The sequence below is a fragment of the Cytobacillus solani genome, from assembly GCF_001420595.1.
GTDB classification, from domain to species: Bacteria; Bacillota; Bacilli; order Bacillales; family Cytobacillaceae; genus Cytobacillus; species Cytobacillus solani.
Map to the genome: position 1 here is coordinate 1 of NZ_LJIX01000003.1, position 56,716 is coordinate 56,716.

A 56,716-nucleotide genomic window follows, 5' to 3' on the forward strand; every position below is an offset into this window, starting at 1 on the left:
TAAATAGGTCTAGTGACGATGGCGAGAAGGCCACACCCGTTCCCATCCCGAACACGGAAGTTAAGCTTCTCAGCGCCAATGGTAGTTAGGGGCTGTCCCCTTGTGAGAGTAGGACGTCGCTAGGCAAATGAAAAGAGCACCTGTAAAGGTGCTCTTTTTGTGTTCTATAAAAAATGATGGGAAAATAAAAAGCCCCATAATGGAGCTCATCAAGAGAAAATTTCTGGATTTGTTATTTTTCTTAATTGCTTTAAGAAGTATTTATATTTAGGATTACTTGTATCTGTAGAAATTAGGTCATGTTCGCAGTCTGTACAAATAAAAGAAGTGTATAGATATATTCCTTTCCATTTTGTTTGCTCGCATATGACACACTCTTCCCCAATATGCTTCTTTGCCATTAGCATACCCAACTACTCCACCTCCATACACCTAGTCTGTCCGTCTCTGTATCGTTGTATACAATCTTTAGAAAATTCAACTATAAATCCACTTATAAACCATTGTATGATTTAAACATAATTTGGTTGTATGTCTATTATGGAATTCTTTTACTGCTTTTTAATATTAATGAATAAAGGTAATAGTATCACTTCAAACAGCTATTTGGTAAAATAAATGGGACTCTAACAAAGATAATTGGTGATTATAAATGAATCAAAAAAAAATGCCTTTATTCGAAAAGTTAAAGAAGCATGCCGAGCAAAATCCAGTGTCATTTCATGTGCCTGGTCACAAATATGGGAAGCTCATAACAGGAGAGATCGGAAGTTATTATAAAGAATTGCTTAGGCTTGATGCAACGGAAATTACTGGCTTAGATGATTTACATTCTCCTGAAGGAGCGATTAAAGAAGCAGAAGAGCTTCTTGCTCAATTATATGGGGTAAAAAAAAGTTTTTTCTTAGTGAATGGCTCGACTGTTGGAAACCTCGCAATGATCATGACAGCAGTTAAGGAAGATGATACGGTTCTTGTACAAAGGAATTGTCATAAATCCATTTTGAATGGGATCAGCCTTGTAAAAGCGAATCCTGTTTTTTTAGCTCCAGTTTTTGATGAAGATTGGGGTGTGGCAGGAGGGGTATCTGCAAGGATAGTTAAACAAGCTATAGAAATGTACCCTTATGCAAAGGCGCTCATTCTTACATATCCTAATTATTATGGAATGGTTAATGAATTAGAGGAGATTATAGAAGTCGCTCATTGCCAACGTATTCCTGTTTTGATTGATGAAGCACATGGGGCTCATTTTATTGGGGGAAAGTATTTTCCGCCATCTGCCATACAACTAAATGCAGATATCGTTGTTCAATCGGCACATAAAACACTTCCTGCAATGACAATGGGAGCATATTTACATTTTAATAGTGACCTTCTTTCAGCAGTACACGTAAGCGGATTTCTTCAGATTCTACAATCTAGCAGCCCTTCCTATCCAATTATGGCTTCTTTAGATATAGCCAGAAACTATTTAGCTACATTTACAGATAAGGATGCCGAATCACTTCAGCAGAAGATAACTGAATTTCGGAATGAGCTACAGCAGCTAAAAGAAATCAGGGTGTTAACATATAAGGGGGGGATGGGTGACCCTTTAAAGATAACAATCCAATCAACAACCTCGTTAAGTGGGTATGACCTCCAAAAATTATTTGAAAGTAAAGGGATATATACAGAAATGGCTGACCCTTATAATGTTGTTCTTGTATTCCCATTATTAAAAGATAGAATGGAATATCCTATAAGGGAAATTACTACTCACTTTCAAGCTGCATTGAAATCAATTACTTATAATGAAATGGGTAAAGGAAAAGGTTCGTACAATAATCCTGATATTTCCAGATTAGCATTAAATGCAGAAGAACAAGCACGATTAGAAAAAGTCAATATCCCGATTGAGGAAGCTACTGGGAAAATATGTGCACAATTAATTGTTCCATACCCGCCTGGCATCCCATTATTATTTCCTGGGGAAATAATAAGCGAAGAAACAATCGAACATATTAAATTACTAAGAGTGTCCGGAGCTAGATTTCAAGGTGATGGGGATCTAAAAGAAGGGAAACTAACTATATATTTAACCTAACTATATTTACTATACTAAATCATCATGGGGGTTAACAAATGAATAAAGGGATTTTTATTACAGCAGAAGGACCGGAGGGAGCAGGTAAGACAACAGTGATCGGAATGCTTTCCCAAAAACTTGAGCAAGAAGGGTATCGGATCCTCCTAACAAGAGAACCGGGAGGAATAGAAATAGCTGAACAAATACGAAGGGTCATTCTGGATAAAAAAAATACACAAATGGATGCTCGAACTGAAGCTTTATTGTATGCAGCCGCGAGAAGACAACATCTAGTTGAGAAGGTTATCCCTGCTCTTGAAAAAGGATATATCGTTTTATGTGATCGGTTTATTGATAGTTCTTTGGCCTATCAGGGCTATGCTCGCGGGTTAGGTATTAAAGAAGTTTTTTCCATTAACCGTTTTGCAATAGAGGATATGATGCCGAAGCTGACATTGTATTTTGATATTGAACCAGAGATTGGACTTGAAAGAATTAACAAGCATAAGAATCGAGAAGTTAATCGTCTTGATTTAGAGGATCTTGATTTTCACCATAAGGTTCGAGAAGGATATGCTAATTTAATGAATGACTATCCAGAGCGAATGGTTAAAATTAATGCTGCTCAGCCGATTGAATCCGTATTAAGAGAAGCAGAATGGAAAATTAAGGAGATTATTCAGCGAGAAAGTGAAAAAGACCTTAAAGAATAGTCTTTAAAGTCTTTTTTTAAAAGATAAGAAAGTATAACTTTGGAGTTAGAGAATTGTCTAGCTCCGCACTATCGCCTATCAAACTTCAGGCCCACTCTGTACGATAAGTCAACATCGGTTCGCTCTCGCTCACCGTGTTTCCTTTATCGAAAGAACCGGTCCTTCCAGTTTGTACGGCGATGACCAAGGTGCTTGCGCTTTTCTTATAGTCCAAGAAAATTCCCATTTATCGACAATGAATTAAATATGTTTGTTCCCTTATTAATTGGTATAATGTAGATAGGAATAATTATGGAACAATGAAGGGGGCTGAAAATATGAAGCTTATATTAGCGGTTATTCAAGATCAAGACAGCAATAAATTATTAAAAGCATTGGTGGATCATAACTTTCGAGCGACTAAATTGGCAAGTACAGGTGGTTTCCTAAAGTCAGGAAATACAACTTTCATGATAGGTACAGAGGATATACGTGTTGATAAAGCATTGCAAATAATAAAAGAAAATTGTCAGTCTAGAGACCAGCTAGTCGCCCCAATCTCTCCAATGGGAGGGAATGCAGATTCGTATGTGCCATATCCAGTAGAGGTGGAGGTAGGCGGTGCAACCGTATTTGTATTGCCAATTGAAAATTTTCTCCAGTTTTAGATAGAAAGGTATCGTGGAGGATTATGATGAAAATTAATCAAGAACTTCGTTTGAATGTGGATAAAGTTAGACCAGAACAAAAGCATTTAGTTAATGGCGGAGCTAAGTTTTCTGGTCTAGTTCAAAAGCAAGATCAGAAAATGCAAAATATGCAGCTGCAACAGCTGCTAAAGGATATCAATTTAGCGGGAGACCGGCTTGGACGTTCAAGAACTTTTAAAGATTTAGCTAAATTTAAAACATTAGTAAAACGTTTTGTGAAAGAGGCTGTTGATTATGGGATGGAGCTAAAGCAGTCCCATAGCTGGAATCAATTTGGCCAAGGGAGATCTTTACGAGTTGTTGAAACTATTGATAATAAGCTAGTTGAATTAACAGAGGAAGTTATGAAAAAAGAAGAATCTTCTATAGATATATTAGGAAAAATCGGTGAAATAAAAGGGCTTTTGATCAATATATATACGTAAGTGGTGATGGAATTGGCGAAAACATGGGAACAGCTTCAGGAAATACAGCCTGTCGTTTTGAAAATGTTAAAAAATAGTATATTAAAGGGGCGGCTTGCCCATGCCTATTTATTCGAAGGAATGAAGGGGACTGGAAAACGTGAGGCAAGTACGCTGTTGGCCAAAAGTGTATTTTGCCAATCCCTTGTAGAAGGTTATATCCCATGTGAAACCTGCCTAAACTGTAAAAGAATCAACAACGGAAACCATCCAGATGTACATGTTGTTGAACCAGATGGCCAGTCTATCAAGAAAACTCAGATTCACTCGCTGCAAGAGGAGTTTTCCAAAACAGGGGTTGAATCAAATAAGAAATTATACATGATTGTACATGCGGACCGAATGACAATAAATGCAGCAAATAGTTTATTAAAATTTCTCGAAGAGCCACATCCTCACACCATTGCCATTTTGATGACAGAACAGTCCCAACAAATACTCCCTACTATTCTTTCTCGCTGTCAAACTATTTCATTTAAGGCTCTTTCTTCTTATCAAATGATTGAAACGCTTACAACAAATGGAGTGGATCGTTTTACGGCGCCAATACTTGCCCAGATTACCAATAATTTAGATGAAGCACTCGAATATAGTCGAAATGATTGGTTTGTACAAGCGCAAAAAATAGTGTTAAAATTACATGAAGTGCTTAAAAAAAACCCGCTTGAAGCAATGGTAACCCTTCAGGAGGAATGGTTTTTCCACTTTAAAGAAAAAGAACAAATGGATTATGGTTTAGATCTACTATTACTTATTTTTAAGGATTTATTATATATTCAGTTAGGCAAACAGGATCAAGCTGTTTTTCAAAACGAAAAAATCCGCTTTGAGCAGTTTGCCTTGCAATCCTCGAGCAGGCGTATATCAGAGCAGATGACAGCCATTTTAGAAGCAAAAAGGAAATTGCAAGCAAATATGAATCCGCAGCTGCTAATGGAACAGCTTGTATTGAAATTGCAGGAGGGGTCTTCATTTGTATGATGTAGTAGGAGTCCGCTTTAAAAAAGCGGGGAAAATATATTATTTTGATCCCGGTGGGTTAATGATTGTAAAGGATGACTTTGTAATTGTTGAAACCGTTCGAGGAGTGGAATATGGGAGGGTAGTGGTAGCCCCGAAAAAGGTTGATGAGCATGATGTTGTCCTTCCATTAAAAAAAGTCCTCCGAATCGCGGATCAAAAAGATCGAATGATTGTTGAAGAAAATAAACAAGCAGCAAAGGAAGCCTATGAGGTTTGCTGTGAAAAGGTAAGTACGCATCAACTTGATATGAAACTAGTTGATGTTGAATATACATTCGATCGTAATAAGGTCATATTTTTCTTTACTGCTGACGGAAGAGTAGATTTTCGTGAATTAGTTAAGGATTTGGCAGCCATTTTCCGGACAAGGATTGAACTGCGCCAAATAGGGGTAAGAGATGAAGCAAAAATGCTCGGCGGAATTGGCCCCTGCGGAAGAATGCTATGCTGCTCTACCTTTTTAGGCGACTTTGACCCCGTATCAATTAAGATGGCGAAGGATCAAAATCTATCATTAAACCCTACAAAAATCTCAGGACTATGCGGAAGATTAATGTGTTGCTTAAAATATGAGAATGATGAGTATGAGGCGGCTAAAGAACTGTTGCCGGATGTAGGTGAATGGATCGAAACGCCGGATGGACCTGGAAAAGTAGTAGGCTTAAATATTCTTGAACGAGTGCTTCAGGTCGATGTGACATCACAGGAGCGAGTGCTGGAATATACACATGATGAAATATTAAAACAGGATGCTGTATCAGTTCAATCCACAGATTAATGAGGTGGAACACGTGGATAAAAAAGAAATCTTTGACTCAGTAAGTAGTATGGAAGCCCAAATCGGACATTTATATCAGCAGCTTGGTGAGTTAAAGCAGCATTTGGCAGAAATACTTGAAGAGAATAATTCTTTAAAACTGGAAAATAATCATCTAAGACAACATTTAGAATTGCACACAGATGAGGTAGAAAAGCCAAGTAAAAAGAGTCAAACAGCGAATGCGAAGGTAGAGTCAGCGGCTGAAAAGCTGATTGATATAGGGGAAGGCTACGATAACCTTGCCCGTTTGTACCAAGAAGGCTTTCATATTTGTAACCTGCATTTTGGAAGTCCGCGGAAAGAAGGAGACTGCTTGTTTTGTTTATCCTTCCTAAATAAGAAATAATGATGATGGCCTTCCTATCAAAGGAAGGCTATTTTTAAAGACAAGAAAGTGTATTTTCGAGACGGAGAATTGTTTAACGCAGCGGTTTATCAGTTTGTAAGGCGGATGATCAAGATGCATGCGCTTTTCTTACTCGAATGGAAATTTATACGTTTTGGAGGCAAGCGAATGGACTTTTTACAAGGAGATGAACGGTTAGACTATTTGTTGGCAGAGGATTTGAGAATCATTCAAAGCCCATCAGTCTTCTCTTTCTCACTTGATGCTGTATTATTAGCAAGATTTGTGTATGTACCTATTCAAAAGGGAATGATAATCGATCTATGCAGCGGAAATGGTGTGATTCCATTATTCTTAAGTGCAAGAACAAAAGGAATAATAACGGGTGTTGAAATTCAGGAGAGACTATACGATATGGCGAAAAGGAGCATAGAGTATAATAATCTTCAAGAACGTATACAAATGATTCATGGGGATATAAAAGAAATGCCTAATAGGTTAGGATATGGAAAGTTTGATGTTGTTACTTGTAATCCTCCATATTTTCCTACTCCCTCCGCGGAGGAAAGAAATGAGAATGAGCATTTAGCTATTGCGAGGCATGAAATCTTATGTACATTAGAGGATGCCCTTCAGGTTTCCAGTCAGTTAGTAAGACAGGGTGGGAAAGTGGCATTTGTCCATCGTCCTTCAAGATTTCTCGATATCATGACTTTAATGAGAAAATATAGACTGGAACCGAAAAAAATTCAATTTGTCTACCCGAAGCAAGGAAAAGAAGCAAACACATTGCTGATTGAAGCAACAAAAGATGGCAATCCTGATTTAAAAATATTGCCGCCGCTTATTGTATATAATGAAGAAAATGAATATACCTCAGAGTTGAAGGAAATTTTATATGGAAAATAGTCATCATTATTTTTACGTATTGCATTGTAAAGATAATAGTCTGTATGCTGGTTATACTAATAATTTGGATAGACGAGTAAAGCTCCATAATGAAGGCAAGGGTGCCAAGTATACGAGAGGGAGAGGACCGGTAAAGCTGGTCTTCTCAAAAGCTTATGATAATAAGAGCGAGGCATTAAAGGCAGAATATGAATTTAAGCAGTGGACCAGGAAAAAGAAAGAAGACTTTCTAGTAAAGGAATCAGGTGGAATATATGTGGCAGCAAAAGAGCTTTAATAATGAGGAGCAAAAGGGAATTTTGTATTTGGTTCCGACCCCAATTGGTAATCTTGAAGATATGAGCTTTCGGGCGATAAGAATAATGAAGGAATCGGACTTTATTGCTGCGGAGGATACAAGAAATACGAAGAAGCTTTGCAATTACTTTGAGATTGATACACCTGTTATAAGTTATCATGAGCATAACAAAGAGGTGAGCGGGCAAAAACTGTTGGAAAAACTAACGGCAGGCGCGAAGATTGCTCTTGTGAGTGATGCAGGGATGCCAACGATCTCAGATCCAGGTTTTGAGCTAGTTGCAGCGGCGACCGCTGAACAATTAACGGTTGTCCCTCTTCCAGGTGCAAATGCAGCATTGACCGCACTGATTGCTTCTGGCCTAAACCCGCAGCCTTTTTATTTTTATGGTTTTTTAAACAGACAAAAGAAGATAAAAAGGCAGGAGCTTGAAAAACTTGCCAAATTTACAGCAACCACAATCCTATATGAGGCGCCGCATCGCTTAAAAGAAACACTTACACTGATTGATGAACAGATGGGTGATAGAAGGATTGTTCTTTGCCGTGAATTAACGAAGAAATATGAAGAGTTTATCAGAGGAACAGTAAAAGAAGTAATAAATTGGGCAACAAATGAGGAAGTCCGGGGAGAGTTTTGCCTGATAATAGAAGGTTCTTCAGCTGAAGAAAACGAGGATGAAGAGGCCTGGTGGGGAGAAATGTCTATTGAGGATCATGTTTCTCATTATATTACGGTCAATGGAATGTCAAGCAAGGATGCTGTTAAACAAACGGCTAGTGATCGCCAGATGAGTAAAAGAGAGGTTTACCATATTTACCATATTAAAGAATAAAAAGCTCCTCAAATTTTGAGAAGCTTTTTTTCTTATACTAATTCAAATCTATTTTGGATTTCTTTTAATAGTTGCTCTGCACCTTCACGGCTAACAATTAACTTGCCGTTAGCTAAAGTAAGGTTATCATCAGAAACTTCTCCAGTTACTTGGCATGTCATATTTGGCTTATACTTTTTTAGGATGATTCTTTCATCATCCACATAGATTTCAAGTGCATCCTTCTCAGCAATATCTAATGTACGTCTTAATTCTATAGGAATAACCACACGTCCAAGCTCATCAACTTTACGAACAATACCTGTAGATTTCATTTAATATTCTCCTCCCAAAATATATAATTCTATTTTTTAAATTATCATTGATTCGTCATAATTCGACAAAATTAATTGTACCTCAATAATACCAGTCATTCCAAAAAACGTCAATTAATTTATTTCTATTTTATTTGGTAAATTTATACTTACTAATAATCACTTGATATAAGTGGGTTTCCTCTAAATTTCAATTTATTAACAGGATTTAAATGACAGTTTGAATACACTTTCATATAAATATTATTCGACAAAATCTAATGCTATTTTTCGACATGTATTATAGTATTCGAAGAAAAAACTAGTTTTATAGGGATAATTTAAAATATTTAAATGTAAATAATAATTGGAAAAGTATATAAAGGCGTACTTAATGTTATTTGTATGGCATAATATGTGCATTTTGTTGCACAAATGCTAAATATTAGGTATATTTTGATGATATAAGAGGTAAAGATGACGAATATAGAGACTTGAAAATCTATACGTTTTTTTCGATATCTTGACTAATTTTCATTCACGTCTTTATTTGACTAATTTTAAAAGATGGTTAAATATTATTTTCAATTCGAGAGTTGATTTTAACCAGTATTTACGTTTTTTTTTTAGGGAGGGAATTTTCATGGAGGAACAAGTAAAAACCTTTTATTTAACTACACCTATTTACTACCCAAGTGGCAATTTACATATAGGTCATGCCTATACGACAGTTGCAGGAGATGCAATGGCACGTTATAAACGTATGCGTGGCTTTGAGGTTATGTATCTTACAGGAACGGATGAACATGGACAAAAGATTCAGGAAAAGGCAGAAGAGAAGGGGGTAACACCTCAAAGTTATGTAGATGAAATTGTCGAGGGAATCCAGGAACTTTGGAAGAAACTTGATATTTCTTATGATGACTTTATCCGTACAACACAAACGAGGCATAAGCAAGTGGTTGAAAAGATCTTTGCTCAATTATTGGAGCAGGGGGATATTTATTTAGGGGAATACGAAGGATGGTATTGTACACCATGTGAATCTTTTTTCACAGAACGTCAGCTTGAAAATGGGAATTGCCCAGATTGCGGACGATCTGTAAATAAGGTGAAAGAGGAGTCGTATTTCTTCAAGGTAAGTAAATATGCAGACAGATTACTTCAATATTATGAAGAAAACCCTTCATTCATTCAGCCTGAATCCCGCAAAAACGAAATGATCAATAACTTCATTAAACCGGGATTAGAAGACCTTGCTGTTTCAAGAACAACCTTTGACTGGGGAGTTAAGGTTCCTGGAAATCCAAAGCATGTTATTTATGTTTGGATTGATGCATTATCCAATTATATTACTGCACTTGGATATGGCACAGATGATGATTCTAAGTATAAAGAGTATTGGCCTGCAGATGTTCATTTAGTAGGAAAAGAAATTATTCGTTTCCATACGATTTATTGGCCAACTATGTTGATGGCGTTAGATCTTCCGCTTCCTAAAAAGGTATTTGGCCATGGATGGCTATTAATGAAGGATGGCAAAATGTCCAAATCAAAAGGGAATGTGGTTGACCCTGTTACCTTAATTGATCGATATGGATTAGATGCCTTACGCTATTATTTATTGCGCGAAGTTCCTTTCGGCTCCGATGGTGTATTTACACCAGAAGGCTTTGTTGAAAGAATCAACTTTGATCTTGCAAATGATTTAGGGAATTTATTAAATCGAACATTAGCGATGGTGGATAAGTACTTTGATGGCGTAATCCCAACTTATAAAGGTTCGACAGGCGCATTTGATCAGCAATTGCTTCAAGTTAATAAAGAAACGGTAGCAAAATATGAAGAAGCAATGGAAAATATGGAATTTTCGGTTGCGTTAACAGCAGTATGGCAATTAGTGAGCAAAACAAACAAGTATATTGACGAAACACAGCCTTGGGCTTTAGCAAAAGATGAAGTCAACGTGGAAGAACTAGGCAATGTAATGGTTCATTTGGCAGAATCATTAAGAAGAATTGCCATTCTATTGCAGCCTTTTTTAACAAGAACGCCGAGGGAAATTTTTACCCAGTTAAATATTAATGAAGAAGCTTTAACTTCCTGGGAGAGCCTTGAGTCGTTTGGATTAATTCCAGAGGGAACAAAGATTGCAAAGGGGGATCCAATATTCCCGCGTCTAGATTTAAAAGATGAAGTAGAATATATCAAAACAAAGATGCAAGGTTCTGCTCCTAAAGTCGAAGAGGGAAAAGAAGAAGTGAAACCGGATAGCGAAGAAATCACTATCGATGACTTTATGAAGGTAGATTTACGGGTAGCTGAAGTCATACACGCGGAACCGGTGAAAAAGGCAGATAAGCTGCTGAAGCTCCAATTAGACCTAGGATATGAAAAACGCCAAGTTGTTTCAGGGATTGCGAAGTTCTATAAACCAGAAGATTTAGTTGGCAGAAAAGTGGTTTGTGTTACAAACTTAAAGCCTGTTAAACTTCGCGGAGAGCTTTCCGAAGGAATGATTTTAGCAGGAAGTAAGGATGGCGAATTATCACTAGCAACCATTGCAGAATCTCTTCCTTTAGGTTCTAGGGTAAAATAATAAAAAGTGAATAACATAGAAATGTTTCACGTGTAACATTTTACGTCGAACATTTCTATGTTTTTCTTTTATAAAATAGCTTATTGTTGATTGAATGTTGGGATAATAAAGAAGAAAAGCATGTAATTTACTATTTTTAGATAGCTTCAACTAAATTTAAGAGTTATAGCAGAGAAAGTTTATTACTATTTGTTACCTTTTAGTTTAAGCGCTACCCACGGCGTACAGGATAAACTAGTGTCGACAATTAGACAGGATAAGAAAAGCTTTGGTGGCAGCGGCAATTTGCAAAAGGAAAGATTTTATGGAACCGTCGCATTTTGGTCGACTTCAAGGTATCAAACCAAGCCTCCTGAAAAGGTAAAAAAACACCCTCCCGTGAGATATGTCTTTTGCTATTCGATGGGGGAGAGAGGCACTTTTGCATTTGTTAAATAAATGATAAAAATGTAATGTAAAAATAATTTTTGATAAAAAGGAGTATTTTGATGTTATTTGACACACATGTGCATTTGAATGCGGATCAATATAAAGAAGATTTAGAAGAAGTGATTAATAGGGCATTAAAAGAGGGAATTTCTCGAATGGTCGTTGTTGGTTTTGATCGTCCGACAATTGAAAAGGCAATGGAATTAGTGGAGAAATATGATTTTATTTATGCAAGTATTGGCTGGCACCCTGTTGATGCAATTGATATGAAGGATGAAGACCTTCTGTGGATCGAAGAGCTTGCGAGCCATCCAAAGGTAGTAGCAATTGGAGAAATGGGGCTTGATTACCATTGGGACAAATCTCCAAAGGATGTTCAAAAAGAGGTATTTAGAAGGCAAATTCAACTAGCGAAAAAAGTAAAATTGCCAATCGTTATTCATAATCGGGATGCAACGGCTGACATTGTTGAGATTCTAAAAGAAGAAGAGGCAAGAGAGGTTGGGGGAATCATGCATTGCTTCAGTGGAAGTCCAGAGACGGCAAAAGAATGTGTAGAGATGAATTTTTATATTTCCCTAGGAGGGCCAGTTACGTTTAAAAATGCAAAAAAACCAAAGGAAGTCGCTGAAGCTATCCCTTTAGAAAAGTTGCTTATTGAGACAGATTGCCCTTATTTAGCTCCGCATCCATATCGGGGAAAGCGAAATGAGCCAAGTTATGTAAAGTTAGTTGCTGAGCAGATTGCAGAAATAAAAGGGATCTCTTTCGAAGAAGTAGCTGAAGCAACAACAGCCAATGCCAAAAAAATATTCGGCATAAACTGATAAGGAAAATTGTCGTTTTTTTAGAAAGCTTGTCCTATTTTTTTCTATTTCTAAGAAGTTCTACATTTCCTTCTCCTCTCATAGGATAACCATGTCGATAAGTCTCTCTTTCCTTTCTATTGAAGTTTTTGCATAATAGGGAATAAGTTTGAGAGGGGGCTGGTTATTCTACTTGGAAAGAAAGATTACGACTAAATGTTAGACACCTGTCTGTCTCCTTTGTGTAACATTCATACGTGACGGCAAATACCAAGGAGTTGACAGCAAGCTCGATAGTCTATATAATCACTCCGAGAGAAAAGGAGGCGTTTTTCATCGTATTCAAAAACATGAAAAACCTGTTATCCAAGTCTTTGAGTAAAAAGAAATTAGCAATTATTACTGCGAGTTTCCTCGTTTTTGCGGCGTCTTTTGGCTTCTTAATCTTTGAAACTACTAAGAAAACAGTAGCAATCACATTAGATGGGCAAGAAAAAAATATTAAAACTCATGCGGCAACAATAAGTGAGTTATTCGCAGAGCTAGAAATTTCTTTACACTCAGAGGATTATGTGTTTCCAGCAAGGGACACAAAGGTGGAAAATAATTTAGAAATTGTTTGGAAGCCGGCAAAACAGGTTCACATTGTAAAAGACAACGAGAAGAAAACGATTTGGACAGTATCCGAAACAGTTGAAGAGCTTTTGAATGAACAGAAGATTGCCTTATCTGAATATGACAAAGTTCAACCAAATCTCGAAAACAAAATAAAAGATCATTTAGAGATAGAAATAGATACAGCATTTCCGATCACTTTGTCTGATGGCGGGAATAAGAAACAGGTATGGTCAACTTCGACTACGGTCGCTGACTTTTTATCACAACAGGGGATTACACTAGGAGAGTTCGATCGTGTTGAACCGAAAACAGAAGAAAAAGTCAAAGAAAATGACGTGATCCATGTCATTCGAGTAGAAAAGGTCACCGATGTAGTGGAAGAACCAATAAAGTTTGCTGTTGTAACGAAAAAGGACAGCAGCATGAATAAAGGGACAGAGAAAGTTGTTACACAAGGGAAGGAAGGCCTTCTAAACAAAGAGTTTGAAGTGGTTTTAGAGAATGGCAAAGAGGTTTCCAGAAAATTAATTAGTGAGAAAAAGGTCAGAGAAAAGACAGATAAAGTAGTTGCTGTTGGATCAAAGACAGTCAATTATGTTGTGTCTCGAGGAAATGAATCAGGCGGCAAAGAAATATATGTCTCTTCAACGGCATATACAGCGAACTGTAATGGCTGTTCAGGGAATACTGCAACAGGCATTAACCTAAGAGCCAATCCGAATGCAAAAGTGATTGCAGTGGATCCAAGAGTTATTCCATTAGGAACAAAGGTATATGTTGAGGGCTATGGTTATGCTGTAGCTGCTGATACTGGATCCGCAATCAAAGGAAACAAAATTGACGTATTCTTCTCATCTAAAGCTGAAGCTTACCGTTGGGGCCGTAAGACGGTTAAAATTAGAATTCTAAATTAATAGTATTATTCACGATGCAGGGGCTTTTAAAACCTCTGCATTTTTTGTTTTTTCCATTCTTGGATTTTTCATATATAATAAAAGTCATTATTTAATGTTCATCTATATAGACGATTTACATTACAAAAATGTTTCAGGTTTTTATCAAATATTTTATTTAAAGATAAGAAGAATAACTTTGGAATTAGAGAATTGTCTAGCTGCAGCGCCTATCGCCTATCAAACTTCTGGTCCCCTCCCTACGATAAGTCAAGCACATGAATGCGCTATCGCTCTTCGTGTTTCCATTATCGAAAGAACCGGCCCTTCTGCGTTTGTTCGGCGATGGTCAAGGCGCTTACGCTTTTCGTCGTCTTAAGGAGGAAATATGAAAGTTAAAGAAATTATAGTTGTCGAAGGAAAAGATGATACAACGGCTATAAAGAGAGCGTTGGATGCTGACACAATTGAAACAAATGGGTCAGCAATTAATCTAGAAACGATTGATAAAATAAAACTTGCACAAGAAACAAGAGGGGTTATTGTCCTTACTGACCCGGATTTTCCAGGACAAAAAATCCGCAACACGATTAAAGAGCAGGTTCCAGGCTGTAAGCATGCTTTTATCGAAAAGGAAGATGCTATTCATAAGCATGGAAAAGGTGTTGGTGTTGAACATGCGTCTCCTGAAACAATCCGAAGGGCTCTTCAAGCTGCTCACGTGATGCATGAAGAGACAGTAGAGGAGATAACGCAAGAGGATTTAATAACGGCAGGTCTTATCGGTGGAGAGGGAGCGAGAGAGCGCAGAGAAAAGCTTGGTAAGTTGCTGAAAATTGGCTTTGCAAATGGGAAACAGCTGCATAAGAGGTTAATGATGTTCCAGATTAGCAAGGCTTCATTTGCTGCTGCTATCCAAGTTATACGTCAGGAGGAAGACAATGCATAAAGATATTGCTACACCAATTAGGACAAGGGATATTCTTGAAAAATACGGATTTTCCTTTAAGAAAAGTCTCGGACAAAATTTTTTAATCGATACGAATGTTTTAAAGCGAATCGTTGATCATGCAGAACTAACGGATGATTCAGCAGCCATTGAGATAGGACCGGGAATCGGTGCCTTAACAGAGCAGCTTGCTAGAAGAAGCAAAAAGGTAGTCGCATTTGAAATTGATCAGCGTCTATTGCCCATTTTAGAGGAAACACTAGCTCCCTATCCAAATACGAAGGTTATACATGAAGATGTATTAAAAGCGGATGTAAAAGGGGTCATTGAAAAGGAGTTAGGTGAGATAGCAGATTTAATGGTTGTGGCCAATCTCCCTTATTATGTAACAACCCCAATCATAATGAAGCTGCTTGAAGAAAAGCTCCCGATTAGGGGGATTGTTTGCATGCTCCAAAAGGAAGTGGCTGATCGAATAGCTGCCAAGCCAGGAACAAAGGATTATGGCTCCCTTTCGATTGCCATTCAATATTATACGGAAGCTGAGACAGTAATGATTGTTCCTAAAACTGTTTTTGTTCCTCAGCCAAATGTGGACTCAGCAGTCATTCGATTAACGAAAAGGAAGGAACCAGCGGTATCAGTAATCAATGAAGGCTTCTTTTTTCAATTAATACGGATAAGCTTTGCACAAAGAAGAAAAACGTTACTAAACAATCTTACGAATGGGCTGCAAGAAGGAAAACAGAAGAAGGAAGAGATTCTTTCTGCATTGAAACAAGCGGAAATTGATCCCGGAAGAAGGGGAGAAACTTTATCAATCGAAGAATTTGCCCGGTTAAGTGATCATCTATTTCCAATCTTTGCTTAAGGTCTGCATGTTGCAGGCCTTTTTTTAGTATCAGAATTTATAACTTTGGAGTTAGAGAATTGTCTAGCGCAAGCGTCCTATCGCCTATCAAACTTCAGGTCCCCTCCGCAACGATTGCGTCAACATCGGTTCGTTCTCGCTCACCGTGTTTCCTTTATCGAAAGAACCGGCCCTTCCAGTTTGTACGGCGATCACCAAGGCGCTTGCGCTTTTCTTGGTATAGCTGAGCTTCTATTTCATCCGCTGTCTGCGATAACGCACATGTTTATGGACGTATGCATATTTTATGAGAGGAATATATTCGAATAGATCGCTCTTTATATGTATAGGGCTAAATGGAGTGACAACAGTGAGCATAAACATCATGGATATTGTCGGCAGAGTCTCTTATCAATGTGATATTATGTTTCGGGTAATTGATATACGTGAACAAAATGGCAAGAAGATCGCTATTTTATATGGGGAAGATATTCGGCTGATAGCTGATGCACCACTTGAGGATCTACTTGCGGTTAGCCAGTCGATGAGGGAAAAGAAAGCGAAGGAATCCTACACACGAGAGGAGCAATCTCTTCAGTTATTTCAGCAGGATGTAGATCTGCTTAAGCAAAGACGAGAGTATGAGGCTACAGATGGGTACAGCAAGGCATATAATTATTTTCAGATACCAGGAAGAGTGCTGCATTTAGACGGTGACCCAGCTTATTTGGAAAAGTGCTTATCTTTATACGAAAAAATCGGTGTTCCTGTAACAGGGATTCATTGCAATGAAAAGGAAATGCCAATCAAAATTGGACAATTAATTGATTATTACAGACCAGATATTTTGGTTATTACAGGGCATGATTCCTACTCAAAATCCAAGGGGAAAAAAGCAGATATTAATGCCTATCGACATTCTAAACATTTTGTTCAAACAGTTAAGGAGGCAAGGAAGAAGATCCCTCATTTAGACCAGCTTGTTATTTTTGCAGGCGCTTGTCAGTCCCATTTCGAATCAATCATCCATGCAGGGGCAAATTTTGCAAGTTCACCTTATCGAGTGAACATCCATGCACTTGATCCAGTTTATATTGTAGCAAAAATCAGTTTTACCCCCTTTATGGAGCGGATCAATGTTTGGGATGTTCTAAGAAATACATTAACCGGAGAAAAAGGATTAGGAGGAATAGAGACAAGAGGGGTATTGAGAACAGGTATGCCTTATAATAGAGAACAAAACACTGAATCATGATTTGTAAGCCGTTCTTCATGAAACGGTTTATTTTTTTTACATGAAGAGAATGTGAAGTAAGCTTACATATTTCTATATGTATAAGGGCAACCTATAAATGTTGAAAAATAGAAGAAATTGCGGATTAAAATATATTGACAATCTTTTTTATTTCCTGTTATAATTTATATTTTTAATTTGACTCCATTGTGTCAACGTGATATACTTAACATAGTGAGGTGGACCGAATGGGAAAAACATTAAATGATATCAAAAAGGCTCTTGATTCAAACCTTGGGAAAAGACTTTTACTCAAGGCCAATGGCGGACGGAGAAAGACGATTGAGCGTTCAGGTGTTTTAGCTGAAACGTACCCATCCGTATTTGTTATTGAGTTAGATCAGGAAGAAAATGCGTTTGAACGCGTATCTTACAGCTATGCAGATGTCTTAACAGAAACGGTTCAAATTACATTCTATGAAGATACAACAGGACAAGTTGCTTTAAATTAATAGATGATTTTGCTTCACATGGAGTCGCTGAGAAATCAGCGGCTCTTTTCGTTTACAAAATGTGAGCCTTGTATTTTAATGAAAACAAAACTTTGTCCCATACTATACATACACAGTGTAGAAGGGGATGTTAATCATAGGCAGAAGAAGAGGGATTATGTCAGAAGGATTTAAAGAGGAGCTTGCGAAGGAATTAGGCTTTTATGATACCGTCCAAAAAGAGGGATGGGGCGGCATAACAGCTAGAGATGCAGGGAATATGGTCAAAAGAGCAGTTGAAATTGCCCAGCAAAGTCTTCTGAAAAACCAATAATCTTTTATGGCTTTTACGCATGCTTACTAATTAACTAAATTGAAAACACTGTGTGAAACCGGGGTTATCTGCCCTGGTTTTTTATTTTGAAAATTCTGTGAAACAAATAATTTGTGACGAAAGTTAGATCAGAGGTCTTACTTTTGCTGTTTTGTGGTAAAATAGGACAAAAAATGGAGTCGTTGAAATATATAAAGTAGGTGGAAATGTGAAGCTTTTGGTGAAGGCACCGGCGAAGATCAATTTATCATTAGATGTTTTACATAAACGGCAAGATGGCTATCATGAAGTTGAAATGATAATGACAACAATTGACTTAGCGGACCGCCTAGAATTAACTTTATTAGAACAAGATGAAATAAAAATTATTTCACATAATCGATTTGTTCCGGATGATCAGCGGAACCTGGCGTACCAGGCTGCACTCCTATTAAAAGAACGATTTCATGTGAAGAGTGGCGTAGAGATTGCCATTGAAAAGACTATACCGGTTGCAGCGGGTCTTGCGGGCGGCAGCAGTGATGCAGCTGCTGTATTAAGAGGGCTCAATAAACTTTGGAAGCTTGGACTTTCGGTTGATCAGCTTGCAGAAATAGGAGCAGAGATCGGCTCAGACGTCTCTTTCTGTGTATATGGAGGGACAGCCCTTGCAACCGGTCGCGGGGAAGTAATTACGAAGCTTCCGGCTGCGCCGACTTGCTGGGTCGTATTGGCTAAGCCATTTATTGGCGTTTCAACAGCGGATGTGTATCGCAGACTTAATATAAATGGGATTCACCATCCGAAAACAAAAGAAATGATTCGAGCAATTGAACAAGGGGATTATGAGGGTGTATGTGGGCATGTTGGCAATGTTCTTGAAGAGGTAACATTTTCCTTACATCCGGAAGTCGCTCAAATTAAAGAGCAAATGAAGCGTTTTGGAGCGGATGCAGTATTGATGAGCGGCAGTGGGCCGACTGTATTTGGACTTGTTCATCATGATTCTAGAATGCAACGGATTTATAATGGACTAAGAGGTTTTTGTGATCAAGTTTTCGCAGTCAGAATGCTTGGTGAAAGACATATGCTTGATTAAATCCGGATAATAGTGGTATATTATCGATAAAATATTCGGATTTCACTGGGGGTCCTATGATGAAATTTCGTCGAAGTGAACGTTTAATTGACATGACGAATTATTTACTAGAACATCCACATCAATTAGTTTCTTTAACATTTTTTTCGGAAAGATATGGGTCAGCTAAATCCTCCATTAGTGAAGATTTAGCTATTATTAAGGAAACCTTTGAACAAAGAAATATTGGTACTCTGCAAACAGTGCCAGGTGCTGCAGGCGGGGTACGGTTCCATGTAAAGGTGTCGGATGAAGAGGCAAGATCATTTATTAAAGAGCTTTGTGAATTAATTGCAAGCCCTGAAAGGTTATTGCCTGGTGGATATTTATATATGACAGATATATTAGGAGACCCAACCATTGTGCAGCGTGCTGGCCGTTTATTTGCTTCTGCTTATGCTGATACAAAAATTGATGTGGTTATGACTGTTGCTACAAAAGGCATTCCTTTAGCCTATGCAGTGGCAAATTATTTAAATGTTCCTGTTGTTATTGTTAGAAGGGACAGTAAGGTGACTGAAGGCTCAACTGTAAGCATCAACTATGTATCAGGTTCTGCCAAACGAATTCAAACGATGCTGCTCTCAAAGAGAAGCCTTGAAGAGGGCTCAAGAGTTTTGATTGTTGATGATTTTATGAAGGCAGGCGGGACGGTCAATGGGATGGTTAGTATGCTTGAAGAGTTTAAGGCATATGTCGCAGGTATTGCCGTATTAGTTGAAGCGGAGAAAGCGGAAGAGCGGCTTGTAGATGAATATTTATCCCTTGTTAGGCTTTCAGATGTAGATGTAAAAGAGAAAAAGATTAATGTTGGTGAAGGAAATTATTTCAAAAGATCTATAGAAGGGGGAAAATCAGTATGAAGACGATTCAAACGAACATGGCTCCTGCAGCAATCGGTCCTTATTCTCAAGGAATCATTGTAAATAATTTATTTTATAGCTCTGGACAAATTCCACTGACAACTGAAGGGGTAATGGTTGAGGGAGATGTAAAGGCTCAAACTCATCAAGTATTTAAAAACCTCCAAGCAGTACTTGAAGAAGCTGGAGCTTCCTTGGATACTGTTGTAAAAGCGACTGTGTTTATTCAGAGTATGAACGACTTTGCTGCTATTAATGAAGTGTATGGGGAATACTTCCATACCCATAAACCGGCTCGATCTTGTGTAGAGGTAGCTAAACTTCCGAAAGATGCATTAGTTGAAATTGAAGTAATTGCCCTAGTTAAATAAAATAAAAAACAGGCTTATCGTGATTGATAAGCTTGTTTTTTATTTTATTTGCTAAGTGAGCATGGTTTTTAATAGGTCAAATTATTTATAAATTAAAATTATTTTGTATATTATTACAATAAACTAGTCATAATGAATGAGGGAATATAGGGGAAAATGTGACATCTTGCTCTTTCAACTGAATAATTCGAAAATTTTTTTCAACTTAAAGAAGGAGAAACAAGAATCATGTTGAATTTATACACTAGGTTTGTATCTTCTCGCAAAGGTGGTGAACAGGATGGAAGTAACTGACGTAAGATTACGCCGTGTTAATACAGATGGTCGGATGAGGGCTATTGCATCCATTACTTTAGATCATGAATTTGTTGTTCACGATATTCGAGTGATTGATGGGAATAACGGTCTATTTGTTGCGATGCCAAGCAAGCGTACTCCAGATGGTGAATTTAGAGATATTGCTCATCCGATTAACTCCGGAACTAGAGGCAAAATTCAGGAAGCTGTATTATCAGAATACCACCGTTTAGGTGAATTAGAAGTTGAATTCGAAGAAGCTGGAGCTTCCTAAACAAATAAACATCAAGGGCCTACTTCAAAAGTATGGCTCTTTTTATTTATCTCTTTTTTAAAATGAATGAACGGTTAGTAAAAACTTCTGCCCACTCTTCTATCATTCCCCCTTTTTGTTTCCATCTAAACCTTCCCTGCAAAAAAATGTTCATTAAATTGACAAATATAAGTAGTTTCTTTCATTCCTTGAAATAGTGTCCTAATTAAGATATATTTTTAATGGATAAAAAGGATATCGTTGTGATGGCTTTTGACGTGTTGAAGATATATTTTGGAATGGAGGCAGCGTTTATGTCTAATCGTTATGCGGTTATATTAGCCGCGGGCCAAGGGACAAGAATGAAATCAAAACTTTATAAAGTCCTTCATCCCGTTTGCGGTAAACCAATGGTTCAACATGTGGTTGACCAAGTTGGAAAGCTTAATATAGAGAAAATGGTTACCATTATTGGTCATGGAGCAGAACTGGTTCAATCTCAGCTTGGTGACAGTATTGTATATGCCTTGCAAAAAGAGCAGCTAGGGACAGCTCATGCCGTAATGCAGGCGAAAGATATCCTAGGAGGAAAAGAAGGAGTAACGATTGTTGTGTGCGGTGATACGCCGTTGATCAAGCATGAAACAATGGAGGCACTTCTTAACCACCATGAGAAGATGAAAGCGAAAGCTACGGTTCTAACGGTATTAGCGGATGATCCTTCTGGATATGGCCGCATTATTCGTGATGAAAATGGGTATGTAGAAAAAATTGTTGAACATAAGGATGCAACAGAGGCAGAGCGAGAAATTCAGGAAATTAATTCTGGAACCTATTGTTTTGACAATAACGCCTTATTTAGTGCCCTTACTCGTGTAAGCAATGATAATGTACAGGGTGAATACTATCTTCCTGACGTGATTGGAATTTTAAAAGATGATCAAGAAATCGTTACTGCTTATCAAACGGATGAATTCGAAGAAACGCTTGGTGTGAATGACCGTGTAGCACTTTCTGAAGCAGAGCGATTTATGAAAAAGCGGATCAATGAATTTCACATGAAAAATGGTGTAACAATTATTGACCCATTAAATACATATATCGGTCCAGATGTTATAATTGGAATGGATACAATCTTGCACCCAGGAACAACACTTTCTGGAAAAACGGTAATCGGCTCTGATTGTGTGATTGGTCCACATAGTGAAATTGCTGATTGTACAGTAGGAGATCGTACCGTCATACGTCAATCCGCCGCATTTGATAGTCAAATAGGAATTGATGTGCAAATTGGTCCTTATGCCCATATTCGTCCAAAATCAGAAATCCACAGCAGTGTAAAAATTGGAAACTTTGTGGAAGTGAAAAAGGCTGTTTTGGGTGAAGGAAGCAAAGCTTCACATCTAAGCTATATTGGTGATGCAGAGGTTGGGCGTGATGTGAATATTGGCTGTGGCACAATCACTGTTAATTACGATGGAAAAAATAAATTTTTGACAAAGATTGAGGATGGCGTTTTTGTTGGCTGTAATTCCAATCTTGTAGCGCCTGTAACGATTGGCAAGAATGCTTATGTAGCTGCTGGTTCTACAATCACAGAGGATGTACCTGGGGAAGCGTTGTCAATTGCGAGAGCGCGTCAAGTGAATAAAGAGAATTATGTGGAAAAACTGAACATAAAGAAATAATGCGATGGAGGCTCAACATGTCTAACCAATATTTAGATCCTAATTTAAAAGTTTTTAGTCTTAACTCAAACCGTGACTTAGCACAAGAAATTGCAAGTGTAATTGGAGTAGAATTAGGGAAGTGCTCAGTACAGCGTTTTAGCGATGGAGAAATTCAAATCAACATTGAAGAGAGTATTCGCGGATGTGATGTATATGTGATTCAATCAACAAGCTCTCCTGTAAATGAGCACTTAATGGAACTTTTAATTATGATCGATGCTTTAAAGCGCGCTTCAGCTAAGACAATCAACATCGTTATGCCATATTATGGATATGCGCGTCAGGATCGAAAGGCGAGAGCACGTGAACCAATTACTGCTAAATTAGCAGCTAATCTTCTTGAAACAGCTGGAGCAACACGTGTGATTACACTTGATTTACATGCACCGCAAATTCAAGGATTCTTCGATATTCCAATTGATCACTTAATGGGTGTGCCTATTTTATCTGAGTACTTTAAGAAGAAGGCAATGGATGGAGATGTTGTCATTGTATCTCCGGACCATGGTGGAGTTACACGTGCACGTAAAATGGCTGAGCGTCTAAAGGCTCCGATTGCCATCATTGACAAACGCCGTCCAAAGCCAAATGTTGCTGAAGTAATGAATATCGTAGGTAATATTGATGGGAAAGTAGCCATTTTAATTGATGATATCATCGATACAGCTGGAACGATTACCCTTGCTGCCAATGCGCTTATGGAAAATGGAGCATCTGAAGTATATGCATGTTGTACACATCCAGTATTATCAGGTCCAGCAATTGAAAGAATTCAGAATTCAAATATTAAAGAATTAGTGGTTACAAATTCAATTGCTTTACCAGAAGAAAAGAAAATTGACAAAATTGTTGAGCTATCTGTTGCGCCTTTAATTGGAGAAGCGATCATTCGCGTTCACGAAGAGCAGTCTGTAAGCACGCTTTTCGATTAATAGTAAGCAAGGCGCAAACGTCATATGGACTGGACGCTCCCGATGAGATATAGGAAACACGAAGAGCGATAGCGCATTCGTGCTTGACTTAACGCAGGTAAGGAAGGGAAGGTCAATAGGCCCTAGGCTGCTTGCGCTATGCAGTTCTCCAATTCGTGAAATATTATACTTTCTTATCCTAAAAAAGAAGCAGGCCTGCATAAGTGCAAGCCTGCTATTATTGCATCTGCTGATGGCGCTGATTTTGAAACAGAAGGTTTAGTTTTCCTCCTTTTAGGGCATTTTTTATATAGAGTGTCTTAGATTACAAAATGAGGAAGGGGATCAATTGATGACAGCTGTATTGCAAGCACAGGAGAGAAAAGAATTTCGAGGATCTGCTTTAACCCGTATACGCCAGGATGGAAATATTCCAGCTGTAGTCTATGGAGCAAAATTGGACAGTAAGTCTATTTATGTAAGTGAAGCGGATTTTACTAAGATCATCCGAAAAGTAGGAAGAAATGGAGTTATTTCATTAGAATTGGGCGGGAATAAACATAATGTAGTATTAAGTGATTATCAGGCAGACCCGATTAAACATGAAGTAATCCATGTTGACTTTCTTGCAGTAGATATGTCTAAGGAAATAACAGCTAATGTGCGAATAAATCTTGTTGGGGATGCACCAGGCGTTAAAGATGGCGGTGTGCTGCAGCAATCTATGCATGAGCTTACTGTCACTGCTACGCCAGATAACATTCCTCAATCGGTGGACATCGATGTTTCAAATCTTCAAGTGAATGAAACACTTACTATTGCTGATATTCAAACGAACAGCGGGTATACAATAAACGAGGGCGACGAGGAAGTTGTTGCCTCCATCCTACCTCCTAGACAGGAAGCAGAAATTAATAGCGGTGAAGAGCAGGAGCCTGGAACTCCTGATAATGAGGAAGGCAGAGAAACGAAAAGCAGTGAAGAATAAAGGCTAAAAGGGATAAAGCCTTGCCCGAACGGAAGGGACTGGCCTGCTATAATTGGTCGGCCCCTTCTTTTTAGGCAATATTTAAAAAGATGGTGGGAAGATGAAACTAATTGTTGGACTGGGAAATCCAGGAAAGCAGTATGAAAAGACACGGCATAATATTGGGTTCGAAGTTATTGATGCACTTTCTGATCGATTGAATATTCCTTTAAACCAGGGGAAATTTCAAGGAATCTATGGGGTTGGCCATGTGCAAGGGGAGAAAGTATATCTATTAAAGCCTCTAACCTATATGAATTTATCAGGAGAATCTATTGCTGCTTTAATGGATTATTTTCAAATAGAAGATGAAGAGCTTGTCGTTATTTATGATGATTTAGATTTACCGGTTGGGAAAATTAGATTGCGGCAAAAAGGCAGTGCGGGCGGTCATAATGGTATAAAGTCAACCATTGCTCATTTGGGAACACAAGAGTTTAACAGAATAAGAGTAGGGATTGACAGACCACCAAGCGGAATGAAGGTTCCAGACTATGTTCTAGGAAGATTTTCGAAAGAAGAGCAGGAAATATTGGGTGAGGTTATTCTAAAATGCACAAATGCCTGTGAGGATTGGATATCAAAGCCATTTCTACATATTATGAATGAATATAACCAGTAATCCATCATATTTTTTTATTAGTATCATAAAATAATATATCTTTATATATGAATGTTACTGTATGCTATGCATCTGTATCCCTAATGAATAAGTTCATAACAATGCGTTCATACTAATAGTATTGAACGTTTTGCGGGGAGGGACAGGGAGTGGCTATACATTATCATTGCCGTCATTGTGGAGTAAAAATAGGAACAATTGAAAATACAGCGATAAATACGGACTCTCTAGGTTTTCATCTATTAAATCATTCAGAACGACAGGAAATGATTTCGTATGATCAGTCAGGAGATCTTCAAGTAAAAGCAATATGTGAAGATTGTCATGAACTGTTAGAGCGCAATCCTGATTATCACGAACATGACTTCTTGATTCAATAATAGGCTTTGGACCATCATCCAAAGCGTTTTTCTATTTCTAATTATTGTGAATTGTCGGTGAAAACCTACTGACAAGCCGCTTGCGCATTTCAGATTGTCTAGCTTCAGCGGCTAGACCCTCGAGTCATAAGCCAACCCGTCCAGAAGGTTAAAGAACAACCTTCTAGCCGTCTTGTCTTATGCTTGTCGGGTCTGACCAAGCCGCTTGCGCATTTCAGATTGGAGGGTAGCCATGATAGGGCTTAAACATATGATAAGTCAGCAAGATGATGTAAGGTCCGTCTTGTCTGGTATAAAAGAAGGACTGAGGGAGCAGCTAATATCTGGCTTATCCGGTTCTGCTCGTACACTTTTTCTAGCATCTGTTTATGAACAGACAGGAAGGCCGATGCTTGTTGTTACACATAACCTACTTCAAGCACAGAAATTATATGAGGATATTGTTAATTTAGCTGGAGAATCAGAGGTATTTTTATATCCAGCTAATGAATTAATCGCTGCAGAAATTAGTATTGCTAGTCCAGAATTAAAGGCACAGCGAATAGAAGTATTAAACTATTGGAGCAAAAGTAAAGAAGGAATTTTAATTGCCCCAATGGCAGGACTGAGAAAAATCCTCCCACCCGCATCTCTTTGGAATGCTTGCCAATTAACATTAAAAGTAGGCGATGAACTTCTAGAAGATCAATTTCTTCAATTTGTTCAAATGGGATATACACGGGTTGGAATGGTTTCATCCCCAGGTGAATTCAGTATAAGAGGTGGAATTATTGATATTTATCCTTTAACGGAAACAGACCCTATCCGGATTGAATTATTTGATACAGAAGTAGATTCGATTCGTTCCTTTTCATTGGAGGATCAGCGTTCAAAAGAGAAACTATCAGATGTGACAATCGGACCTGCAACAGAATATCCTTTACAAGCTGATCATTTTAGTAAAATCATTGAAAAGCTTGAAAAAGGATTAGGATCAAGTCTTAAAAAGATAAAAGATGAGAAGGCAAAGACACTGCTAGCACAAAATATTGGTTTTGAGTTAGAACAATTGAAAATGGGCAGTAAACCAGATCAACTATTCAAGTACCTCTCCTTTGCCTATGAGGAAAGAAATAGTTTAGTAGATTATCTTCCTGAGAATGGTCTTATTATTATTGATGAAATCAGTCGTGTCCAAGAGATGAATGACTCTTTGGAGAAGGAAGAAGCAGAATGGTATACAAGTCTATTAAGTGAAGGCCAAATTATCCATGAAGTGAAAATATCCCATAATTTAAAAGGATTTCTAAATAAGAAGAAGCAGCCTGTTATATATATGTCCTTATTTTTAAGACACGTCCCGAATACAAGTCCAGAAAATATTATTAATGTAACATGCAAGCAAATGCAGAATTTCCACGGTCAAATGAATGTGTTAAAAGGTGAACTGGAACGATGGAAAAAAGCAAAATATACCGTTATTCTAGTAGGTCCTGGAGAAGAGCGGGTAAGGAAGCTTCAAAGAGTGTTAGAAGACTATGAAATTGACACGCTGTTCATAGATGAAAAACAGCCGTTTCTTCTTGGAAAAGTTCAAATTGTAGAAGGAAATCTTCATACGGGATTTGAATTGCCGATTCAAAAGCTTGCAGTGATCACGGAAGAGGAGCTTTTTAATAAACGGACAAAAAAACAGCCTCGTCGCCAAAAACTTTCAAATGCTGAACGAATTAAAAGCTATTCAGAATTAAAAGTTGGAGATTATGTTGTCCATGTGAATCATGGAATTGGGAAATATTTAGGGATTGAAACACTAGTAATCAATGGTGTTCATAAAGATTATCTTCATATACGATATCAAGGCAGTGATAAGCTTTATGTTCCAGTTGAGCAAATTGATCTTATTCAGAAATATGTAGGCTCAGAGGCAAAAGAGCCAAAAATATATAAATTAGGCGGTAATGACTGGAAGCGGGTTAAAAAGAAAGTTGAATCCTCTGTTCAGGATATTGCGGATGATCTTATTAAGCTTTATGCGGAAAGGGAAGCTTCGAAAGGACATGCTTTTAGTCCGGATGGAGAAATGCAAAGAGAATTTGAATCGGCATTTGCTTATCAAGAAACAGAAGACCAGCTCCGTTCAATCCATGAGATTAAACGGGATATGGAAAGAGAGCGGCCGATGGATCGATTGCTTTGCGGGGATGTTGGTTACGGAAAGACAGAGGTGGCAATCCGTGCTGCTTTTAAAGCAATTGCGGATGGAAAACAAGTGGCTATCCTTGTTCCAACTACGATTCTTGCCCAGCAGCATTATGAAACAATGAGGGAAAGGTTTCAAGACTTTCCGATTGAAATTGGCCTCTTGAGCCGTTTTCGGTCAAGAAAGCAGCAAACAGAAACGATAAAAGGGCTGAAGTCTGGTGCAGTTGACGTTGTAGTTGGTACTCATCGTATTTTATCAAAGGATATTTCCTACCGTGATTTAGGTCTATTAATCGTCGATGAAGAGCAGCGCTTCGGTGTGACACATAAAGAAAAAATTAAACAGCTGAAGACGAATGTGGATGTATTGACGCTTACAGCAACGCCAATTCCGAGGACTCTCCACATGTCCATGCTGGGTGTGCGTGATCTGTCTGTTATTGAGACACCACCTGAAAATCGTTTTCCGATTCAGACATATGTCATGGAATATAATGGCGGAATCGTTCGTGAAGCGATTGAAAGAGAACTTGCGAGAGATGGGCAAGTGTATTTTCTCTATAATAGAGTCGAAGATATTGAAAGAAAAGCGGAAGAAATTTCTATGCTTGTACCAGATGCGAAGGTGACCTATGCCCACGGGAAAATGACAGAAAATGAACTAGAATCGGTCATGCTGAGCTTTCTTGCAGGAGAATCTGATGTACTTGTGAGCACAACGATTATTGAAACAGGTGTCGATATTCCGAATGTGAATACCTTGATTGTCCATGATGCTGATAAAATGGGGCTCTCACAGCTTTATCAGCTAAGAGGAAGGGTTGGCCGTTCGAATCGGGTTGCCTATGCCTATTTCACCTATCGTAAGGATAAGGTATTAACAGAAGTGGCAGAAAAACGACTTCAAGCCATAAAGGAATTTACAGAGCTAGGATCCGGATTTAAGATTGCCATGCGTGATTTATCGATTAGGGGAGCCGGAAACCTGCTAGGGGCAGAGCAGCATGGCTTCATCGATTCGGTTGGTTTTGATTTATATTCTCAAATGTTAAAAGAAGCGATTGAGGATCGAAAAGGCAATATGAATGAAGAGATTAAGCCGCGAACAGAAGTGGACCTTGAAGTAGATGCCTATCTTCCTGATGCTTATATTAATGACGGTCATCAAAAGATTGAAATGTATAAACGATTTAGAGGCGCTTCTTCATTGGAAGATCTAGAGGAATTAAATGAAGAAATGCTTGATCGGTTTGGTGAGTATCCAGATGAAGTATCTTATCTATTCCAAATGACTGAAATGAAGGTTTATGGAGAAATGATCGGAATTGAAACGATTAAGCAGACTAAGAATGAAGTCTTAATACTATTATCTGAAAAGGCAAGTTCTCAAATTGACGGTCAGAAGATCTTTGAAGTAACAAGTAAATATGGACGAACAGTTGGTCTTGGAATGGATGGGAAAAAACTTAAGGCTGTTCTTTATATTAAAGGGATGAAAACTAGAGAATGGTTGAATATTGCCTTTGAAATTGTCCGTGGTCTTTATGGATCAAAAAAAGAGGTACAGAGTCAAACAACTTCATAGAAAATGTTTCAGTTGCTTAGGATAAGGGTATTTCATAAGAAAGCCCGATGTAATGTTTAACCAAATTTGGTTACTACTACCTACATGAGAAAAAAATAATTGAACGTGTATATAACTTTCCAGATGAAAGATACTAAGTTCAAACATGGCGATGCATTCATTTTCTCCCAATTAAAGCATTGCTAAAGGAAAAGCAGGTGCGTCTTAAGTTAGACAGCTGTTTTAGCGCAGCCGCTTTTCAAAAATCATCAGATGAAAGTGAGGCAACATTAGATGAAGGCAACTGGCATTGTTCGTCGAATCGATGATTTAGGTCGTGTAGTTATTCCTAAGGAAATACGCAGAACATTACGTATTCGTGAAGGAGACCCACTCGAAATTTTTGTGGATCGTGATGGAGAAGTGATTCTAAAGAAATACTCTCCAATCAGTGAACTTAGTGATTTTGCGAAGGAGTATGCAGAAGCATTGTATGACAGTCTTGGCAATCCGGTCTTAATTTGTGACAGAGATACGTTTATTGCTGTTGCAGGTGGTTCGAAGAAGGAATATTTAAACAAAAATGTTAGCGAACTAGTTGAGAAAACCATGGAAGACCGCAGTTCAGTTATTATGAATCAGTCTGGTAATATCTCCTTGGTTGAAGGGAATTCAGAGGATTTATCCGCTTATACAATGGGTCCGATTATTGCGAATGGGGATCCAATTGGTGCAGTCATTATTTATGCAAAAGAGGGCTCCTTAGGTGATGTAGAACAAAAAGCGGTGGAGACCGCAGCGAGCTTCTTAGCAAGACAAATGGAATCTTAAGAAGTACTTAGCTTCCTAGTTCAAGATTTACAAAAGAATATATTTGAAAAAGGGGTAGCAAAATGCTGCCCTTTTTCTTTTTTCAGACGGGATCAGCACTTAGATCTGACCTTATCTATTTAGAAAGTTAATATAGCCGGCTTGTCCTATGCTTGTCGGGGGTGAACAAGGCACCTCCGCATTTCTGTTTTGTCTAGCTGCAGTGCCTACCCCCTCGAGGTCATAAGCCAAACTGTCTAGAAGGCTAAAAAACAACCTTCCAGCCAGTTCGTCTTATGCTTGTCGGGGGTGAACAAGGCACCTCCGCATTTCTGTGTTATAATACTTCTGAATTATTGCTGATTGTGTTTTGGGAGGAGTTGGGCTTATGGGGCCCGAAAAGAATTCTAGAGATTTATTTAAAGGAGCGCTCATATTAACAATTGCTGCTTTAATTACAAAGATATTAAGTGCGATGTATCGCGTACCATTTCAAAATATTGTTGGAGATGTTGGATTTTATATTTATCAGCAGGTATATCCATTCTATGGCGTTGCATTAGTATTAGCTACGAATGGGTTTCCGGTTATTATCTCTAAGCTTTATGCAGAGCAGGCAGTGAAACAGGGGAAAAATGGAGTACATCGTTTATTTGCCATTGCTGCAGTTGTTTTAATGCTAATTGGTTTTTCTGGCTTTTCGATCCTTTATTGGGGAGCTGAGCGACTCGCTGCATCAATGGGTGACCCAGGACTTGCCCAATTGCTGCGAATGATTTCATTCGTCTTTCTAATCTTTCCAATTGTGTCTGTCCTTAGAGGTTATTTTCAAGGAACTGGAAATATGGTTCCGACCGCTATATCTCAAGTTGGAGAACAGTTTGTTCGTGTGCTTACTATTTTGCTCACAGCATGGATTCTGACAAAAAAGGAGTATAGCCTATACATAGTTGGAAGCGGGGCCGTTCTTGGTTCAGTAACCGGTGGAATTACAGCTATTCTCCTATTGGGTGCTTTTTATTGGACTAGAAGAAAACGAGCATTCCTATCAATTGAGAAAGTGAATTGGAAAGAAAGCAGGAGATTGGCAAATGCACTCTTGTTTCAAGGCTTTGCTGTTTGTATAAGCAGCATGTTACTTGTTTTTATCCAAATGGCTGATTCATTGAATTTATATTCTATTCTCCTTTCTTCTGGTTTAACTAGTGAAGGGGCAAAGGAATTAAAGGGGATATATGACCGAGGACAGCCGTTAATACAGCTTGGGACGGTTGTTGCGACTTCTATGTCATTGTCTCTCGTTCCGATGATTACGAGTGAAAAGTTGAAAGAACAAATGGAATATATGCATGATAAAATCCGCCTTGCCATTCAAATCGGTCTATTCATTGGAGTGGGTGCTACATTTGGATTATGGAGTATTATTGAACCTACTAACAGAATGCTGTTTGAAAATAGTAATGGGTCTGAAGTGCTGGCGGTATTATGTTTGCTGATTTTATTTACGTCCATCATCATTACCACAACCGCTATTCTTCAGGGGTTAGGCAATTTTCTTTTCCCTGCTTTTGCTATTCTATGCGGGTTTGGCGTGAAATATGGTTTGAATATGATCCTTGTTCCGTTGTTTGATACAATGGGTGCAGCGTTGGCATCCTGTCTAACATTAGGTATGGTCATGGTTATATTGTTATACAGGCTTCGAAAGTTACTAAGAACATCTATTTTGAGTATGCGATCTTTCCTAGTAGTAAGTGCAGCTGCACTTGTCATGGTGATCGTTTTAAAGATTTATATATATGTAACGGGTCTTTTCCCAACCTTTGATCATGATCGTCTGTTTGCAGGACTTCAGTCCGTAAGTGCTGTAATTGTAGGTGCAATCATATATGTTTGGATTGTTTTAAAAGGGAGGACCTTTAAAGAGGAGGAACTTGCCCTGCTGCCGTTTGGAAGCAAGCTATTGTTTTTCCTGCCAAAAAAGAAATAGGAGTTGAAGATACAAATGAATAAAATTCGTATACTCGGGCTTGGTGCAGGAGATTTGGACCAGCTTCCACTTGGTGTGTATCGAGCATTAAAGAATGCGGATCCACTTTTTTTGCGGACGAAGGAGCATCCGGTAGTGAATGAACTAGAAAAAGAGGGATTGGTGTTCACTTCTTTTGATTCTGTTTATGAAAAGCATGATCAATTTCAAGCAGTATATGAGGAAATTTGTCATTTTCTTCTTGATGAAGCTTTATCAAAGGGAAATATTACTTATGCAATGCCTGGTCATCCGCTTGTGGCCGAACAAACCGTACAGCTTTTACTCGAAAAAGCACCTGAAAGAGGTGTGGACATAGAAGTTGGCGGTGGACAAAGCTTTCTTGATGCCCTATTTCAAGCGTTAAAAATTGACCCGATCGATGGCTTTCAGCTTCTAGATGGCACAAGTCTGAAGAAGGATGAAATGGAAGTGAAACAGCATGTAATTATTGGTCAGGTGTATGATCAATTTGTTGCTTCAGAAGTAAAGCTTACACTTATGGATATCCTCCCGTATGACTATGATATATATATTGTGACAGCAGCAGGGAGCCAATCCGAACGGATTCAAAAGGTTCCATTATACGAACTTGATCGGGAAGTCGAGTTAAATAATTTAACTTCTGTTTATGTCCCGCCAGTCAGTGATGAAGCTATTCTATATAAACGGTTTACAAAGCTCCGTCACATTATTGCTGAATTGCGTGGGCCTAATGGGTGTCCATGGGATAAAAAGCAAACACATGAATCTTTAAAGAAGTATTTAATCGAAGAGGCATATGAACTCATTGAGGCGATAAATGAAGACGATATCGATCATTTGATAGAAGAGCTTGGTGATGTCCTTCTTCAAGTCCTCCTGCATGCCCAAATTGGTGAGGATGATGGGTTTTTCTCAATAGATGACGTCATTGAAGGGTTATCTCAAAAAATGGTTCGCCGTCATCCGCATGTATTTGGCCATACAACAGCAGAAACCGAAGAAGATGTATTGAAGAATTGGCAGGCTATAAAAAAAGAAGAAAAGGGAATAGCAGAAGAATCTCTCCTTGATCAAGTAGAAAAGTCTCTTCCTAATTTAATGGCGGCTGCGGAAATCCAAAAGAAAGCAGCAAAAGTTGGTTTCGACTGGAAGGAAGTAGGACCAGCCTGGGAGAAAGTAAAAGAGGAGATTCGTGAATTTGAATTAGAAGCAGAGAATAACAGTGATAAAATGCCAAATGAATTCGGCGACATTCTCTTTGCTTTTGTCAATATTGCCAGGTTTTATAACATTAATCCGGAAGAAGCATTATACCAGACCAATCAAAAATTCAAACGCCGATTTTCATATGTAGAAAAACGGGTAAAGGAAAGCGGAAAGCCATTTGAAGCTTTTCCATTAGAACAGCTTGATCAATTTTGGGATGAAGCGAAAGAAAAAGGTTTGTAAATAAAGGAGCGTTTGGCATGAGATTAGATAAATTTTTAAAAGTGTCACGGTTAATTAAAAGAAGAACGTTAGCGAAAGAGGTGTCTGATCAAGGGCGTATTTCAGTTAATGGACAACAAGCAAAAGCGAGTACAACCGTAAAGGTTGGAGATGAATTAGTTGTTCGCTTTGGCCAAAAATTAGTGACTGTCAAAATCGACCGTTTACAGGAAACAACAAGAAAAGAAGACGCTGCAGAAATGTATACAATTATAAAAGAAGAGAAAGTAGAATCGGAAGGCTAAACAGTCGCCTCCGCATTTCGTTGTTCTATTTCATTCCATTCGTTCATAAACATGTACAAAAAGCTTGTACTTAGTGAATGTGAGGGATGAATGAATGAGTCAATATTATGAGACAAATTCAACAACGAAAACAAATGTCCAGGAACATGATGTCATCATGCGAGGCAGAAGGCTGTTAGATATTACTGGAGTTAAGCAGGTTGAGAGCTTTGATAATGAAGAGTTTCTGTTAGATACAGTTATGGGTTTTCTAGCGATAAAGGGTCAGAATCTGCAAATGAAGAATTTAGATGTAGATAAGGGTGTTGTCTCGATTAAGGGGAAAATCTTTGATCTCGTCTATCTGGATGATCAGCATGGAGATAAGGCTAAAGGATTCTTTAGCAAGTTATTCCGATGACATTAACTACCCAATTTATCACCATGCTAGCTATGGTTGGCATGGGTTGTGTCTTTGGCGCCGCCCTTGATACATACAATCGTTTTTTAAAGCGGACAGAGCGAAACCGTCTAATCGTCTTTATAAACGATATCCTCTTTTGGATTGTACAAGGGTTGGCGATTTTTTACATTTTGTTTTTAGCCAATAAGGGTGAACTAAGAGGGTATATATTTCTTGCCCTTTTATGCGGATTTGCAGCCTACCAGAGTTTATTTAAGGGAATCTACCTTCGTTTGCTAGAAATTCTTATAACAATGGTCATCAATTTTTACCGCTTTTTGTTGAAATTATTTCATTTTGTTATTTATAAACCGATTCGTGCATTAATTGTTGCGATTATTTCTTTATTCATTTTATTAGGAAAGGGTCTTTTTTCACTGTTAAAAGCAGTATTAAAACTAGTATTATTAATATTGAAACTCATTTTACTGCCTGTAAAGTGGATTTTTTTGCTAATTTGGAAACTTTTGCCGAAACATATTAAAAAAACAGTCGATAAGATTTATAATAGAATGGCAGGAATTATTAAACAAATAAAGAATTACTTCCTTAGATGGATATCTAGGTGGAATAAAAATAAAAAGTAAGGGAGGGTGCGAAGTGGGTGCCATCAAGAAAAGAAATGTAGCAAAAATACAGACAAGCTATGCAAAACAGCAAGAAGTAGCCGAGATTAGTGGGAATATAAAAAGAAAACGTCTATTTAGAAGATTAACCGTATTTTTTATAGGAGCAGCTGTCCTTTCTGTTTTCATGATCTCCACACTCGTTTCGCAATCCTCTGTTCTTGATGAAAAAAGGGCAGAAAAAAAGAAGCTTGATCAGGAGTTAGCCTTACTAAAGAAACAAGAAGTGATGTTAGAAGAAGAAATTGTGAAGTTAAATGATGATGAATACATCTCAAAGCTTGCGAGGAAGGATTATTTCCTTTCTGAAAATGGGGAAGTCATTTTTAATATCCCTGAGAATAAGGAAAAAAATGACAAAAAGGGAAAATCAACTAATTAGACCTTGTATTGAACTCTTTTTTCATATTCTGTATAATATACAGTAAGTTTGATTTTTTTATATAACTCAAGGAGGCAATATCTTTTTATGTCAATCGAAGTGGGCAGCAAGTTACAGGGTAAGGTAACAGGAATTACAAATTTCGGAGCGTTTGTGGAGTTACCGGAAGGCTCAACAGGTCTGGTACACATTAGTGAAGTTGCAGACAATTATGTAAAGGATATTAATGAACATCTTAAGGTCGGTGACCAAGTAGAGGTTAAAGTCATTAATGTCGAAAAGGATGGAAAGATCGGTTTATCCATTAAAAAAGCTAAAGACCGGCCTGAAAGAACAGAGCGTCCTGAAAGAGGCGACAGAAAAGAGTCAAGGGGACATTCACATTCTCAACGTCCACGTCAAGGCAGATCAAATGATAATCGTCCTTCCCGAGAAAACTTTGAATCTAAAATGGCTCGTTTCTTAAAGGATAGTGAAGATCGTTTATCATCTTTAAAACGCAATACTGAATCAAAACGTGGGGGAAGAGGCGCTAGACGAGGGTAACTTGCTGCTTAATTGATATATTATTCTAAATAGCAGGGTTTATCGTTTATGATTCCCATAGATAAAAGACAAGTCTGAAATAGACTTGTCTTTTTTTTTATTTAAAGGGTGCCTTTTTCTAACGGTTTCTCAATAAGCTAATAAATTTTTTATAGGATTATGTCGTATCGAAAACGATCATTTCGTCAATCTTTTTAGCATTAAGGCAAATGAAGCATATATCTCTCCTTTTTTTTCCTTTTGAGCCTTTAAAGATCGAAAAAGTGGAATAGGATGTGTGATTCATTCGATCATTTTGTTTACTTATTAGATATTTCAGGGAAATAAGTCGAACGAAAAAAGTGGTCTTGTCCACCATTTTGACAAACTTCTTTCTGTTTCAAACTTATAATGATTTGCAACGATAAAAAGTGGGGAGTGTAGTTAAAATGGCAAATAGTGTAGAAAGGAATGTAGTCCAACCGCTTGGAGAAGTGAATTTTACTAAACCTAAATGGGAGTTTACAAAAGGATTAAATAAATTTCAGCAGATGTGTGAGACTATCTTTCTAAAAAAAGGCTATCTTCTTTTATTGATCGGTTTTTTACTTGGAAGAGCGCTGATTTTAGCCCAACTGACACCTTTTAGCCTCCCTTTCTTCGCAGCTGTGTACTTTTTAAGAAAGGAAAAGGCACCGATTGCTCTTATAGGATTGATCGCAGGAGCTGCAACCCTATCTATTTCTCATGCTGTATCTGCATTTGGAATTAGCTTTTTATTTTTGCTTGCCTATCGTATCGCAAAAAAATGGCTTACTAATGAGATTAAGGCATTGCCGTTTTTTGTGTTTTTTACAATTACTGCAGGAAAACTATTGGAAGATTTTATAGTAACGAAGCAGCTTACACTTTTTGATGGAATGATGGCTGGTGTAGAAGCAAGCTTAGGTTTTATTCTTACACTCATTTTTGTTCAGAGTCTCCCATTATTGTCTGTTAACAAGCGAAAGCAATCGTTAAAGATAGAGGAGATCGTTTGCCTAATTATTATGTTGGCTACCGTCATGACTGGTACGATTGGCTGGACTGTTTATGGGCTTTCCATTGAGCATGTTATGTCAAGATATTTAGTGTTATTATTTGCCTTTGTTGCCGGTGCAACAGTAGGCTCTACGGTAGGCGTTGTAACAGGATTAATATTTAGTCTTGCCAATATAACAAGTTTCTACCATATGAGTTTGCTAGCTTTTGCGGGTCTGCTTGGTGGTCTATTAAAAGATGGAAGAAAGATAGGTGTGTCGGCAGGTCTTTTAATAGCTACTCTCTTAATTGGGATGTATGGTGAAGGAGGTGGTGCTCTTTATAAAACTTTATTAGAGACAGCGGCTGCAATTCTCTTGTTTATTTTTACACCTCAAGCGTTATTAACGAAGCTTGCAAAACATATTCCAGGCACAACTGAACATGCTGCGGAACAACAGCAATATATGCGCAAAATGCGAGATGTTACAGCTCAAAGAGTGGCACAATTCTCAAACGTATTTCAAGCCCTTTCAAAAAGTTTTTCATCCTATGATGAGCCATCAGAATGGAAAGAGGATGAAGGAGCACGTGAGTTAGATTATTTTCTAAGCAATGTTACCGAAAAAACATGTCAAACATGCTTTAAAAAGGATCATTGCTGGACAAGAAACTTTGATACAACATATGACTACATGAAAGAAATTATGAATGAAATGGAAGATAATCATGGCGATTTATCGCCGAAGCTATCACGAGAGTGGGAAAAGCATTGTACACGTTCGAAGAAGGTAACAGATACAATCCAACAGGAGTTAACCTTTTACCATGCGAATCAAAAACTAAAGAAACAGGTACAGGAAAGCAGAAGATTGGTAGCTGAACAATTACTAGGTGTATCAGAGGTGATGGGTGATTTTGCAAAGGAAATTCAAAGGGAAAGAGAAAATCATCATAAACAGGAAGAGCTTATTTTAGAAGCCTTACAAGAGTTTGGTATTCAGATTGAACAAGTGGAGATTTACAGCTTGGAACAGAGAAATGTAGATATTGATATGACTATTCCTTACTGCAACGGGCATGGAGAATGTGAGAAACTGATTGCGCCGATGCTATCGGATATCCTTGGAGAATCCATTGTTGTCAGTTCAGAGGATTGTTCAACCTTTCCTAATGGTTTCTGCCATGTAACTTTCCGTTCTGCTAAAGCCTTTACTGTTGAAAGTGCGGTTGCTCATGCAGCTAAAGACGGGGGATTTCTTTCCGGTGACAGTTATTCTACGATGGAGCTTGGCTGTGGAAAGTATGCCATTGCTATTAGTGATGGGATGGGGAACGGAGAACGAGCACATGTGGAAAGTAAAGAGACACTTCAGCTGCTTCAAAAGATCTTGCAATCAGGGATTGAAGAAAAGGTAGCCATTAAGTCGGTAAATTCTGTTTTATCATTGCGCACGACTGATGAGATTTTCTCAACATTAGATTTAGCGATGATTGACCTCCAAAATGCAGGGGCGGAATTTCTGAAGATTGGGTCGGCACCAAGCTTTATCAGGAGAGGAGATAAGATAATAAAAATACAGGCTAGTAACCTACCAATGGGAATTATACAAGAGTTTGAAGTAGAAGTTGTCAGTGAACAGCTAAAAGCAGGGGATTTATTAATTATGATGAGTGATGGGATTTTTGAGGGACCGAAGCATGTAGAAAATTTTGATTTATGGATGAAGAGGAAAATTATTGAATTGAAAACAGAGGACCCGCAGGCGGTAGCCGATTTGATCATGGAAGAGGTTATTCGTTCAAGATCTGGCTTTATTGAGGATGATATGACGGTCATTGTTGCTAAGATCAAGCATAATACACCGAAGTGGACTAGCATTCCTGTTCATAAAATAAGAAAAATGGCTAATTAGTTAATTTAACCTAATAGCTAATAATATATGTATATTTCCCTTCTTACCGGTCGAAAATGAGAACAACGAAGGTATAGGAGGGACGTTTTATGAAAACGGGAACATTGAAGCAGATTTTATTAATTACGGACGGCTGCTCGAATCAAGGAGAGGACCCAATTGCGATGGCCGCGTTAGCAAAAGAGCAGGGGATTACAGTGAATGTCATCGGTGTGATGGAACATGATGTCATTGATGAAAAGGGAATGAATGAAATCGAGGGCATCGCGATGTCAGGCGGAGGCGTCAGTCAGGTTGTTTATGCAAAGCAACTATCACAAACCGTTCAAATGGTTACGAGAAAGGCGATGACACAAACCTTGCAGGGAGTTGTCAATCGTGAGCTGCAGCAAATTCTAGGGGGCAGCAAAAAAGTAGAGGATCTCCCGCCGGACCAGAGAGGAGAAGTGATGGAGGTTGTTGATGAGCTTGGTGAAACCGTTGAGCTGGAAGTGCTTATACTAGTGGATATGAGTGCGAGTATGAAAGAGAAGCTTCCGACTGTAAAAGAAGCCTTGCTCGATCTTTCCTTAAGTTTAAATGCCCGTTCAGGTGATAATCATTTTAGCGTATTCGTCTTTCCGGCCAGAAAGAAAGAAGTCGAAAAGGTTCTGGACTGGACTCCGAATCTTGGTTCGCTCACAAGTATATTTGGGAAATTAACAACTGGCGGAATCACCCCAACGGGCCCTGCCATTCGTGAGGCATTAACTTATTTTAAGAAAAAACGATCATTAAGGAGTTTGTTCTCTCGTGATGATGAATCATTCTTTGAAGAATCAGTTTAATGTAAAGCCAGGAACACTTATAGAAGGAAAATGGCACCATAATCAATATAGAATTATAAAGGAACTAGGATTTGGGGCAAACGGTATTGTCTACTTAGCTCAATTCCGCAATCAGTCGGTTGCGCTGAAAATGAGTGATAATGGCATGTCTATTACTAGTGAAGTGAATGTTCTAAAATCCTTTGCAAAGGTCCAAGGGTCTGCCCTCGGGCCTTCTTTACTTGATGTTGATGACTGGCAGCAAAGGGGCGGGCAAATTTCCTTTTATGTAATGGAATATATCCAAGGTCCAGATTTATTAACCTATATTCAGCAAAATGGGCGAGTATGGGTAGAAGTGCTTATATTACAGCTTTTAAACGATTTGCATACGCTTCATCAAAATGGCTGGGTGTTTGGTGACCTGAAGCCCGATAATTTGATCGTAACAGGGCCGCCAGCGCGTATACGTTGTATTGATGTCGGTGGAACGACTATTCAAGGAAGGGCAATTAAGGAGTTCACAGAATTCTTTGATCGAGGGTATTGGGGACTCGGATCGAGGAAGGCTGATCCGAGCTACGATCTTTTTGCAGTTGCTATGATCCTTATTAATATCTCTTACCCAAAGCGATTCAATAAAACCTCAGGTGACCTTAAACAGCTTGAGGTCATGATTAAGGGGAAAGATGAGCTCAAAAAATATGAAGGCACCTTAATACATGCCTTAAAAGGGAACTTTTCAAGTGCGAAGGAAATGAGGACGGCGATGCTGCAGTTTAACCAGCCCCACCCTAATCATAAAACACGCCCTCCCCAAAGAACACAAACTCAAACAAGACAATCGAATAAAAGTGTAAGCAGGCAAACGTATACTAAAAAAAAGAAAAGAAGCGGTCTTTTTGAAACCACTTTAATTTTTATTATTATTTCTCTTCTCTATATGTTCTATATTTATGGTCAATTAACATAAAAAATTAAATGATTAGTTTCATGCAAGTCATCTATGCTATGCTTCAAGAAGAACATATTTAGACATTATATTTTTATGATAAGGAAGAAGTATATGCTGGATGCCAAGATCAAAGCTTTTTTACAGCGAAAAGGTATAGAGTTAAATAATAAGAAACTTTTAATTGGGGTGTCAGGTGGACCAGACTCACTGGCCCTGCTTCATTATTTGTGGGGGAAGAAACAAACGTTCGATTTATCAGTTGTTGCCGCTCATGTGGATCATATGTTTAGAGGCGAAGAATCTTATGCAGAAGCACAATTTGTTCAGCAATTTTGTGAGGAAAGAAACATCCCTTTTGAAATGACGAGAATAGATGTTCCTAACTATATTGAAGAGACAGGCAAAAGCGCTCAGGCTGCATCTAGAGAATGCAGATATCAATTTTATGAACAAATGATGGAAAAGCATCATTCAGACTACCTTGCCCTCGGCCACCATGGGGATGATCAGGTAGAAACGATTCTTATGAGGCTAACCAGAGGAAGCTCAGGAGATGCAAGAGCGGGGATCGCTTTTAGCAGACCGTTTGGAAATGGATATATCCTTCGGCCTTTTCTATGCTTGAATCGATTGGAAATTGAAGAATATTGCATAAGCCATCAGCTTGATCCGCGCCGAGATCCAAGTAATGAAAAGGGAATGTACAGCCGCAATCGGTTTCGGAAGGAAGTTATGCCCTTTTTAAAAAAGGAAAATCCCCATGTTCATGTGCATTTTCAGCGATTTAGCGAAGAAATTCAAAGTGATGAAGCTTTTTTGCAGGAATTAACGATCCAAAAAATGAATAAAGTAATGGAAAAGAAGGCAACTAGGGAAATAATAATAAATATTAAAGAATTTCGAGAAATGCCAATGCCTTTACAAAGAAGAGGGATTCAACTAATATTAAACTATCTTTATAAGGAAAAACCTACATCTTTATCTGCCTTACATATTGAGAATGTTTTTGCATTAATGAGCAGTCCCCACCCATCCGGAACACTTCATTTCCCAAACGGTTTGAAAGTTGTGCGTTCATACGAGAAATGTCAATTCCTTTTTCGTCTTCAACCAATACAATCCTATCGTTTTGAAATGAATGAGCCTGGAAAAGTCGAATTACCCAATGGCAGCTGTATGATGTTCGAATTTACAAACTGTCCTGAAGGTTCTATTCAAGCAAATTCCCTTCTTATACAGCGGGACGATTCTTTGCTTCCTCTTGTTATTCGAACGAGGAAAGATGGAGACCGTATGACATTGAAAGGAATGCAAGGGTCGAAGAAGGTAAAAGATATTTTTATCGATTATAAAGTGCCTTTGCAAGAAAGAAATTTTTGGCCAATTGTAACAGACAGCAATGGCCAAATCTTGTGGGTGCCAGGATTAAAAAAATCTCATTCTTCAACTGGGCAGCAGTCGAATGCTAACTTTATTCTTTTAACTTACATAAGGCAATGATTCTTCTAGGAGGCACGCTGAAAATGAAAAATGATATCGAGAAAATTTTAATAACAGAAGAAGAAATTCAAGAAAAAATTAAGGGCCTTGCTGCAGAGCTAACTGAGGAGTATAAAGATAATTTCCCCCTTGCTATTGGCGTTTTAAAAGGTGCTATGCCATTTATGGGTGATTTGTTAAAACGAATCGATACGTATCTTGAAATGGACTTTATGGATGTTTCCAGCTATGGCAAGTCAACTGTTTCATCGGGTGAGGTTAAAATTGTTAAAGATCTTGACACATCTGTTGAAGGCAGAGATATCTTAATTATTGAAGATATCATCGACAGTGGTTTGACTTTAAGTTATTTAGTTGAATTATTCCGTTATCGCAAGGCAAAATCAATCAAAATTGTTACATTACTGGACAAACCAACAGGACGTAAGGCAGATATTAAAGCAGATTATGTTGGATTTATCGTTCCTGATGAGTTTGTTGTTGGGTATGGTCTTGATTATGCTGAGAAATACCGGAACCTTCCATATATTGGTGTACTAAAGCCTGAAGTATATAGTGATAATAATTAAGTCAATAATTGTAAGAAGAAACATCCAAGAATGATCCTTTCTACATGAAGAAGTGAACCAGTTTTGTCAAGTGCAAATCCTTGTATTGGCACGATTTTCTATGATACTATACATTATAGTTTGTTTACCGTGGGAGGAGGTAAAGGATGAATCGGATCTTCCGGAATACCATCTTTTATTTATTAATATTTTTGGTAATTATCGGCGTCGTTAGTTTCTTTAATGGGAACAATGAGCCAACGAAACAAGTCTCTTATGATGAATTTGTTACACATTTAGAAAATGGTGACATTAAATCCATTACGATGCAGCCTGAGAGAGGCGTTTTTGAAGTAAAGGGCCAGCTTGAAGGCTACGAAGAAGGCAAGTATTTTGTTACTTATGTTGTAAACAGTGATAAGATACTTGATCGAATTGATGCACTTGCTGCACAAAACGCTGAGGTGGATTTTCAGCCAGCTAAGGAAACAAGTGGATGGGTTACATTCTTCACTTCAATTATCCCTTTCATCATTATTTTTATTTTGTTCTTCTTCTTACTAAACCAAGCACAGGGCGGTGGAAGCCGTGTGATGAACTTTGGTAAAAGTAAGGCAAAGCTCTATGATGACAGTAAAAAGAAAGTCCGCTTTAAGGATGTAGCAGGAGCGGATGAAGAAAAGCAAGAGCTTGTTGAAGTCGTTGAATTTTTGAAAGACCCGAGAAAGTTTGCAGAACTAGGAGCTAGAATTCCGAAAGGTGTGCTTCTTGTAGGACCTCCAGGTACAGGTAAAACGTTGCTTGCGCGAGCTGCAGCTGGTGAGGCTGGTGTCCCGTTCTTCTCTATTAGTGGTTCAGACTTCGTTGAAATGTTTGTCGGTGTTGGTGCATCACGTGTACGTGATTTATTCGAAAATGCTAAGAAAAATGCACCATGTATTATATTTATTGATGAAATTGATGCGGTTGGACGCCAGCGTGGTGCTGGCTTAGGCGGCGGTCACGATGAACGTGAACAAACGCTTAACCAATTGCTTGTTGAAATGGATGGATTTGGCGCCAACGAAGGAATTATTATTGTTGCTGCAACAAACCGCCCGGATATTCTAGATCCAGCATTGCTTCGTCCAGGACGTTTTGACCGTCAGATTACAGTTGATCGCCCAGATGTTATTGGACGTGAAGCAGTTCTTAAAGTACATGCCCGCAATAAGCCATTAGATGAAGGTATTAATCTAAAAGCCATTGCACAGCGTACTCCTGGATTCTCAGGTGCTGATTTAGAAAACTTATTGAATGAAGCAGCCCTTGTTGCGGCTCGTCGGGATAAGAAAAAAATTGATATGACTGATATCGACGAAGCAACTGACCGTGTAATTGCTGGTCCTGCGAAGAAAAGCCGTGTGATTTCTAAAAAGGAAAGAAACATCGTTGCCTTCCATGAAGCGGGTCATACAGTTATAGGTGTAGTTCTTGAAGAAGCAGAAATGGTTCATAAAGTAACGATTGTCCCTCGTGGGCAAGCTGGCGGATATGCTGTTATGCTTCCGAAAGAAGATCGCTTCTTTATGACAAAACCAGAGCTTCTTGATAAAATTGTCGGTCTACTTGGTGGCCGTGTTGCAGAGGAAATTGTGTTTGGCGAAGTAAGTACTGGCGCTCATAATGACTTCCAGCGTGCAACAGGAATTGCTAGAAGAATGGTAACAGAATTTGGAATGAGCGATAAGCTCGGTCCGTTACAGTTTGGCCAATCCCAAGGCGGTCAGGTCTTCTTAGGAAGAGATTTCAATAACGATCAGAATTACTCTGATGCGATTGCCTATGAGATTGATTTAGAAATTCAGCGTATAATTAAGGATTGTTATGCAAAGGCGAAAAAGGTACTTACTGAAAATCGCAAAAAACTTGATTTAATTGCCAATACGCTACTAGAAGTAGAAACGCTCGATGCGGAACAAATTAAGCATCTAATTGATCATGGTACATTACCTGATCGTCCTGTCAAAACAGATGAAGCATCTGCTGGAGATGTTAAAGTAAATATTAACGTCAATAAAGAAGAACTTCCTGAAAAAACGACAGAGGCAAAAGAAGAAGATTCAGCTTCTTCTAGAGAAGAAAGTCCGCAAGAAACGAAGGACGATCGAAAAGAATAAATGGAAAAGCGCTCCTAGCAGAGCGCTTTTTTTTCGCGAAATTTACATCGATTTAATTCCGATTACACGTTGCTAACCGAGTTATGTTATGATGTGTTCAGTGAAAACATTGTCGAATTTAACTATAAAAAAAGTGGTGAGAAGATTGATATTCGTATTTGATATAGGGAATACAAATATGGTTCTAGGTGTATATGACGGAGATACTCTGAAATACCATTGGAGAATTGAAACGAACCGAAATAAAACAGAAGATGAATATGGCATGCTGATTAAGTCACTGTTTGACCATGTAGAGTTGAAATTTGCTGATATAGATGGAATTATTATTTCTTCGGTTGTCCCACCGATAATGAATGCACTTGAAAGAATGTGTCATAAATACTTTCATATAAAACCGCTAATTGTTGGCCCTGGTATGAAAACAGGGTTAAATATTAAATATGAAAACCCAAGAGAAGTTGGAGCAGACCGCATTGTGAATGCTATTGCTGCCATTCATGACTATGGCAGTCCGCTTATTATTGTTGATTTTGGAACAGCGACTACCTATTGCTATGTCAATGAGCATAAACAATATATGGGCGGTGCAATTGCCCCGGGAATTGGGATTTCGACGGAGGCATTATATTCAAGAGCTGCCAAGCTGCCAAGAATTGAAATCGCACGACCCGATGATATTATTGGGAAGAACACGGTGGCAGCGATGCAGGCAGGAATCTTATTTGGTTATGTTGGTCAAGTAGAAGGAATTGTTAAGAGAATGAAGGATCAGGCAAAAGGAAATCCTACCGTTATCGCAACCGGTGGATTAGCAAGCTTAATTGCAAAAGAATCAACGATTATTGATATTGTTGATCCATTTTTAACTTTAAAAGGCCTTCAGATTATTTATAAGCGTAATATGGAGACATTAAAATAAATAACAAGAGATTGACAAGTGAAAGGGGTTTACAAATGAGTGATTATTTAATTAAAGCACTTGCTTATAATGGACAAGTCCGGGCATATGCTGTTCGGACAACGGAAACGGTTGGTGAGGCACAGCGCCGTCATCAAACTTGGCCAACAGCTTCTGCAGCATTAGGGAGAGCCATGTCAGCTGGTGTGATGATGGGTGCCATGTTGAAAGGTGAGGAAAAGATAACAATTAAAATAGAGGGCGGCGGTCCGATCGGTCCTATCTTAGTGGTTAGTAATTCAAAAGGGGAAGTAAGGGGATACGTGACGAATCCGCAAACCCATTTTGATTTAAATGAACAAGGGAAACTCGATGTTCGCCGTGCAGTCGGGACAACAGGGACATTAACTGTTGTGAAAGATATCGGGATGAGGGAGCATTTTACAGGTCAGGTTCCAATTGTATCTGGTGAATTAGGAGAAGATTTCACGTACTATTTTGTTACTTCGGAACAAACACCATCTTCTGTTGGTGTAGGAGTACTTGTTAATCCTGATAATACGATTCTTGCTGCTGGTGGGTTCATTTTGCAGCTTATGCCGGGAACTGATGATGAAACAATTACAGATATTGAAAATCGCTTAAAACAGATCCCTCCTGTATCTAAACTCATACAACAAGGGCTATCACCAGAAGAACTATTAAGTGAGCTATTAGGGAAGGAAAATGTGAAGATACTTGAGAAGTTACCTGTGGCATTCACGTGTACTTGCTCCAAGGAAAGGTTTGCAGATGCAATCACTAGTCTTGGAAAAGAGGAAATTCAAGATATGATTGATACAGAAGGCAAAGCAGAGGCACAATGCCACTTCTGTAATGAAATGTACCATTATTCAAAGGAAGAATTAGAAAAGTTTAAGCAAGAAGCGAAGTAAAAGGTGGAGTTTTAGGGGGAGGTTAAGGTGAAGAAGGAGAGGTTAAAAAGAGAGAAACTTTGGATAGTGATAGCTGGACTCATTTTGCTTAATTGCTTGACCGTGGCTTTTTTAATTTCTAAAGGGAGTACAGGCAGCAGTGAAGTTGTGGCAAAGGTAGGAAAGGAAAAGATCACACGGCAAGATTGGCTGAATGAAATGGAGTCTAGATACGGAAAAGAAATACTGAGTGAACTAGTTGACCAAAAAATCATAGAAACTGCCGGGAAGAAGTACGATATAAAAATATCAGATCAAGCGGTTGAACGGGAACTCATGGTTATTAAAACAATGTATGGCTCCTCTGGTGGTTACCAGTCATCAGATGAGGAAAAAATGCGTGAGCAAATAAAAAGCAGCTTGATGCTTGAAGAAATCTTAACAAAGGATGTTAAAGTATCAGAAAAAGAAATGAAGAGTTATTACGATCAGAATAAAAAGCAGTTTCATTTGCCTGACTCCTATCATATTTCTAAAATTGTAGTCAAAACAAAAAAAGCAGCGGAACAAACGCTGAAGGAGTTGGAGCAAGGGTCTAGCTTTGCAGTGCTAGCAATGGAACGCTCGATTGATGAGTTTACGGCTAATCTCGGCGGAGATGCTGGCTACATAAATGAAGATAGCGACCGTTATTCAAAGGACTTTCTTCAAATAATAAAAAAACTAAAGCCGGGTAAATGGAGTAAACCAATAAAGCTTGAGGACAGCTATGCAATTGTTATGCTTCATGAAGCTGTTAAGGGCAAGGAGTACAAATATAAGGATGTAAAAGATCAGATTAGAAGGCAGATTGCGTTAGAGCAAATGGAAATCCCTGTTTCTGCGAAGCCGCTATGGAATGAAACGGATATTGAATGGTTTTATGGAGAGCTTGAGGCTCACTAGGAAAATAAAAGAAACACGGACCAAGTCCGTGTTTTTTTCTGGGTTTTAGGGATAGGTTAATAAAGATTAGGCGAAAGTATGAAATTTAATTGAAAATTGAATTTTCCATTGCAAAACAATTGACTTTATAGGCTTTACTTGGTAAGTTTTAATTAAACCAATAAAAATACTCGGAATAAGAGGTGGGGCAAGTGGTACGTGTAGCAAATTCGATTGCAGAATTAGTAGGCCAGACTCCAATTGTGAAACTTAATCGCATCGTTGATGAGAATAGTGCAGATGTGTTTGTCAAATTAGAATATATGAATCCCGGGAGCAGTGTGAAGGATCGTATTGCTCTTGCGATGATTGAAGCGGCAGAAGAAAGTGGAGAATTAAAAGAAGGAGTAACCATCATTGAGCCGACAAGCGGGAATACAGGAATTGGCCTGGCGATGATTGCTGCTGCAAAAGGGTATAAGGCGGTATTAGTTATGCCTGATACAATGAGTATGGAACGACGGAATCTCCTTCGTGCTTATGGGGCGGAGCTTGTTTTAACACCTGGAGCGGAGGGAATGAATGGAGCGATTCGCAAGGCGGGAGAGCTTGCAAAGGAGCATGGCTATTTCATGCCTCAACAATTCCAAAATCCTGCTAACCCAGAAATTCATCGGAAAACAACTGGAAAAGAAATTACAGAACAAATGGGTGACCAGCTAGATGCGTTTATTTCAGGAATTGGAACTGGCGGTACAATATCCGGAGCGGGTGAAGTTCTTCGTGAAAAATATGAGAATATCAAAATTTATGCGGTAGAACCAACAGACTCTCCGGTTTTATCAGGCGGAAAACCGGGTCCACACAAAATTCAAGGAATTGGTGCTGGGTTTGTCCCAGATATTCTTAATACAGAAATCTATAATGAAGTGATCCAAGTGACGAATGATGAGGCATTTGAGTATGCTCGCCGTGCAGCAAAAGAAGAAGGGATTCTTGGAGGCATTTCTTCAGGAGCAGCTATTTTCGCTGCATTAAAGATTGCGAAAGAGCTTGGAAAGGGCAAGAAAGTGCTTGCGATCCTTCCTAGTAATGGAGAACGTTATTTAAGCACTCCATTGTACCAATTTGAAACGGAATAATCAGCAAAAGGCAACGGTCATTTTTGACTGTTGCTTTTTTTGATTAGGAAAAAACCACTGTTATGGAAAACTTTGTGATGAGTTCCTCTTCGTTCAGCCCCAGCGCCTATCCATTTATTCAAAATTTCTAAATTAAAATGAAAGAGAGGCGTTCTTCATGTATGATGAAAAAAGAGAATACATGGGGGTGCCTTCCGATGAAAAAATACCATTTACACGCAAAAAAGATTCCTTATACTTATAATCGTCTTTTTCCGCAATATCGCAAAATTTCCTTAGAGAAAGAGCATCATATATTATTGGAAAGCGGGCGCGGCGGACGCTACAGCATTGCAGCCTTTGATCCAGAAACGGTTTTAATCGGGAAAAACTCAAAGTTAGAAGTAATACATAAAGAAGGAAGACAAACCCTTGAAGGAAATCCGCTGCATTTGTTTAAAGACTGGCTCAGTCAATATGAAGCAGAAAGGTATGAGGAGTTCCCTGATTTTCAGGGTGGCGCAATCGGTTTAATTAGCTATGATTATGGCCGTTATATTGAAAAACTGCCGGAATTAGCAAGAGATGATTTGCAAATGCCTGATATTCACTTTTTAGTTTTTAAGGAATGGTTTGTGTTCGATCATCAGGCTGAAGTTTTGTGGCTTATGTTTCTATATGAGCAGTCTGATGAGAGGGAAGAAGTTGAAAACAGAGCTGAAAATTGGAAGAGGCGATGGATAGCGGAATATGCTCTTCCAAATTCAAAAAACGCAACTGAAATAAGCACGCAAAAAGAAGTCTCCATGAGTGAGGAGATATTTATTCAGGCGGTTCAGCGTGTACAGCATTACATTTCACAGGGTGACGTTTTTCAGGTGAACTTATCTGTCCGTCAAAGCCAGCCGATCTCCCTTCCAGCACTGGATGTTTATGAAAAGCTTAGGGAGTTAAATCCCTCTCCATATATGGGATATATCCAAACACCTGAATATCAGCTTGTCAGTGCATCGCCAGAGTTATTGATTAAGAAAAAGGGAAAAGAGGTTAGCACTCGGCCGATCGCAGGAACAAGGTCCCGCGGAAAAGATGAATCAGAAGATCTTGAACTGGCAAATGAGTTAATTGAAAATGAAAAGGAACGGGCAGAACATGTGATGCTCGTCGATTTAGAAAGAAATGATCTTGGCCGTGTCTGCACATATGGGTCTGTTGAAGTAGATGAGTTTATGGTGATCGAAAAGTATTCTCATGTCATGCATATTGTGTCAAATGTAAGAGGTGAACTTGCTGATGGCAAAGATGGGTTTGATTTAATTGATGCTGTGTTCCCCGGAGGGACGATTACAGGGGCTCCGAAGATAAGAACAATGGAAATTATCGAGGAATTGGAACCTGTGACGAGAGGACCTTATACAGGTTCGTTCGGATGGATTAATTTTAATGGAGATCTTGAGCTGAATATTATTATTCGAACAATGCTAGTGAAGGATGGGTTTGCACATGTTCAGGCGGGTGCAGGTGTTGTCATTGATTCAAACCCAGTAAATGAATATAAAGAATCATTAAAAAAGGCTATTGCTTTATGGATGGCAAAAGAAATGGCAGAACAGGAAAAAGGTGATTAATGATGATTTTTATGATTGATAACTATGATTCATTCACATATAATCTCGTTCAGTACCTAGGTGAGCTAGGCGAAGAATTAGTTGTTAGAAGAAATGATGAAACGTCGATTGAAGAAATTTGTGAATTAAAGCCAAAGTTTTTAATGGTTTCTCCTGGGCCTTGCAGTCCGAATGAAGCGGGTATTAGCATAGAAGCAATCAAGGCATTTGCTGGTCATATACCAATCTTCGGGGTTTGCCTTGGGCACCAATCAATTGCTCAGGTTTTTGGTGGTGAGGTCGTTCAAGCAGAGCGGCTGATGCATGGAAAAACATCTAATATGCATCATGATGGGAGAACGATCTTCCAAGGGCTGCCCAATCCTTTTCCGGCAACAAGATATCATTCCCTAATTGTCAGGAAGGAAACACTGCCTTCTTGCCTCGAAGTATCCGCCTGGACGGCTGAAGGTGAAATCATGGCCATTCGCCATAAGGAACTGCCGGTAGAAGGTGTTCAATTTCATCCAGAATCGATCATGACAACGGCAGGAAAGGATTTGCTCAAGAACTTCCTAAGCTATTATTCAAAAATGGAAGTATTAAGGGGTGATTAGGCTATGTTTATCTATATGAATGGAAAAATTGTCGGGAAGGAAGAGGCTGTTATCTCCCCGTTTGACCATGGATACTTATACGGAATGGGTCTTTTTGAAACATTCAGAGTCTATGATGGACATCCCTTTTTATTGGATGATCATCTGGAAAGGCTGAATAATAGTTTAGAAGTGCTTAACATGAAAGTTTCTTATTCGAGGGAGGAGATACAGAGTGCGCTGCGCCTGCTTTTAGCAAAAAATCGTTTAACTGATGCTTACATCCGTTTGAATGTATCAGCGGGCGTAGGGGAAATCGGACTGCAGCCAGATCCTTATCTTTATCCCAATTTGATTATCTTTGCAAAGCCTCTGCCTCCATCAATGATCGGACAGGAAAAAAAGGCGGTTATATTAACTTTGAATCGGAATACCCCTGAAGGTGTGGAGCGTTTAAAGTCACATCATTATTTAAATAATATTTTAGCAAAGAGGGAAATAGGGGATATGCCTGAATGTGAAGGGATCTTTCTAACCAAAGAAGGGTTTTTAGCAGAAGGAATTGTCTCGAATTTATTTTGGCTAAAAGAGAATGTATTGTATACGCCGGCGATTGAAACGGGCATTTTAAATGGGATTACAAGAAAATTAATTATAAAGCTAGCCCAAAGGAATGGAATAGCTGTTGAAGAAGGTTTCTTTCAAACGGCTGAAGCCAAAAAGGCAGATGAGATCTTCGTTACGAATTCCATCCAGGAAATTGTTCCGATTTATTCATTTGCTGGGAGCGAGATGCCAGGCAATAACGGCGGCTTTGTACAAGATCTTCAAAAGCAATATAAGAACCTTAGCGGGTACTTGTGGAGCAGGAATGAGTGGTAAAAGGAGGTAAAAATACATGTCTACAATTATTCAATGTGGTCCTTATTCATTGGATTACAGCAAGAAGACGCTAATTATGGGGGTTTTAAATATTACGCCTGATTCTTTTTCTGATGGGGGCAAGTATAATCACTTGGACCAAGCGGTGGAACGGGCTATGCAAATGGTACAGGATGGGGCAGATATTATTGATATTGGAGGAGAATCTACCAGACCTGGATTTATTAAGGTATCTGCTGAAGAAGAAATAGAGCGGGTCACTCCTATTATTCGGGCAGTTTCAGAAGCAGTAAATATACCGATCTCAATAGATACATATAAGGCTGAAGTGGCAAAAGAAGCGATAAAGGCAGGAGCCCATATCATAAATGATATTTGGGGTGCGAAAGCGGATGAGGACATGCCGAGGGTTGCTGCTGAACTTCAAGTTCCAATTGTGTTAATGCATAATCGTGCAAACCAAGATTACTCCGCTTTTTACCGTGATGTGGTTAATGATCTGTATGAAAGCATCTCGCTTGTGAGGCAGGCTGGAGTTAAGGATGAGAATATTATTTTAGACCCGGGAATTGGCTTTGCTAAAGACTTATCTTATAATCTAGAAATGATGAGAGATTTGGACAAGCTAGTATCCCTTGGATATCCTGTTTTACTTGGAACCTCTCGAAAGTCTATGATTGGCGGGGTGTTAGACTTGCCTGTTGATGAGCGGATGGAAGGGACTGGGGCGACTGTTTGTTATGGAATTCAGAAGGGATGTCACATTATGCGCATTCATGATGTGAAAGAAATGGCTCGAATGGCAAAAATGATGGATGCACTAGTAGGTAAGGGAGTTTATCATGGATAAAATTATTTTAAATAAGATGGCTTTTTATGGATATCATGGGGTTTTTCCTGAGGAAACCCATCTAGGACAAAGATTTATGGTCGATTTAACTGTGGAAACTAATTTAAAAAAAGCAGGGGAAACGGATCAGCTCGAATACTCAATTAATTATGGAGAAATCTATCAAGTTTGCAAAGAGATTGTTGAAGGAAAACCTTATAAGCTTGTCGAGGCAGTTGCTGAAAAGATTGCCGGGGAAATGCTTGACCGTTTTGAACCTATATCTCAAGTGACTGTGAGGGTAATTAAACCAGATCCGCCTATTCCAGGACATTATGAATCCGTTGCGGTTGAAGTAACAAGGAGCAGGATGTAATGAATAATGAAGCGTATATTGCACTAGGCTCCAACATTGGGAACCGTTTCGAGCATTTAAAGCAAGCGATCGAGGAGTTGAACTCTCTTCCAGATGTGAATGTAGTGAATGCTTCATCCATTTATGAAACGGATCCAGTTGGGTATGAGGATCAAGAGCAATTTTTAAATATGGTCATACAAGTGAACACGGCTTTAAGCCCAATTCAATTGTTGGAAGCGTGCCTTGCTATCGAAAAGGACCTTGGGAGAAAGAGGGAAATACGCTGGGGTCCTCGAACGATAGACCTTGACATTTTACTGTATAATCAAGAAAATATTAAAACAGAGAAGTTATTAGTTCCTCATCCTCGGATGCAAGAGAGAGCTTTTGTTATGATCCCTCTACTTGAGATTCAGTCCAGCATCAAGCTTCCGACGATGGAAAAGCCTCTTCAAGCAAGTTTAGAGGATATACCTGATAGAGAGGGAGTACGGATATGGAAGCGGAAAAATGGGGAAGACGTATTCGCGCTTTTCGTAAACTAAAAGGCTTTACACAGGAAAGCTTTGCCAAGGAGCTTGGTGTATCAGTATCGATATTAGGAGAGATTGAAAGAGGGAACAGAATGCCGGCTGCAGACTTTTTAGGGCGGGTTGCTTTCATGCTAAATATTACCGTTGAAGATTTAACTCCCCCAGATGAAAATAGAGAATAGATATTTACTTAAATAAGGGATGTAACTTTAGGTTAGATAGATTTCTAGCTGCTGCGCCTTGGGTTGAAAGACTTGTTTTATGCTTGTCTACCTCAACAAGGCGCTTTCTTATTGCGAATTAGGAGGTTTACTATGTTTAAAATTGGCGATATAGAATTAAAAAATCGTGTTGTACTTGCGCCAATGGCAGGAGTTTGCAATTCAGCTTTTAGACTTACTGTCAAAGAATTCGGTGCTGGATTAGTGTGTGCTGAAATGGTCAGTGATAAAGGCATCGTTATTAAGAATGAAAAGACAATGAACATGCTTTACATCGATGAAAGAGAAAAGCCGCTAAGCCTGCAAATTTTTGGCGGTGAAAAAGAGACATTGGTTGAAGCGGCGAGATTTGTTGATAAAAGTACAAACGCGGACATTATCGATATTAATATGGGCTGCCCTGTACCTAAAATCACTAAATGTGATGCAGGGGCGAAATGGCTGCTTGATCCAGATAAAATTTATGAAATGGTCTCAGCTGTAACAGATGCAGTTGAGAAACCGGTTACCGTTAAAATGCGTATGGGATGGGATGAAGACCATATTTACGCTGTTCGTAATGCACAGGCAGTTGAACGTGCGGGCGGAAAGGCTGTTGCGATGCATGGACGTACACGTGTACAAATGTATGAAGGAAATGCAAATTGGGATATTATTCGTGAAGTGAAGCAAAGTATCAATATTCCACTAATTGGAAACGGAGATGTGCAAACGCCTCAAGATGCTAAACGTATGCTTGATGAAACAGGCTGTGATGGTGTCATGATTGGTAGAGCTGCATTAGGGAACCCATGGATGATTTACCGTACAGTTAAATACCTAGAATCAGGGGAATTAATGGGTGAGCCGGGTGTGCGGGAGAAAATTAATGTTTGCATCCTTCATTTAGATCGTTTAATCGCTTTGAAAAACGAGTATATAGCTGTTCGTGAGATGCGTAAGCATGCTGCTTGGTACCTAAAAGGGATTCGTGGAAATGCAAAAGCACGAAATGCGATCAATGAGTGTCATACAAGAGAAGATCTTGTTACATTGTTAAATGCACTTGTAATAGAAGTAGAGGAAAAGGAACAGAGTCAAATCCAAGCGGGATAACAGTGGTGATGTTTGACTTTGGAATTTTCTTTATCTATAATACTTTTGAACGAAAGAGAACTGCCAGTGACCTACTGGCAGTTTTTATTCTATTTATTCATATTATTGATGTCTGTCCGGTCCACATTGTGTAGAATAATAGAAGTGAGAAATCTTTTATTGTGCATAAGCTTTACATAAAAAAGATTTACAAAATAATGGAGATGATATAAGTGAGCCAGAGTCATGAAGAATTAAATGACCAATTAATCGTCAGAAGGGAAAAAATGAATAGCCTTCGCAATCAAGGACTAGATCCTTTTGGAAAGCGTTTTGATCGTTCTCATCAAACTAAGGAATTGATCGAACAATATGAAGCACTTGAAAAAGAAGAGATTGAAGAAAAAAATATAACAGTAGCACTTGCAGGCCGTATCATGACAAAGCGCGGGAAAGGAAAAGCGGGTTTTGCACATATCCAGGATTTATCTGGACAAATTCAAATCTATGTTCGTAAAGATGCAATTGGTGATGAAAAATATGAAATTTTCGACTCGGTTGATCTTGGGGATATCGTTGGCGTTTCAGGAACTCTTTTTAAAACAAAAGTAGGCGAACTTTCTGTAAAGGTTCAGGAATTTGAACTTTTAACGAAAGCGTTACGACCACTCCCGGATAAATTCCATGGTTTAAAGGACGTTGAGCAACGATACCGTCAACGTTATTTGGATTTAATCATGAGCGAGGAAAGCAAAAAAACATTCGTTGACCGTAGTCGGATTATCCAATCCATGCGCCGCTATCTAGATAGCCAAGGGTACTTAGAAGTAGAAACCCCAATGATGCACTCAATTGCTGGTGGAGCTTCAGCTCGTCCGTTTATTACCCACCATAATGCACTTGATATGGAGCTGTACATGCGTATCGCAATTGAACTACATTTGAAGCGTTTGATTGTTGGCGGCTTAGAGAAGGTGTATGAAATCGGCCGTGTCTTCCGTAATGAAGGTGTTTCAACACGCCATAATCCGGAATTTACGATGATTGAATTATATGAAGCATATGCTGACTATCGCGACATTATGAGCTTAACTGAAAACCTAATTGCACACATCGCACAGGAAGTACTTGGAACAACTACGGTGCAATATGGAGAATATGAAGTTGACTTAAAACCAGAGTGGAAAAGACTTCATATGGTAGATGCGATTAAGGAATACACAGGGGTAGACTTCTGGAAAGAGATGAGCAAGGAAGAAGCGCAGCAATTAGCGAAAGAGCATGGGGTAGAAATTACTGAACATATGCTTTATGGCCATATTGTAAATGAATTTTTTGAGCAAAAAGTAGAGGAGAAATTAATTCAGCCAACATTCATTTTTGGACACCCTGTTGAAATTTCTCCGCTTGCAAAGAAAAATGATGAAGATCCAAGGTTTACGGATCGGTTTGAGCTATTTATTGTTGCACGTGAGCATGCGAATGCATTCACAGAACTTAATGATCCTATTGATCAAAGACAACGTTTTGAAGCTCAGCTCAAAGAACGTGAGCAAGGTAATGACGAAGCTCATATGATGGATGATGATTTCATTGAAGCATTAGAATACGGAATGCCTCCAACGGGAGGGCTTGGGATTGGTATCGATCGCCTTGTCATGCTTTTAACAAATTCTCCTTCCATTAGAGATGTCTTATTATTCCCGTTAATGCGTCACCGTTAAATAACTTTATCAGAGGTAAGGCATGATATTTTATGTGCTTTACCTTTTTTGTATTTCAATAAATAATATGAATATTTTTTCTTTGAATTCTAAAGATAAATATCGAAAAAACATATTGCAACCGCGTAAATATGGTGGTATATTAATATCTGTTGTTGCGAGACGATAACTTTTGAAAAAAGAAATTAAAAAAGTTATTGACTTAAACACAATGAATGTGATAGTATTTAAAAGTCGCCTTGAGCGGCAGAGTAATAACAATCATTGCTCTTTGAAAACTGAACGAACAAAAAAACGTCAACGTTAATTCAAGTTTTAAAACTTAAGAGCTAATCTTACTNAACATTTTAAACATAGTAGTATTTAAAAGTCGCCTTGAGCGGCAGAGTAATAATAATCATTGCTCTTTGAAAACTGAACGAACAAAAAACGTCAACGTTAATTCAAGTATTAAAACTTAAGAGCTAATCTTACTCTTTATTGGAGAGTTTGATCCTGGCTCAGGACGAACGCTGGCGGCGTGCCTAATACATGCAAGTCGAGCGAATCTGAGGGAGCTTGCTCCCAAAGATTAGCGGCGGACGGGTGAGTAACACGTGGGCAACCTGCCTGT

General features: G+C 38.6%; 57 protein-coding genes and 1 rRNA gene. 56 read left to right on the plus strand and 2 right to left on the minus strand.

Annotated features, from left to right (window positions below; all coding sequences use genetic code 11):
* Positions 1-8 precede the first annotated feature (8 nt).
* Positions 9-125: ribosomal RNA gene (gene rrf, locus AN957_RS00015) — 5S ribosomal RNA — on the plus strand.
* An 84-nt stretch (positions 126-209) separates the two neighbouring features.
* On the opposite strand, the gene AN957_RS00020 is transcribed toward rrf, so the two are convergent.
* Positions 210-413: a sigma factor G inhibitor Gin gene (locus AN957_RS00020; RefSeq protein ID WP_053479330.1), complete on the minus strand. Its 204-nt coding sequence runs from the start codon at positions 411-413 to the stop codon at positions 210-212.
* A gap of 239 nt (positions 414-652) precedes the next feature.
* On the opposite strand from AN957_RS00020, the gene AN957_RS00025 reads away from it, so the two are divergent.
* The 10 genes from AN957_RS00025 to rsmI all read left to right on the plus strand — a co-directional run bounded on the left by AN957_RS00025 (position 653) and on the right by rsmI (position 8,168).
* Positions 653-2,089 (plus strand): aminotransferase class I/II-fold pyridoxal phosphate-dependent enzyme, encoded by a 1,437-nt coding sequence (locus tag AN957_RS00025; protein ID WP_056681649.1) that lies wholly within the window; start codon positions 653-655, stop codon positions 2,087-2,089.
* 38 nt (positions 2,090-2,127) lie between these two features.
* Positions 2,128-2,784: a dTMP kinase gene (tmk, locus tag AN957_RS00030; RefSeq protein ID WP_053479332.1), complete on the plus strand. Its 657-nt coding sequence runs from the start codon at positions 2,128-2,130 to the stop codon at positions 2,782-2,784.
* Between the two features lie 317 nt (positions 2,785-3,101).
* Complete coding sequence (locus AN957_RS00035) at positions 3,102-3,431, plus strand: cyclic-di-AMP receptor (RefSeq protein ID WP_053479333.1); 330 nt, start codon at positions 3,102-3,104, stop codon at positions 3,429-3,431.
* Between the two features lie 26 nt (positions 3,432-3,457).
* Complete coding sequence (locus AN957_RS00040) at positions 3,458-3,898, plus strand: YaaR family protein (protein ID WP_053479334.1); 441 nt, start codon at positions 3,458-3,460, stop codon at positions 3,896-3,898.
* A gap of 12 nt (positions 3,899-3,910) precedes the next feature.
* On the plus strand, positions 3,911-4,918 hold the full coding sequence (gene holB / locus AN957_RS00045) for a DNA polymerase III subunit delta' (RefSeq protein ID WP_053479335.1): 1,008 nt from the start codon (positions 3,911-3,913) through the stop codon (positions 4,916-4,918).
* The gene (locus AN957_RS00050) at positions 4,911-5,738 is read left to right on the plus strand and encodes a PSP1 domain-containing protein (RefSeq protein ID WP_053479336.1); all 828 of its coding nucleotides are present in this window, start codon (positions 4,911-4,913) and stop codon (positions 5,736-5,738) included. The genes holB and AN957_RS00050 overlap by 8 nt, the downstream gene beginning before the upstream one ends.
* Before the next feature lie 13 nt (positions 5,739-5,751).
* Complete coding sequence (gene yabA / locus AN957_RS00055; protein ID WP_053479337.1) at positions 5,752-6,126, plus strand: DNA replication initiation control protein YabA; 375 nt, start codon at positions 5,752-5,754, stop codon at positions 6,124-6,126.
* A 168-nt stretch (positions 6,127-6,294) separates the two neighbouring features.
* Positions 6,295-7,035, plus strand: coding sequence for a tRNA1(Val) (adenine(37)-N6)-methyltransferase (locus AN957_RS00060; protein WP_056681651.1), 741 nt, complete (start codon positions 6,295-6,297; stop codon positions 7,033-7,035).
* Complete coding sequence (locus AN957_RS00065; protein ID WP_053479339.1) at positions 7,025-7,312, plus strand: GIY-YIG nuclease family protein; 288 nt, start codon at positions 7,025-7,027, stop codon at positions 7,310-7,312. The genes AN957_RS00060 and AN957_RS00065 overlap by 11 nt, the downstream gene beginning before the upstream one ends.
* Positions 7,290-8,168, plus strand: a complete 879-nt coding sequence (gene rsmI / locus AN957_RS00070) for a 16S rRNA (cytidine(1402)-2'-O)-methyltransferase (RefSeq protein ID WP_053479340.1) — start codon at positions 7,290-7,292, stop codon at positions 8,166-8,168. Before AN957_RS00065 ends, rsmI begins: the two co-directional genes overlap by 23 nt.
* Positions 8,169-8,200: 32 nt before the next feature.
* Here rsmI and AN957_RS00075 read toward each other — a convergent pair whose 3' ends face one another.
* On the minus strand, positions 8,201-8,482 hold the full coding sequence (locus tag AN957_RS00075; RefSeq protein WP_053479341.1) for a transition state genes transcriptional regulator AbrB: 282 nt from the start codon (positions 8,480-8,482) through the stop codon (positions 8,201-8,203).
* A gap of 616 nt (positions 8,483-9,098) precedes the next feature.
* On the opposite strand from AN957_RS00075, the gene metG reads away from it, so the two are divergent.
* The 45 genes from metG (at position 9,099) to lysS (ending at position 56,103) form a co-directional block, all read left to right on the plus strand.
* Positions 9,099-11,060, plus strand: coding sequence for a methionine--tRNA ligase (metG, locus tag AN957_RS00080; RefSeq protein ID WP_281176481.1), 1,962 nt, complete (start codon positions 9,099-9,101; stop codon positions 11,058-11,060).
* A 488-nt stretch (positions 11,061-11,548) separates the two neighbouring features.
* Positions 11,549-12,316 carry a TatD family hydrolase gene (locus AN957_RS00085; protein ID WP_053479343.1) on the plus strand — a complete coding sequence of 256 codons (768 nt, stop codon included), beginning with the start codon at positions 11,549-11,551 and terminating at the stop codon, positions 12,314-12,316.
* Between the two features lie 329 nt (positions 12,317-12,645).
* Positions 12,646-13,827: a G5 and 3D domain-containing protein gene (locus AN957_RS00090; RefSeq protein WP_053479344.1), complete on the plus strand. Its 1,182-nt coding sequence runs from the start codon at positions 12,646-12,648 to the stop codon at positions 13,825-13,827.
* 367 nt (positions 13,828-14,194) lie between these two features.
* Entirely contained in the window at positions 14,195-14,755 is a 561-nt protein-coding gene (gene rnmV, locus AN957_RS00095) for a ribonuclease M5 (protein ID WP_053479345.1), read from the plus strand.
* Positions 14,748-15,626 carry a 16S rRNA (adenine(1518)-N(6)/adenine(1519)-N(6))-dimethyltransferase RsmA gene (rsmA, locus tag AN957_RS00100; protein ID WP_056681655.1) on the plus strand — a complete coding sequence of 293 codons (879 nt, stop codon included), beginning with the start codon at positions 14,748-14,750 and terminating at the stop codon, positions 15,624-15,626. Before rnmV ends, rsmA begins: the two co-directional genes overlap by 8 nt.
* A gap of 349 nt (positions 15,627-15,975) precedes the next feature.
* On the plus strand, positions 15,976-16,860 hold the full coding sequence (gene yabG, locus AN957_RS00105) for a sporulation peptidase YabG (RefSeq protein ID WP_053479347.1): 885 nt from the start codon (positions 15,976-15,978) through the stop codon (positions 16,858-16,860).
* A gap of 227 nt (positions 16,861-17,087) precedes the next feature.
* Positions 17,088-17,351: a biofilm formation stimulator Veg gene (gene veg, locus AN957_RS00110; RefSeq protein WP_053479348.1), complete on the plus strand. Its 264-nt coding sequence runs from the start codon at positions 17,088-17,090 to the stop codon at positions 17,349-17,351.
* Positions 17,352-17,487: 136 nt separating this feature from the next.
* Complete coding sequence (locus AN957_RS00115; protein ID WP_075209064.1) at positions 17,488-17,664, plus strand: small, acid-soluble spore protein, alpha/beta type; 177 nt, start codon at positions 17,488-17,490, stop codon at positions 17,662-17,664.
* A 208-nt stretch (positions 17,665-17,872) separates the two neighbouring features.
* On the plus strand, positions 17,873-18,742 hold the full coding sequence (gene ispE, locus AN957_RS00120) for a 4-(cytidine 5'-diphospho)-2-C-methyl-D-erythritol kinase (RefSeq protein WP_056681658.1): 870 nt from the start codon (positions 17,873-17,875) through the stop codon (positions 18,740-18,742).
* 59 nt (positions 18,743-18,801) lie between these two features.
* Positions 18,802-19,644: a pur operon repressor gene (purR, locus tag AN957_RS00125; RefSeq protein ID WP_056681661.1), complete on the plus strand. Its 843-nt coding sequence runs from the start codon at positions 18,802-18,804 to the stop codon at positions 19,642-19,644.
* Positions 19,641-20,015, plus strand: coding sequence for a RidA family protein (locus AN957_RS00130; protein WP_053479352.1), 375 nt, complete (start codon positions 19,641-19,643; stop codon positions 20,013-20,015). The genes purR and AN957_RS00130 overlap by 4 nt, the downstream gene beginning before the upstream one ends.
* 280 nt (positions 20,016-20,295) lie before the next feature.
* Positions 20,296-20,586 (plus strand): septation regulator SpoVG, encoded by a 291-nt coding sequence (spoVG, locus tag AN957_RS00135; RefSeq protein ID WP_053479353.1) that lies wholly within the window; start codon positions 20,296-20,298, stop codon positions 20,584-20,586.
* Between the two features lie 293 nt (positions 20,587-20,879).
* Positions 20,880-22,253, plus strand: coding sequence for a bifunctional UDP-N-acetylglucosamine diphosphorylase/glucosamine-1-phosphate N-acetyltransferase GlmU (glmU, locus tag AN957_RS00140; protein WP_056681664.1), 1,374 nt, complete (start codon positions 20,880-20,882; stop codon positions 22,251-22,253).
* Between the two features lie 17 nt (positions 22,254-22,270).
* Positions 22,271-23,227, plus strand: coding sequence for a ribose-phosphate diphosphokinase (locus AN957_RS00145; protein WP_056681669.1), 957 nt, complete (start codon positions 22,271-22,273; stop codon positions 23,225-23,227).
* 331 nt (positions 23,228-23,558) lie between these two features.
* A complete protein-coding gene (locus AN957_RS00150) occupies positions 23,559-24,194 on the plus strand; it encodes a 50S ribosomal protein L25/general stress protein Ctc (RefSeq protein ID WP_053479356.1) in 636 nt (211 codons plus the stop codon).
* A 100-nt stretch (positions 24,195-24,294) separates the two neighbouring features.
* The gene (pth, locus tag AN957_RS00155) at positions 24,295-24,855 is read left to right on the plus strand and encodes an aminoacyl-tRNA hydrolase (RefSeq protein WP_056681671.1); all 561 of its coding nucleotides are present in this window, start codon (positions 24,295-24,297) and stop codon (positions 24,853-24,855) included.
* Between the two features lie 149 nt (positions 24,856-25,004).
* The gene (gene fin / locus AN957_RS00160; protein ID WP_053479358.1) at positions 25,005-25,235 is read left to right on the plus strand and encodes an anti-sigma-F factor Fin; all 231 of its coding nucleotides are present in this window, start codon (positions 25,005-25,007) and stop codon (positions 25,233-25,235) included.
* A 232-nt stretch (positions 25,236-25,467) separates the two neighbouring features.
* Positions 25,468-29,004: a transcription-repair coupling factor gene (gene mfd / locus AN957_RS00165; protein ID WP_056681674.1), complete on the plus strand. Its 3,537-nt coding sequence runs from the start codon at positions 25,468-25,470 to the stop codon at positions 29,002-29,004.
* 273 nt (positions 29,005-29,277) lie between these two features.
* The gene (gene spoVT / locus AN957_RS00170) at positions 29,278-29,814 is read left to right on the plus strand and encodes a stage V sporulation protein T (RefSeq protein WP_053479360.1); all 537 of its coding nucleotides are present in this window, start codon (positions 29,278-29,280) and stop codon (positions 29,812-29,814) included.
* Between the two features lie 367 nt (positions 29,815-30,181).
* Positions 30,182-31,783: a putative polysaccharide biosynthesis protein gene (locus AN957_RS00175; RefSeq protein ID WP_056681678.1), complete on the plus strand. Its 1,602-nt coding sequence runs from the start codon at positions 30,182-30,184 to the stop codon at positions 31,781-31,783.
* A 15-nt stretch (positions 31,784-31,798) separates the two neighbouring features.
* A complete protein-coding gene (gene yabN / locus AN957_RS00180) occupies positions 31,799-33,256 on the plus strand; it encodes a bifunctional methyltransferase/pyrophosphohydrolase YabN (protein WP_056681682.1) in 1,458 nt (485 codons plus the stop codon).
* Between the two features lie 17 nt (positions 33,257-33,273).
* Positions 33,274-33,540, plus strand: coding sequence for an RNA-binding S4 domain-containing protein (locus tag AN957_RS00185; protein WP_053479363.1), 267 nt, complete (start codon positions 33,274-33,276; stop codon positions 33,538-33,540).
* Positions 33,541-33,634: 94 nt separating this feature from the next.
* Positions 33,635-33,940: a sporulation protein YabP gene (yabP, locus tag AN957_RS00190; RefSeq protein ID WP_053479364.1), complete on the plus strand. Its 306-nt coding sequence runs from the start codon at positions 33,635-33,637 to the stop codon at positions 33,938-33,940.
* Positions 33,937-34,569, plus strand: a complete 633-nt coding sequence (gene yabQ / locus AN957_RS00195; RefSeq protein WP_056681684.1) for a spore cortex biosynthesis protein YabQ — start codon at positions 33,937-33,939, stop codon at positions 34,567-34,569. The genes yabP and yabQ overlap by 4 nt, the downstream gene beginning before the upstream one ends.
* A gap of 13 nt (positions 34,570-34,582) precedes the next feature.
* Positions 34,583-34,990: an FtsB family cell division protein gene (locus tag AN957_RS00200; RefSeq protein WP_053479366.1), complete on the plus strand. Its 408-nt coding sequence runs from the start codon at positions 34,583-34,585 to the stop codon at positions 34,988-34,990.
* An 87-nt stretch (positions 34,991-35,077) separates the two neighbouring features.
* The gene (locus AN957_RS00205; protein WP_056681687.1) at positions 35,078-35,536 is read left to right on the plus strand and encodes a S1 domain-containing RNA-binding protein; all 459 of its coding nucleotides are present in this window, start codon (positions 35,078-35,080) and stop codon (positions 35,534-35,536) included.
* A 428-nt stretch (positions 35,537-35,964) separates the two neighbouring features.
* Positions 35,965-38,451: a stage II sporulation protein E gene (spoIIE, locus tag AN957_RS00210; protein WP_056681690.1), complete on the plus strand. Its 2,487-nt coding sequence runs from the start codon at positions 35,965-35,967 to the stop codon at positions 38,449-38,451.
* A gap of 89 nt (positions 38,452-38,540) precedes the next feature.
* On the plus strand, positions 38,541-39,278 hold the full coding sequence (locus tag AN957_RS00215) for a vWA domain-containing protein (protein ID WP_053479369.1): 738 nt from the start codon (positions 38,541-38,543) through the stop codon (positions 39,276-39,278).
* The gene (locus tag AN957_RS00220; RefSeq protein WP_053479370.1) at positions 39,247-40,230 is read left to right on the plus strand and encodes a serine/threonine protein kinase; all 984 of its coding nucleotides are present in this window, start codon (positions 39,247-39,249) and stop codon (positions 40,228-40,230) included. Before AN957_RS00215 ends, AN957_RS00220 begins: the two co-directional genes overlap by 32 nt.
* Before the next feature lie 93 nt (positions 40,231-40,323).
* Positions 40,324-41,712: a tRNA lysidine(34) synthetase TilS gene (gene tilS / locus AN957_RS00225; protein WP_056681692.1), complete on the plus strand. Its 1,389-nt coding sequence runs from the start codon at positions 40,324-40,326 to the stop codon at positions 41,710-41,712.
* A gap of 23 nt (positions 41,713-41,735) precedes the next feature.
* Positions 41,736-42,281, plus strand: coding sequence for a hypoxanthine phosphoribosyltransferase (gene hpt / locus AN957_RS00230; RefSeq protein ID WP_053479372.1), 546 nt, complete (start codon positions 41,736-41,738; stop codon positions 42,279-42,281).
* Between the two features lie 146 nt (positions 42,282-42,427).
* Entirely contained in the window at positions 42,428-44,419 is a 1,992-nt protein-coding gene (gene ftsH, locus AN957_RS00235) for an ATP-dependent zinc metalloprotease FtsH (protein ID WP_056681695.1), read from the plus strand.
* Positions 44,420-44,564: 145 nt separating this feature from the next.
* Complete coding sequence (locus tag AN957_RS00240) at positions 44,565-45,341, plus strand: type III pantothenate kinase (RefSeq protein WP_172797593.1); 777 nt, start codon at positions 44,565-44,567, stop codon at positions 45,339-45,341.
* A gap of 35 nt (positions 45,342-45,376) precedes the next feature.
* Positions 45,377-46,255 (plus strand): Hsp33 family molecular chaperone HslO, encoded by an 879-nt coding sequence (gene hslO, locus AN957_RS00245; RefSeq protein ID WP_056681699.1) that lies wholly within the window; start codon positions 45,377-45,379, stop codon positions 46,253-46,255.
* A gap of 27 nt (positions 46,256-46,282) precedes the next feature.
* Positions 46,283-47,179 carry a peptidyl-prolyl cis-trans isomerase gene (locus AN957_RS00250; protein ID WP_053479376.1) on the plus strand — a complete coding sequence of 299 codons (897 nt, stop codon included), beginning with the start codon at positions 46,283-46,285 and terminating at the stop codon, positions 47,177-47,179.
* A gap of 191 nt (positions 47,180-47,370) precedes the next feature.
* Positions 47,371-48,300 (plus strand): cysteine synthase A, encoded by a 930-nt coding sequence (gene cysK / locus AN957_RS00255; RefSeq protein WP_056681702.1) that lies wholly within the window; start codon positions 47,371-47,373, stop codon positions 48,298-48,300.
* 197 nt (positions 48,301-48,497) lie between these two features.
* Positions 48,498-49,907: an aminodeoxychorismate synthase, component I gene (pabB, locus tag AN957_RS00260; RefSeq protein WP_053479378.1), complete on the plus strand. Its 1,410-nt coding sequence runs from the start codon at positions 48,498-48,500 to the stop codon at positions 49,905-49,907.
* A 2-nt stretch (positions 49,908-49,909) separates the two neighbouring features.
* The gene (gene pabA / locus AN957_RS00265) at positions 49,910-50,503 is read left to right on the plus strand and encodes an aminodeoxychorismate/anthranilate synthase component II (protein ID WP_053479379.1); all 594 of its coding nucleotides are present in this window, start codon (positions 49,910-49,912) and stop codon (positions 50,501-50,503) included.
* 3 nt (positions 50,504-50,506) lie between these two features.
* On the plus strand, positions 50,507-51,364 hold the full coding sequence (gene pabC, locus AN957_RS00270) for an aminodeoxychorismate lyase (RefSeq protein WP_056681705.1): 858 nt from the start codon (positions 50,507-50,509) through the stop codon (positions 51,362-51,364).
* 16 nt (positions 51,365-51,380) lie between these two features.
* Positions 51,381-52,214, plus strand: coding sequence for a dihydropteroate synthase (gene folP, locus AN957_RS00275; protein ID WP_056681708.1), 834 nt, complete (start codon positions 51,381-51,383; stop codon positions 52,212-52,214).
* The gene (folB, locus tag AN957_RS00280) at positions 52,207-52,569 is read left to right on the plus strand and encodes a dihydroneopterin aldolase (RefSeq protein ID WP_053479382.1); all 363 of its coding nucleotides are present in this window, start codon (positions 52,207-52,209) and stop codon (positions 52,567-52,569) included. The genes folP and folB overlap by 8 nt, the downstream gene beginning before the upstream one ends.
* Entirely contained in the window at positions 52,569-53,096 is a 528-nt protein-coding gene (folK, locus tag AN957_RS00285; protein ID WP_053479383.1) for a 2-amino-4-hydroxy-6-hydroxymethyldihydropteridine diphosphokinase, read from the plus strand. Before folB ends, folK begins: the two co-directional genes overlap by 1 nt.
* Positions 53,048-53,266: a helix-turn-helix domain-containing protein gene (locus AN957_RS00290; protein ID WP_053479384.1), complete on the plus strand. Its 219-nt coding sequence runs from the start codon at positions 53,048-53,050 to the stop codon at positions 53,264-53,266. The genes folK and AN957_RS00290 overlap by 49 nt, the downstream gene beginning before the upstream one ends.
* Before the next feature lie 132 nt (positions 53,267-53,398).
* Positions 53,399-54,400: a tRNA dihydrouridine synthase DusB gene (dusB, locus tag AN957_RS00295; RefSeq protein WP_053479385.1), complete on the plus strand. Its 1,002-nt coding sequence runs from the start codon at positions 53,399-53,401 to the stop codon at positions 54,398-54,400.
* 212 nt (positions 54,401-54,612) lie between these two features.
* The gene (lysS, locus tag AN957_RS00300; protein WP_075209060.1) at positions 54,613-56,103 is read left to right on the plus strand and encodes a lysine--tRNA ligase; all 1,491 of its coding nucleotides are present in this window, start codon (positions 54,613-54,615) and stop codon (positions 56,101-56,103) included.
* The last annotated feature ends 613 nt before the right edge of the window (positions 56,104-56,716 follow it).

Coding starts and splice junctions, on each gene's coding strand:
- AN957_RS00085 (WP_053479343.1), top strand. CDS start 11,549: ATGTTATTTGACACACATGTGCATTTGAATGCGGATCAATATAAAGAA.
- tmk (WP_053479332.1), top strand. CDS start 2,128: ATGAATAAAGGGATTTTTATTACAGCAGAAGGACCGGAGGGAGCAGGT.
- AN957_RS00075 (WP_053479341.1), bottom strand. CDS start 8,482: ATGAAATCTACAGGTATTGTTCGTAAAGTTGATGAGCTTGGACGTGTG.
- AN957_RS00145 (WP_056681669.1), top strand. CDS start 22,271: ATGTCTAACCAATATTTAGATCCTAATTTAAAAGTTTTTAGTCTTAAC.
- AN957_RS00185 (WP_053479363.1), top strand. CDS start 33,274: ATGAGATTAGATAAATTTTTAAAAGTGTCACGGTTAATTAAAAGAAGA.
- AN957_RS00220 (WP_053479370.1), top strand. CDS start 39,247: ATGATGAATCATTCTTTGAAGAATCAGTTTAATGTAAAGCCAGGAACA.
- rsmI (WP_053479340.1), top strand. CDS start 7,290: ATGTGGCAGCAAAAGAGCTTTAATAATGAGGAGCAAAAGGGAATTTTG.
- AN957_RS00205 (WP_056681687.1), top strand. CDS start 35,078: ATGTCAATCGAAGTGGGCAGCAAGTTACAGGGTAAGGTAACAGGAATT.
- AN957_RS00215 (WP_053479369.1), top strand. CDS start 38,541: ATGAAAACGGGAACATTGAAGCAGATTTTATTAATTACGGACGGCTGC.
- yabQ (WP_056681684.1), top strand. CDS start 33,937: ATGACATTAACTACCCAATTTATCACCATGCTAGCTATGGTTGGCATG.
- ftsH (WP_056681695.1), top strand. CDS start 42,428: ATGAATCGGATCTTCCGGAATACCATCTTTTATTTATTAATATTTTTG.
- spoVT (WP_053479360.1), top strand. CDS start 29,278: ATGAAGGCAACTGGCATTGTTCGTCGAATCGATGATTTAGGTCGTGTA.
- AN957_RS00040 (WP_053479334.1), top strand. CDS start 3,458: ATGAAAATTAATCAAGAACTTCGTTTGAATGTGGATAAAGTTAGACCA.
- pabA (WP_053479379.1), top strand. CDS start 49,910: ATGATTTTTATGATTGATAACTATGATTCATTCACATATAATCTCGTT.
- yabN (WP_056681682.1), top strand. CDS start 31,799: ATGAATAAAATTCGTATACTCGGGCTTGGTGCAGGAGATTTGGACCAG.
- spoIIE (WP_056681690.1), top strand. CDS start 35,965: ATGGCAAATAGTGTAGAAAGGAATGTAGTCCAACCGCTTGGAGAAGTG.
- AN957_RS00175 (WP_056681678.1), top strand. CDS start 30,182: ATGGGGCCCGAAAAGAATTCTAGAGATTTATTTAAAGGAGCGCTCATA.
- folB (WP_053479382.1), top strand. CDS start 52,207: ATGGATAAAATTATTTTAAATAAGATGGCTTTTTATGGATATCATGGG.
- pabB (WP_053479378.1), top strand. CDS start 48,498: ATGAAAAAATACCATTTACACGCAAAAAAGATTCCTTATACTTATAAT.
- yabP (WP_053479364.1), top strand. CDS start 33,635: ATGAGTCAATATTATGAGACAAATTCAACAACGAAAACAAATGTCCAG.
- hpt (WP_053479372.1), top strand. CDS start 41,736: ATGAAAAATGATATCGAGAAAATTTTAATAACAGAAGAAGAAATTCAA.
- AN957_RS00065 (WP_053479339.1), top strand. CDS start 7,025: ATGGAAAATAGTCATCATTATTTTTACGTATTGCATTGTAAAGATAAT.
- tilS (WP_056681692.1), top strand. CDS start 40,324: ATGCTGGATGCCAAGATCAAAGCTTTTTTACAGCGAAAAGGTATAGAG.
- pabC (WP_056681705.1), top strand. CDS start 50,507: ATGTTTATCTATATGAATGGAAAAATTGTCGGGAAGGAAGAGGCTGTT.
- AN957_RS00090 (WP_053479344.1), top strand. CDS start 12,646: ATGAAAAACCTGTTATCCAAGTCTTTGAGTAAAAAGAAATTAGCAATT.
- folP (WP_056681708.1), top strand. CDS start 51,381: ATGTCTACAATTATTCAATGTGGTCCTTATTCATTGGATTACAGCAAG.
- AN957_RS00290 (WP_053479384.1), top strand. CDS start 53,048: ATGGAAGCGGAAAAATGGGGAAGACGTATTCGCGCTTTTCGTAAACTA.
- mfd (WP_056681674.1), top strand. CDS start 25,468: ATGATAGGGCTTAAACATATGATAAGTCAGCAAGATGATGTAAGGTCC.
- folK (WP_053479383.1), top strand. CDS start 52,569: ATGAATAATGAAGCGTATATTGCACTAGGCTCCAACATTGGGAACCGT.
- hslO (WP_056681699.1), top strand. CDS start 45,377: ATGAGTGATTATTTAATTAAAGCACTTGCTTATAATGGACAAGTCCGG.
- AN957_RS00060 (WP_056681651.1), top strand. CDS start 6,295: ATGGACTTTTTACAAGGAGATGAACGGTTAGACTATTTGTTGGCAGAG.
- AN957_RS00150 (WP_053479356.1), top strand. CDS start 23,559: ATGACAGCTGTATTGCAAGCACAGGAGAGAAAAGAATTTCGAGGATCT.
- pth (WP_056681671.1), top strand. CDS start 24,295: ATGAAACTAATTGTTGGACTGGGAAATCCAGGAAAGCAGTATGAAAAG.
- veg (WP_053479348.1), top strand. CDS start 17,088: ATGGGAAAAACATTAAATGATATCAAAAAGGCTCTTGATTCAAACCTT.
- purR (WP_056681661.1), top strand. CDS start 18,802: ATGAAATTTCGTCGAAGTGAACGTTTAATTGACATGACGAATTATTTA.
- rnmV (WP_053479345.1), top strand. CDS start 14,195: ATGAAAGTTAAAGAAATTATAGTTGTCGAAGGAAAAGATGATACAACG.
- AN957_RS00130 (WP_053479352.1), top strand. CDS start 19,641: ATGAAGACGATTCAAACGAACATGGCTCCTGCAGCAATCGGTCCTTAT.
- AN957_RS00035 (WP_053479333.1), top strand. CDS start 3,102: ATGAAGCTTATATTAGCGGTTATTCAAGATCAAGACAGCAATAAATTA.
- AN957_RS00025 (WP_056681649.1), top strand. CDS start 653: ATGAATCAAAAAAAAATGCCTTTATTCGAAAAGTTAAAGAAGCATGCC.
- spoVG (WP_053479353.1), top strand. CDS start 20,296: ATGGAAGTAACTGACGTAAGATTACGCCGTGTTAATACAGATGGTCGG.
- rsmA (WP_056681655.1), top strand. CDS start 14,748: ATGCATAAAGATATTGCTACACCAATTAGGACAAGGGATATTCTTGAA.
- dusB (WP_053479385.1), top strand. CDS start 53,399: ATGTTTAAAATTGGCGATATAGAATTAAAAAATCGTGTTGTACTTGCG.
- glmU (WP_056681664.1), top strand. CDS start 20,880: ATGTCTAATCGTTATGCGGTTATATTAGCCGCGGGCCAAGGGACAAGA.